The organism is Streptomyces sp. NPDC026206, assembly GCF_040638465.1.
Lineage (GTDB): Bacteria > Actinomycetota > Actinomycetes > Streptomycetales > Streptomycetaceae > Streptomyces.
Genome location: NZ_JBEZYL010000007.1, coordinates 1 through 56223 on the forward strand (window position 1 = coordinate 1; position 56223 = coordinate 56223).

The following is a 56223-nucleotide window of genomic DNA, read 5'->3' on the forward strand; positions in this document are numbered from 1 at the left end:
GCGGCTGTCGAGCTGGTCAATACGGATGGCTTCCTCTTCACCGGTCGTCTGTCGGTCCAGTCGCATCCCTGGCTCGCCGATCATGTGGTGATGGGTTCGGTTCTGGTGCCCGGTACGGCGTTCCTGGAGCTGGCCGTCCGTGCCGGTGACGAGGTCGGTTGCGATGCGGTGGAGGAGCTGACGCTTGCCGCGCCGCTGGTGCTGCCCGAGCAGGGTGGCGTCCAGGTGCAGGTGTGGGTCGGTGAACCGGACGAGTCCGGCCGTCGCTCCCTCACTGTTCACTCCCGCCCCGGCCATGCGCACGAGCAGCAGCCCTGGACGTTGCACGCGAGTGGTGTTCTGGCGCCGGCTGCTGCGGCGGGTACGGGCTCGACGGCGTTCGATGCGACGGTGTGGCCGCCCCGGGGCGCTGAGGCAGTCGATGTGAACGGCTGCTACGAGCGGTTCGCGGATGCCGGCTTCGAGTACGGTCCGGTGTTCCAGGGCCTGCGGGCGGCATGGCGGCTCGGCGAGGACGTATTCGCCGAGGTGAGCCTGCCCGACGGTGTCGACGGCCGCGCGTTCGGCCTGCACCCGGCACTGTTCGACGCGAGCCTGCATGCTTCCGCCTTCGGCGCGGACGACGACCGGAGCAGCGGTGGCGTGCCGTTCTCGTGGAGCGGGGTCACCCTGCACGCCACGGGCGCGTCCGCTGTGCGGGTACGCCTGTCCCGGGGCGGTGACGGCACGGTGTCGATCGCGATCGCGGACACCGCCGGTGCGCCGGTCGCCTCGGTCGAGTCCCTGACGGTTCGTCCCATCTCGGCCGAGCAGTTGAATGCCGCTGATCACGAGGCGCTGTTCAAGGTCGACTGGGACGCCGTTCAGCTCGGTGCTCCGTCCATTGCGACGGAGGCACTGGCCGTGGCCGGGCCGGACGCGCTCGGCCTTGCCGAGGTGCTTCCACCCGGGATCACCCTGTTCGCGGACTTCGCATCCATGTACGAGGCAGCGGATGTTCCGGGCGTGGTGCTCGTGTCGCCGGCCGTCGGCCCCGACGGGCCCGGCGGCTGTGCCGGGCCCGACGACATGGCCGGGTCGGTTCACGCGGTGACGTCGCGGGTGCTGGGGCTGGTGAAGTCGTGGTTGGTGGAGGAGCGGTTCGCGGGGTCCCGTCTGGTGTTCGTGACGCGGGGCGCGATGGCCGGTGAGGATCTTGCTGCGGCTGCGGTGTGGGGTCTGGTGCGGTCGGCGCAGGCGGAGAATCCGGGCCGGTTCGGTCTGGTGGATCTCGGCGGTGGCGAGGGTGCCTCGGAGGTTTTGTCGAAGGCGCTTGCTCTCGACGAGCCGCAGTTGCTGGTGCGTGACGGTGAGGTGCTGGCGCCGCGACTGGCCCGGGTGCCCGCTGTGGCCGGTCCGGCCGGTCCGGCTGGTCCGGTGTGGGGTGCGGACGGCACGGTGCTGATCACCGGTGGTACGGGTGGTCTGGGTCGTGTGGTGGCCCGGCACCTGGTGGCCGGGCATGGTGTGCGGAGTCTGCTGCTGGTCAGCCGCCGGGGCCCGGACGCTGAGGGCGCCGAGGAACTGGTTGCGGAGCTGAAGCAGCAGGGGGCGGATGTTGCCGTCGAAGCGTGTGACGTGACGGACCGGGATGCGGTCGCCGGGCTCGTTGCGCGTCACCCCGTCTCGGCTGTGGTGCACACCGCCGGTGTACTGGACGACGGCGTGATCGGGTCCCTGACGCCGGAGCGGCTGGCGGCCGTGCTGCGCCCGAAGGTGGACGCGGCGTGGAACCTGCACGAGGCCACCGAGCACCTCGGCCTCCACACCTTCGTCACCTTCTCCTCGGCCGCCGGTACGTTCGGCAACCCGGGCCAGGGCAACTACGCCGCCGGCAACGCCTTCCTCGACGCCTTGGCGCAGTACCGCCGGGCGCAGGGGCTGCCGGCCGCGTCGCTGGCATGGGGGCCCTGGACCAAGGAGGGTGGAATGACCGGGGCGCTGCAGGACGTGGCGGCCCAGCGCATCGCCCGTTCGGGCATGCCGGAACTCTCTCCGGCGGAAGGCGTGGCCTTGTTCGACTCCGCGCTGACCACCGCCGAGGCCGTGGTGTTGCCGGTGCGCCTGGACCTTCCGGCGCTGCGGGCGCAGGGGGAGATCCACCCGCTGCTTCGCGGGTTGATACGGACGCCTGCCCGCCGGTCGGCCACGGCCGGAGCCGCGGCCGCGGCTGCCGACCTCGCTCAGCGACTGTCCGGTCTGTCCGAGGCCGAGCGGCGCGATGTGCTGCTGGATGTGGTGCGCGGTCAGATCGCGGCCGTTCTTGGGCACGCGGGTGCGGAGACAGTGGATCCGGCGCGGGCGTTCCAGGACCTCGGGTTCGACTCCCTGACCTCGGTGGAACTGCGCAACCGCTTGAGCGCGCTCACCGGGGTCCGGCTGCCGGCCACCCTGCTGTTCGACTACCCGACCCCCGCCGAGCTGGTCGACCACCTGTACGGGCTGATCGTGCCGGAGTCGCCGTCGGGGCCGGAGTCGGTGCTGAGCGAGCTGGACCGGCTGGAGAAGGCATTCGGCGACCTGGAGGTCGACGAGGAGGCCTACGAGCAGATAGCCGGCCGACTGGAGGTGCTCAAGTCCAAGTGGAGCGCCCTGCGGAAGGACTCCCGGGCCGAGGAGGAGTTCGACTTCGACTCCGCCTCCGACGAGGAGGTCTTCGACCTCCTCGACAACGAGCTCGGTCTCTCCTGACCGACCGGTTGGAGCAAGCCGTCCGAGGGCCTGGTCTTCTCCCGAAGACCGGGCCCTCGGGCTTTATGCGCAGCGAGCCGGGCGACCCCGGGTATGCGAGAAGCGACGGACGGCAGCAAGCCGTCCGTCGCTTCTCGCAGGCGGTAAGGGTTGAGTCGGCGGCTCTAGCTGCCTCCGCCGTCCATGAGCCGGAAGAGCTCCTCGTCCGTGGCCGCGTCGATGTCGATGCCGGCGCTCGTCGCCGTGAGGGCCGGGGCGTACTGCGCTGCTATGGCCTTCAGCCGGGCCGCCGAAGCGGCATCGACGGTGGCGCCGGCCGAGAGCAGGCCCTCCAGTTCGTCGACGAGACCGGCCATGTCCCGGTGCCTGTTCGCGTCGGACCGGCCGGAGACCTCCCCGCCGAAGCCCTCACCTTCCCCGAGAGCCTCCCGGACCAGGCGGACGATGGCGGTAGGAGTCGGATAGTCGAAGACGAGCGTGCTCGGCAGCTGTATTCCGGTGCCGGCGATCAGCCGGTTGCGCAGCTCGATGGCGTTCACCGAGTTGATGCCCATGTCCGCGAAGGACTGGTCGGCGGCCTCGTCGCCCTGCGGCGCGTGCCCGCCGAGTACCGCGGTCACCTCGCTCAGAACCATGGCCAGCAGGACCTCTTCCTGTTCGAGGTCGCCGAGCCCGGACAACCGGACTGACAGCGACGGCTTCTTCCCGTTCCCGTCCCCGTCCCCGTACCCGTACTCAGACCAGGCGTCGGGGCCGCCCATCGCGCTCACCGCCGTCCCGATGACCGCCGTCCCGATGACCGCCGACGCCGACGCCGACGCCGTCGCCGGCATCAGCCAGTACCTCCGGTGCGCAAAGGCGTACGTCGGCAACGGCACGGCTACGGCCCCGGGCAGCACGGCGGTCCACGCGACCGGCACCCCGTGGCCGTACAGCCGGGTGATCGCCGTGAGCACGTCCCGCACTTCACCGTGCTCCGCGCGCACGGTGGGTACGACCGCGGCCGTCGGCCGGCGGCCGGCCGACCCCAGGCACTCGTCGATCATCGGAGTGAGCGCGGGCGCGGGCCCCAGCTCCACGAAGACCGTCGTCCGCCCGTCCCGCAGGTGATCGATCGCGTCCTTGAAACGCACCGTCTCGCGCACGTGGCGTACCCAGTACTCCGGATCCGCGGCCTCCGCCACCGTCAGCGGGCGGCCGGTGAGGCCGGAGACGAGCGGAACGGACGGTTCGGTGAAGGTCAGGGTGCTGATGGCGGTACGGAAGTCCGCGAGCATCGGGTCCATCAACGGCGAGTGGAAGGCGTGGCTCACCACGAGCTGCTTGGCCTTGTAACCGGCGGCGACGAGCTTGTCGGTGAGCTCGGCGAGCGGTGCACAGGCACCCGACAGGACGACGGAACGGGGGCCGTTCACCGCGGCGACCGACACGCTCTCCGTCAACCCGGCGAGCCAGGGGGCGACCTCGTCCTCCGCGATCCGCACGGCCGTCATCGCCCCGCCCGGCGGCAGGGCCCGCATCAGCCTGCTCCTGGCCACCACCAGGGCGCACGCGTCGGGAAGCGAGAGCACCCCCGCCACATGAGCGGCGGCGATCTCGCCGACCGAGTGGCCCACGAGGTGGTCCGGAGCCGCTCCCCACGACGCGAAGAGCCGGTACAGCGCGACCTCGACGGCGAACAGAGCGGGTTGCGCCCAGCCCGTGTCATCGAGGAGAGCCGCGGCCTCCGGGCCCGGCTCCGCCCACATCACCGAGGTGAGCGAGCGGCCCAGCAGCGGGTCGAGAGCCGCGCAGACCTCACGCAGAGCGGCGTCGAACACCGGGAACGCCCCGGCGAGCTCACGCCCCATGCCGAGCCGCTGACTTCCCTGACCGGTGAAGACGAAGGCCGCCCTGCCATGGCCGTCGATACCGCCGCCCTGCTCCTCGACGACCGCCCCGGGGGTCTCACCGCGCCCGAGCGCCGCTGCCGCGGACACCATCGCGGCACGGTCGTCCCCGGTGACGACGGCCCGGTGGCCGTGCAGCGCACGGGTGGTGGCGAGCGAGAAGGCGATGTCCCGGGTGGACACTCGGGGGTTCGCTTCGAGGTGTCCGGCCAGCCGCCGCGCCTGGGCCCGCAGGGCCGAGTCGCTCCGGGCGGACAGCAGCCACGGCACGGCCACGCCGGTCTCCCGGCCGGCCTGCGGCTGCTCCGCGGGAGGCTCCTCCGGCGCCGGGTCCTCCGGCGGCTCCTCCAGGATGACGTGGGCGTTGGTCCCGCTGATCCCGAACGAGGACACCCCGGCCCGGCGGGTCCGCCCGCTCTGCCGGGGCCAGGGCCGGGCCTCCGTCAGCAGCCGTACCGCGCCCGCCGACCAGTCGACGTGTGACGACGGCGTCCGCACGTGCAAAGTCTTCGGCAGTACGCCGTGCTGCATGGACAACACGGTCTTGATCACACCGGCGACCCCGGCGGCGGCCTGCGCGTGCCCGATGTTCGACTTGACCGAGCCCAGCCACAGCGGCTGCCCGTCCTCGGGGCGCGCCCGTCCGTATGTCGCCAGCAGGGCCTGCGCCTCGATGGGGTCGCCCAGCGTCGTACCGGTGCCATGGCCCTCCACCGCGTCCACGTCCTGCGCCGACAGCCCGGCGCGGGCCAGCGCCTGGCGGACCACGCGTCGCTGTGCGGGCCCGTTGGGCGCGGTGAGCCCGTTCGACGCGCCGTCCTGGTTGACGGCGGAACCGCGCACCACGGCCAGCACCCGGTGACCGTTGCGTTGCGCGTCGCTCAGCCGCTCCAGGAGGAGCAGCCCCACGCCTTCGGACCACGCCGCGCCGTCGGCTCCGTCCGCGAACGACTTGCACCGGCCGTCCGGGGACAGACCGCGCAGCCTGGAGAATTCGACGAAGGACGACGGCGTGGCCATGACCGCGACACCACCGGCCAGCGCCAGGGCCGACTCTCCCGACCGCAGGGACTGGCACGCCAGGTGCAGGGCGACGAGCGAGGACGAGCACGCCGTGTCCACGGTCAGGGCCGGGCCTTCGAAGCCGTAGGCGTAGGCGATCCGCCCGGACAGCGCGCTCGCGGCCGTACCGATGCCCAGCAGCCCCTCCAGCTCCTCCGCGCCGCCGGTGGTGCCGGCCGCGTAGTCGTGGTACATCGCGCCGGTGAAGACGCCGGTGCGGGTTCCCTTGAGCGTTCCCGGGTCGATCCGCGCCTGTTCGAAGGCTTCCCACGCCGTTTCGAGGAGGAGCCGTTGCTGCGGGTCGGTCGCCAGCGCCTCCCGGTCGGACATGTCGAAGAAGCCGGCGTCGAAGTGGCCCGCGTCGTGCAGGAACCCGCCTTCCCGGGCGTAGGAAGTGCCCCGGTGCTCCGGATCGGGGTGGTACAGGGCTTCGAGGTCCCAGCCGCGGTCGTCGGGGAAGGCGGAGATGGCGTCGGTCTCGTTGCTGACCAGGTCCCACAGGCGTTCCGGGGAGACCGCCCCACCGGGCAGCCGGCAGGCCATTCCGACGATGGCCACCGGCTCGGGCACATCGCCGGTGCCCGGCGCCAGGGGATGGCCGAAGTCGTCCGCGCGACCGCCGGCACCCTCACTCTCCCCGTCGCCTCCCGCCGACCGGCCCGCCAGGAACCGCGCGACCGCGATCGGTGTCGGGAAGTCGAAGGCGAGAGTGGCCGGAAGGGGGATTCCGGTCACTTCCTGCAAGGCGTTGCGCAGCCGGATGGTGAGAATGGAGTCGAGGCCGAGGCTGCGGAAGGTGACCTCGCGAGCAATGCCACTTGCAGTGGCGGTAGTGGCGGTAGTGGCGGCAGCGTCTGCAGCTTCGGCAGCGCCCGCAGTGCTTCCAGCGTCTGTAGCTTCCGCAGCGCCCGCAGTGCCTCCAGCGTCTGCGGCTTCCACAACGCCCGCAGTGGCGGCAGTGACTTCAGCACCCGCAGCACCCGCAGCACCCGTCGCACGCGCCGCGTCCTCGGCGTTCTTCCCGAGCACCTTCGCGACGCCGGCGGCCACGAGGTCGAGGGCTTCTTCGACGGTTCGCGGTGCGGCTGCCCAGGCAGGGGTTCCGGCGGGTCGTGCCGGCGGGACGGCGGCCGTTGCGAGCATCTTCTGCAGCGCCCGCCGGTGGAGCTTTCCCGCCGGGGTGAGTGGGAGTTCGCCGACGGTGACCAGGTCCAGCGGAATCTTGTAGTCGGCCACTCCGCGGCTCTGCAGGAATTCCGTCACGTCCGTGAGACCGATCGCGGGGTCCGCCCGGTCGGTGAGGACCAGGCACGGGTACTCGCCGAGGCGGGGATCGGGGGTGCCGAGCACGGCCAGCGGGCCGATCCCGGGGAGTTCCGCGAGCAGGCCCTGGATCTCCGTGGCGTTGAACTTCCTGCCGCCCACGTTGATCAGTTCGGCCGTCCGGCCGTGGAACATCACCAGGCCGTCCTCGTCGACGCTCGCCAGGTCCCCGGTCCGTAGCCAGCCGTCTTCCGTCAGCGCGGCCCGGGTCAGCTCCGGATCGCCGAAATAGCCCCGGAACATTCCGGGGCTCCGGTACTGCAGCTCGCCGGCTTCACCCGGCGGACACTGGCTGCCCTGCTGGTCGACGATACGGACCCGGGCGCCGCTGGTCGGCCGCCCCACGCTGCGGACGGCGACGTCGGCCGGGTCCTCCGCCCGGGTGCAGGTGCCGGTGCCCAGCTCGGACATGCCCCACACCACGACGAGGGAGCAGTCGAGTGCCGCCCTGACGTCCTCGACGAGCGCACCCGGTACGGCCGCGCCTGCCGTCCGTACTTCCACGGGTCGGAAACCGGCGGGCTCCCCGGTCCCGGCGAGTCGCGCGACCACGTCGTGCAGCTGTGTGGGAACGGCGAAGACGACGCTCGGGCGGGCCTGCCTGGCCAGCTCCAGGAACCGGTCCGGGTCCCAGCCGTCCAGCAGGACTTGCCGGCAAGCGGCGAAGAGCGCCGAATGCATCGACTGCAGACCGAACAAATGGGTAAGAGGGCAGGCCGTGATGACCGCCTCACTGAACGCCTCGGCGGCATCCGCCGTCACGGATGCCGTGTTCGACAGGAGACCGTCGTGACTGTGCACACAGATCTTCGGCCTCGCCGACGTCGTGCCCGACGAGGGCACGAGGACGAACGGCATGTCCGGCCGCACCTCCACCGGGTGCGGGGCGCTGCCCGCCCAGGTGTCGCGCAGGGAGTCCAGCGAGACCACTCCCGGTGCCGGTTCCTCGCCGGCCGGCCCGGCCACCACGACGGCCCGTAGCGACGGGACGGTCCGCAGAAGCGCGCGTCCACTCAGCGGCTCTTCGTGCCCCGGCTCTTGGCGCCCCGGCTCTTCGTCGCCCGTCTCTGCGTTCCCCGGTCCCTCGCCGCCTTGTCCGCCGCGGCCCTGAGTGCTGCCGTGCGGCAGGACGACGACCGCCGGTTCGACTCTGGCCAGCAGCGCGTGCACGTCCTTGCTGCCATTGCCCTGGTGAATGGGCATCATGACGGCGCCCACGGTCGCGACGGCGATGTGCAGCGTCTGGAATTCCACCGAATTCGGCAGATGGACCGCCACCACGTCGCCGGCCCCGACGCCCAGTTCCTGCAGGCCCCGGGCCAGCGCGTCGGCCTCCGCCTCCCACTGCCGCCAGGTCAGCGACCGCCGGCCGTACGTGAGGGCCACGGCGTCGGCCCCGGCGGCCACGGCGGCCTTGAACACACCCGGGAGCGTGAAGCCGCCCAGCGCGCTGCCGGCACCGCCTCCGGGATCGGCGGACGGATCGAACGCGTAGTCATCTGTGTGGACGGACACTGTCACTCCCGTATCGAGCGTTTGCGTTGGCTTGGCCGGCCGCCGCTTCCGCTACGGCCGGCCGGTCACCCGGCCGTAGCGGTTCTCCGGCCGGGGAACCCGGCGCCGAGCAGCCTGAGGAGCGGCGTCGCCTTCACTGCCGTCTCCTCGAATTCCGCCTCGGGGTCCGACAGCGCGATGATCGCGCCGCCCACCCCGTAACGAAGGCGGTTTCCGTGCACCACCAGCGTGCGGATGACGATGCTCAGGTCGGCCGCCCCCGTCAGGGAGAAGTAGCCGATGGCCCCTGAGTAGACGCCGCGCGGACCGCCCTCGAGGCGGTCGATGATCTGCATGGTCCGGATCTTCGGGGCACCGGTCATCGACCCTCCGGGGAACGCCGCCCGGACACCCGCCACGGTGCTGCTGCCGGCGCGCAGCCTCGCCCGCACCGTGCTGACCAGCTGATGGACGGTCGCGTAGGTCTCGACCTGGAAGACCGGGGCCGCCGTGACCGAGCCGACCTCGGCGCACCGGCCCAGGTCGTGCCGGACCAGGTCGACGATCATCAGATTCTCGGCCCGGTCCTTCTCGCAGGCCGCCAGCTCGGAGACCAGGGCGGCGTCCTCCTGCGGCGTGGCGCCCCGGGGACGGGTGCCCTTGATGGGCTTGGACTCCATGACCCCGGCCCGGTCGATGCGCAGAAAGCGCTCCGGTGAGGTGCTGAGCACGGACAGGTCGGCGAATTCCAGGTAGGCGCCGAAGGGGGCCGGGCTGGTGCGGCGGAGAAAGCGGTAGGCGTGCCAGGCGTCGAAATCGGTGGCCTCCGCCTCGATCATGTTGGTGAGGCACACCTCGTACGTCTCACCGGCCTTGATCTCCTCCTGGCACGCGTCGATGAGCTTGAGGTACCCCTCACGGTCGTGGCGGAGCCGCACCTTTGTGCCCTGCTGCGGCGCCGGGGGCTCGCACGGTCCGGGCGCCTGTCCCGCGACGTCATCGAGGGCAGCGGCCGCAGCCCGCAGCCATGCGCGGGCCGCCTCCTCGTCGCCGTCCTCGGCGAGGGCCATCAGACAGGTGGTGCCCGAGCGGTGGTCGAGGACGACAGCACGGTCGCAGAAGACCATCGCCGCGTCCGGTTCGGCCGAGCGGTGCGCCCCGTCGCCGTCGCACTCCGCCTTGAGCTCGTAGCCGAGGTAACCGACCCAGCCGAGGGCGAAGTCGAAGGGGAGCTCCGGAGCGTCGACCCGCATCGACCGCAGGTCCCGGTCCAGCCATTCCAGGAACGTGTCCGGCACGACGCGCTTCGAGCCTGCGGACGTGACCGTCACCGTGCCGTCGAACACCTCGGCCTTGGCGATCCGCGCGAGCGGCCCGGAGGCATCGCCCATGATCGACAGTTCGCCGAGTACGCCGCCCACCTGGCTGCTGTCCAGCCAGAACGGGTGGTCACCGGTCCGGAACAGCCGGTCGAAGGCCACCTCGGGATCCCAGCGGGTGGGCAGCTGCTCCACGAGGACCCGTAGCCGCCGTACGTCGGGGGTCCGGCCGGCGTCCGCGGAGGTGAAGCCGTCCGCCGAGCGGGCGTCGGCCACACGACTGCCGGTGCCGGTGCCGGTGCCGGTGCTGCTGCCGCTGCCGCTGCTGTCCGTGAGGGCCGCGGTTCCGGTCGCAGTGGATTTGGCAGTGGATTTCGCAGTGGATCGAGCGGTCGTTTTCGCGGTCCGGGTAACCGGTTCCTTGCGTGCCTGGTGCAGTTCGGTGAGCCGGCGGAAGTTCGCCAGGAGCCGGTGGCCGCCGCGGGTGCCTATGGACTCTGGGTGGAACTGCACGCCCCACAGCGGGAGTTCGCGGTGGCGCAGCGCCATGACCACCCCGTCCTCGGCCCACGCGATGGGCTCCAGGTCCGGTGAGTCGCCGGTGACGGCGAGCGAGTGGTAGCGGACGACCTCCAGCGGGGAGGGCAGCCCCTCGAAGAGGCCGGTGCCGTCGTGCCGGACGGCGGAGGTACGGCCGTGGCGGGGCTCGGGGGCGCGCCCGACGGGGGCGCCGTGGGCCAGCGCCAGCCCCTGGTGGCCCAGGCACACGCCCAGGACGGGCAGTCTGCCCTCCGCCGCTATCTGGGCGCAGAAGCCGAAGTCCGCCGGCCGGTGGGGGGTGCCGGGCCCCGGCGACAGCACGACGTTGTCGAAGGTGTCGAGGACCTCCGGTTTCCACGCCGGGTCGTCGTTGCGCACGACCTCGGGCTCTTCCCCGTTCACCTCGGCGAGGTAGTGGAAGAGGTTGTAGGTGAACGAGTCGTAGTTGTCGACCAGCAGCGTCCGCATCAGCTTTTCCCGATTTTCTCGAGTTCGCGCGAGATCTGGGCGTTCACCGCTGCCGGCTGGGTGGCGAGGAAGAAGTGCCCGCCGGGGAAGACCTCCAGCCGGAAGGCGCCTTCGGTGTGCCGCTCCCAGGCCGCCGCTTCGTCGAGCGTCGTCCGGGGGTCGGCGTCACCGGTCAGTACGGTGATGGGACAGCGGACCGCGCGGTCCTCGGGGTCGCAGCGGTAGGTCTCGATGGCCCGGTAGTCACCGCGAATGGCGGGCAGTGCCATCCTGAGGATCTCGTCGTCGCCGAGCAGCCCCGGGTCGGTGCCGTTGAGGAGCTTGAGTTCGGCGATGATGCCGTCGTCGTCGCGCTCGTGCACCGTCTCGGGGCGGGTCGTGGCGGGCGCCCTGCGGCCGGAGGCGATGATGGCCCGGGGCGCGTTGGTGCCCTTCTGCTCCAGCCGCCACGCCGTTTCGAAGGCGAGCACCGCTCCCATGCTGTGTCCGAAGAAGACGGTGGGTTTCTCGCTCTGCGTCAGGAGCTTCTCGGTGATGAGGTCGGCCAGAGTGCCGATATCGGTGACGCACGGCTCACGCCGCCGGTCCTGCCGCCCCGGGTACTGCAGGGCGATCACGTCGGCCACGGGGGAGTGCTTCGCCGAAACGGGGTGGTAGAAGCTGGCCGACCCGCCGGCGTGCGGGAAACACACCAGACGGACGTCGCGGTCCGTTGCCGGGTGATAGCGCCGGAGCCACAGAGCCGTGGAACCGTCCGTGGAATTGTCCGTGCTGTTCAAGAGCTTCGGTCCTTTCTGCGCGGGAGAGCACTTTCCGGGGCCACAGTGCATCGCACAGGGAACGCGTGAATCACTAGAGTCGTGTAGATCACAGGCGGGAGTGGTGGGCTGGTGGCGTGCCGGAATGCGGTCAGTCCTCGTGGACGGTGATCGTGCGGGCCGGGCAGAGATCGTCCGCCTGCCGGACCGCCTCCGTCTCGGAGTCGTCGGGCTCGGGGTTCAGGACGACGACCAGGCCGTCGTCGTCCTGGTCGAAGACAGCGGGAGCGGTCAGTACGCACTGGCCCGCTCCGACGCAGCGGTCGGTGTCGACGGTGATGCGTATCAAGGATTCTCCTGCGGCGAATGAAGCGCGCGAATGAAGCGCGCGAATGAAGCGCGGGAACGAAGCGCGCGAATGAAGCGCGGGAACGAAGCGTGGGAACGAAGCGCGGATGAAGCGCGGCCGTGCAGGCCGCCGCACGAACGAAGGCCTCCCGGGCAGCGAGCGGGACCGCCCGGGAGGCCGGCCCTCGGTTACCAGCTGACGGGCAGTTCGTGCAGCCCGTACAGCACGCCGTCGTGCTTGAACGGCAATTCGTCCACCGGCACGTCGAGCTTGAGCGTGGGAATGCGCTCGAAGAGCTTCCGGTAGGCGATCTCCATCTCGACCCGGACCAGGTTCTGCCCCAGGCACTGGTGCACGCCGTAGCCGAAGGCGACATGGTGGCGGGCGGTGCGGGACGGGTCGAACTTGTGCGGGCACTCGAAGACGTCCGTGTCGTGGTTGGCCGCGGCGACCAGGGGCACGATGCCCTCGCCGGCCCTGACGAGCTGGCCGGAGATCTCGACGTCCTCGACGGCCACCCGCAGCGACACCAGGTCGGCGACGGAGTGGAAGCGCAGGGTCTCCTCGACGGCCCGGTCGTCGCCGATCCACTCGGGATTCGTCAGCAGCGTCACCACGCCGAGCGCGATGTTGTTGGCCGTGGTCTCGTGGCCGGCGATGAGCAGGAGCAGCAGCACACCCGACAGCTCCTGGGAGTCGAGCGCACCGGTGGCCAGCAGCCTGCTGATCAGGTCGTCACCGGGCCACTTCTCCTTGATGGCCACCAGCCGGTGGATGTACCGCAGGAGCTCCTTGGTGGCCGTGTCGCGCTGCTGGTCGGTCGAGGCGCGGATGGCCACCAGGGTGCGGGTGCGGGACTCGAAGAAGTCACGGTCGACGGGCGGCACGCCGAGCAGCGTCGAGATGACCAGCGACGGTACGGGCAGGGCGAACTCGGCGACCAGGTCGGCCGAATTGCCGGCGGCCAGCATCGCATCGATGCGCTCCTCCACGGTCCGCTCGATCGCCGGGCGCATCGCGCGGATGCGCCGCACGGTGAACTCGGGGATGAGCGCCTTGCGGAAGCGGTCGTGCTCCGGCGAGTCGAGCCCCACGAACCAGCCGGGAATCTGGTCCTGCTTGGGGACCCCCATGGTCTGGCTGATGTTCGGGAAGCCCTCGTGCTCGGGGTTGGAGCTGATCTTCGGGCTCGTCAGTACGGCACGTACGTCCTCGTGCCGGGTGACCAGCCAGACCCGGTTACCGTTGGGCAGATAGGAGAGGACCAGCCCCTCCTTTTCCCGGTAGTCGGTGTAATGCGGGGGCGGGAACGCCACACCGGGTTTACGCAGGGGGAAGTCGACCACTGTCGGATCGGTGCTCGTCATATCCATTCGTCCCGTCTCGGCAGCCGGCGGCTGCGGTCAGCTCGCGCCGTAGAATTCACGGATCTTTCCGATCACGAAGTCCTGGTCGGTGGCGGTCAGACCGGTGTGGGTGGGCAGGTACAGTCCGTCCTCGGCGAAACGGTTCGCGTTCAGCGAGGGCCAGTGCGGCGCGAGGTATTCGGGCTGCCGGCTCATCGGCTTGAAGAACAGCCGCGTCTCGATGCCCTCGTCCGCCAGGAACGCACGGAGTTCCTCCCGGCGTTCGGCACGGATGTCGTACATCCACAGCACGTCCCTCGGCGGCATCAGGGTGATGCCCGGGACTCCGGCCAGGCCTTTGTCGTAGCGCTTCTCGATCTCGGCCCGCGTGGCGAGGATGTCGTCCAGCCGCTCGGTCTGCGCCAGCGCGACAGCAGCCTGCATGGCCGTCATCCGGAAGTTGTAGGCCAGCTTCTTGTGCAGGAAGTTGTGTTCCTTGCTGAAGGCCATGCCCCGCAGGTGGGCCAGCTGGCCGGCCAGCCGTGGGTCGTCGGTCAGACAGATGCCGCCCTCGCCGGAGGTGATGATTTTGTTGGCGAAGAGCGAAAAGCAGGCGATGTCACCCACCGGGCGGATGCCATGCGCTTCGGCGGAGTCCTCGACGACCCTGAGGTTGTACTGGAACGCGATGTCCATGATGGCGTCCATGTCACAGCGACGGCCGTAGACATGGACGGGCATGATGGCCTTCGTCCGTGGCGTGATCTTCTCTTCGATGCGTGTGACATCGATGTTGAGGTCGTCCGCGCAGTCGACGAAGACGGGCGTCGCACCCGTATAGGTGACGGCCCACGCGGAGGCCACCATGGTGAACTCGGGCACGATCACCTCGTCGCCCGGGCCGATGCCGAGCGCCCTTATGGCCAGCGTGAGGGCCGCCGTTCCGGAGGAACAGGCGACACCGTGCGCGATGCCGTTGTATTCCGCGAACGCCTTCTCGAACCGCTGCACATACGGCCCTTGGGAGGAGATCCACCCGTCACCGATCGTGCCGGTGACGTATTCGAGTTCTCGCCCGTCGAGACTGGGCCTGGAAACCGGATACTTGAACGACATGGATGTCTCCCTTGTCAGGCCAGGGCCGGAAGGCCGAGGATCAGGTCGGCCGCTGTCTGGCGGCCGCCCGCCGCCCGCTGCAGCGCCCCGAGCCGTTTAGCGTTCTCGCGGAACGAGGGGTCGTCGAGCACCCGGGTGAGCTTGTCGACGACATCGTCGGGGGCGATGGTCTGGGGCTGGTCGAGCGTCAGGCTGATGCCGAAGTCCTGGCCCCGCACGGCCTGGTCGAAGCAGTCGACCCACAGGGGCCGCACCACCAGGGGCTTGCCGAAGTACACGCCTTCGTGGAATCCGTTGCCGCCGCCGTGCGTGAAGAACACCTTGACGTTCGGGTGGGCCAGGACGTCGAGCTGCGAGGGCACCCAGCTCTCGATGCGCAGATTGCCCGGGAGAGATTCCTCGGCCGGCAGCAGGTGCTGCTGCTCCTTCGGCAGCTTCCACAGGACCTGGTGCCTGCCGTCGAGCCGCCGGGCGACCTCCACCAGCGCACCAACCTGCTCCCGCGTCAGCCGGGTGATGGTGCCGAAGCCCATGTACACCACCGACGACTGTGTATCGAGCCAGTGGGAGAGCCCGTCGTCGTCCCCCGCCTCCGGAAGGGGCGGCATCATCGCACCGACCAGACGCACCTTGCCGGGTATCTCGAACGGGTAGTCCAGCTCGGCGATCGAATTGCACAGGACCATCTCGGCCTTGTCGATCCTCGTCATCGGGCTGGGCGCCGGAAGGCCGAGTTCCTTGCGGATGCGGCCGTCCTCCTGGAGGACCTTGCCCATGGCCGGGTTGAAGAACAGCGCCAGTGTCCGCAGCTTGAACAGCTCATTGCTCAGCCGCTGCAGCGCATTCATCCGGCCCGGCAGACCGGAGTGCGGAACGGGGAAGTCCCGGGGGGTGTAGCCCTTCGCGAACGGATTGAGCGACGTCAGCACATTGCTGGGCACGAACGGCACGCTCAGCACGAACGGGATGTTGCGGGTGAGCGCCAGGTCGACGGCGAAGGCACTCATGCAGTCGATGACCATCAGCGCCGGCTGGACCTCGTCGACGACCGCCTCCAGTCGGCGGTACTTCTTCGCCTGCAGGGCCGGCTTGTAGGACTGCTTGATGACCGCACGGTGCGCCTTGAAGCGGGAAGCCTGCGTGACCTCACGGTAGACGTCGTCGGGCCAGCTCACCGCCGAGAGCTCGGAGATGACCTCCCCGAGCGAGGCGAATTCCACCGGCGACTTCTCGGCCAGGTTCTCCACGTCCCCGCGCCGGTTCTCGTCGGTGGCGAACCAGAGGTCCCCCACACCCCGGCGTGACAGCTCGGCCGCCAGCACGAGCAGCGGATTGAGCAGCCCGCTTTCCGGAAGACTGACGAACAGGATCGGCCGTCGGACGGGGTCCATGGATGTCCCTTTCAAGGTGGCTGCCGGGGCTCGACGAGCCATGTGCCCCGGGCGCGTGTGACCGCACCCCCACTTGATCTCACGCCTGACGCCGGGAAATCCTTAGACCTTCTCCCACAGGGGCCCACTCGCCGATTTGCCCACGGCGGTCCCGGCCCGTCGCCTTGCCGCTGCCGCCGCGCAGCGGGTATGCGGTGGAGCATGGCTGATACCTTCACCACACGCGTCATCGACATCACCACGGGATCCCGCGAGACCGTGTACGACCTCACGGAGGCGTGCGCGGAGTTCCTGCGGAGCGCCGCCCAGGGGCGGGACGGACTGCTGAACGTTTTTACGCCCCATGCAACGGCCGGCCTGGCCGTGATCGAGACCGGCTCGGGCAGCGACGACGACCTGCTCGCCGCCCTGCACGACCTCCTGCCGGCCGACGACCGCTGGCGGCACCGCCACGGCAGCCCCGGGCACGGTCGTGACCACGTACTCCCCGCCCTGGTCCCGCCGCACGCCACCCTGCCGGTGATCGGCGGCCGGCTGGAGCTGGGGACCTGGCAGTCCGTCGTCCTGGTCGATACGAACGTGGACAATCCCGACCGGCGCGTGCGGTTGTCCTTCCTCGGCTGACCACCGGGGAGCGGAAGCCCGGTAGCCCCCCTGGGACGTGTGCACAGGGGGGCCCTGCCGGGGCCGGTCAGTCCTTCTGGGCCGACGGCGGGAGCTCGCGCAGCTTCACCGCGGTCTTGGTACCGAAGGCCCAGTCCAGCATCTTCGCGGCGTCCGGGTAGCGGTTGGCGGGATCGTTGAGGATGACGCCCACCAGCGTGCGCTTCCCGCGCTGCGCGGCGAACACCAGGCACGGCCCGGCTGCCGTGCCGGTCCCGGTCTTGATGCCGATCGCGCCCTTGTACGACCCGAGCAGCTTGTTGGTGTTGTCCCAGTAGTAGGTGCGGTTGACGTTCGCAGCCTTCTGGCGGGTGGAGGTCGTCCGCACGACCGTGCCGAACGTGCTGCCGGCCATGGCGTGCCGGGCCAGCTGCGCCAGGTCGCGCGGGGTGGTGTAGGTGTTCCCCGCCTGCGATATGCCGTCGAACGAGTCGTACTTGGTGTTCTTCATGCCGAGGTCGGCGGCCTTCTTGTTCATCCTGGCGACGAACGACGTCGTGCGGGCCGCCTCCGTGCCGCCCTCGCCGAAGCTGTCGGCCAGCGCGTACGCCGCATCACACCCCGAGGGAAGCATCAGGGCGTACAGCAGCTGCCGGACGGTCATCTGGTCGCCCGTACGCAGATCCGCCGTGCTGGCCCCGGTCCGCGCCACGTAGTCGCGGTAGGACTGCTTGACGGTGATCTTCTTGTCCAGGTCGACCTTGGGCGTGTCCAGGACCGTGACCGCCGTCATGATCTTGGTGGTGCTGGCCATCTGCCGCTTGGTGTCGGCATCCTTGCCCCACAGGCTGCGGTTGGGGCCACTGTCGAGCAGGAACGCCCCCTTGGCGCCGATGCCCGACGGCCCGGAAGCGGCACCGGCGGTCGTCACCGGGAGCACGACGGCTACGGCCGCGGTCGACGCGACCACGGCGGCGGCCCATCGGCGCGTGGGTCTTCTCCCACTTCGCTCCATGTATGCACCTTTTTCTCGCGTGTTGGGATGAGCGAGCCGATGATCGCATCAACGCCTTCGCGAGAGAAAGCCGGATCCTACGGGCGTTACCGGCGCTCGGGTCAGGCTTCCTGAGCCGGCGGGCGGGCGGACCCGCGCGTGCGGCCCTCCTCCTTCTTGCGGGCGCTCTGCTCAACCGCGTCCACCAAAGGCACCATCCGGTACGGCACCCGCTCGCGCAGCACCATCTCGGTACGGGTGCGCACCACGCCCGGCAACTGCACCAGCAGCTGGATCACGTCCTCCAGGTGAGCCGCGTCCCGCGCCACCACCCGCGTCATCAGGTCGCCGCCACCAGTGATCGAAAAAGCCTCGATGATCTCCGGCACATCGGCCAGCGCGTTCGCCACCGTATCCAGATGGCCCTGAGTGACCTCTATGTGCACGAAGGCCAGCACCGGGTGGCCCAGCGCGGCGGGAGACAGCCGCGGACCCGTGCCCGTGATCACACCGTCCCGTTCCAGGCGGTCGAGCCGAGCCTGGAGCGTGCCGCGCGCGATGCCCAGCACGCGCGCGTACTCCCGCACGCTCGTACGCGGCTGCTCCAGCAGCAGGCGGAGGATCCTGGCGTCCAGCGCGTCCACGGCCATGGGCCATCGGCTCCCTATTGATCGAGGTTCAGGCCTCCGCACTGTACCAATGGCTCAATCGCTGACAGCGCTGACAGCGCTGGTGCCGATGCCGCGACGGTGACTGCGCCACACCGGCGGAGTCCGGGCGCCGCCACGACGCGCTCCACGCTGTCGCGGGCACCCCGGTTTACTGTGCCGCCATGGAGAAGCAACAGGCCCCGGTCGTCGTGCATCCGCTGATGGAGGGCACGCGGCTGGTGAAGATCCACGGTGAATCGGTGGGCAAGGCACACTCGGCGCAGGACTTGGAGGCGTTCATGAGCCGGTTCGGCCTGCGGGACGTCGACCTGGACAATCCCGCGCTGGTGGAGTGGCGGGGCGGAGGGAGCAGCGTGTGGCCCCAGTGACCGCCAGGGCCTCCGCCGGTGGCCATAAATGGGCACGGCGGCACGCCCCCGGCCCACGGTCCGCCGCGCCCGCGTCGGGCGTCAGATCTCGTCGTCGTCCCTGACCCGTACCGCTTCCTCTTCGGCGGACAGGCCTTCGGTCGAGCCTTCTTGGGAGTACACGTCCTGCTCCCGCGGACGATCGGGATCGGGCTCGTCGTAGAGCAGCCCCGCCGGGGCGTCCTCCAGGGCCGGGGCGGCGGGCTCGTCGGGCTCGGGGTCGTCCCAAGCCGGCGGCCGCGGCTCGGCGAGCCGGGCCGGGTCGGGCTCCGGTTCCTCCTCGGCGAGGCGTTCGTCGAGGGACTCGCCCTCCTGCGCCTCCTCGGGGGTGACCCCTACGCGGGTGACGGCCGCCGGCTCGTCCCCGGGCACGGACTGCTGTTGCGGGTCGCTCGCCCGCTGCTGCTCGGGTGTGCCGTCCTGCAGGTCGGGGATGCCCTCCTGCTCGGGGGAGGTGCCCGGATCGTGTGCGGCGTTCACCGTTCCTCGCTCCCTTCGTCGCCGGGCTGCCCCCGGCCCCGGGCGCGCTTCCCCGGCGGCCGGCCGTACCCCGGGGGCGGATCCACTTCGACCGGCGGATGCCAGGGCCCACGCTCTACCCGCTCGCCGGGTTGCAGCCCCTCTACCGGCCCCTCGGCGATTTCCGGTTGCTGCACGTCGCTCCCCGCGACGTTCGGAGTGTCACCCTTGCCGATGGGGGCCGGCCGCGAGCGTGCCTTCCGGCCTTCGTGCTTCTTGTCGTCTGCTTTCTCGCCCGCGCGGGGCCGGTGATCCTTGCCTTTGTTCACGGCTTTCCTCCAGGGAAGGAACGTGACAACGGTTCCTCTGGGGACACGAGTGCCCCCTGATTCGCCATCGATGCACGCCCTCATTCCACCGGCGCGGCCGCGACGCTACCGGTCGGGCTCGTGCGTCTCGATGAACGACGAGCTCAAGCACCGGCCAGCGGGGAACGCGGGCTGCTGAGCACCGGCGTCGCCAATTCCGCCAGCGCCGTCTCCAGGTGGTGGAGGTGAGCCAGGGCACGCTCAGCGCCCGGGTGGTGCTGCGGGGCGGCGGTGCCGAGGCCGGCTGCGGAGGCAGGGGCCCCGGGCGCGGGCACGATGGCGTGCAACGCGGTTTCGACGCGCTGACAGGCGGCCGTCAGCCGGGCGTCGTGCGAGGCGGCGGGGTCGGCGGCGACCTCTGCCAGGCCGCGGGCCTGGCGGACGCAGTCGTCGAGGTGCGCCATGACCAGGCGCGCACGCTCCTTGCGGGCCCGCCACGGGTTGAGCGGGTGCAACAGGGGAGCGAGGGAGACCCGGACCCTGCCGAGGAGGAGCTCGAGCTCGGCGACCTGCGGGCCGGGGTCGGCCGCCTCGTCACCGGCCAGCCGACGCGCCGATTCCGCTGTGCACTGCCGCACGGCCGCCAAAGCCCGCCGGATCCAGGCGTCGGTTGCGGCGTGCGTGGTCACGGGCAGGACGAGCGCGACGGCCAGCGCTGCGCCGGCGGCTCCGACGAGGGTCTGCTCGAAGCGCAGGGCGAGCAGCCCGGGGTGGAGCACGCCGAGGAGCCCGTAGAGCAGGCCGGCCATGATGGTCACGAAGAACATCATCCAGCTGTACGACGGCGCGGCGGTGTAGAAGATCCCGAAGACGCAGACGGCGACGAGGACGACGCTGGGCACGGGCGCGCCGTGCAGCGGTACGGCGACGACCAGCCCGACCGCGATGCCGGCCAGGGTGCCGACGACGCGGCGGAAGCCCCGGACGAGGGTCTCCCCGCGCGAGGCGGTGTTGACGAAGATCCACCAGGCGGTGCCGACGGCCCAGTACCAGCGCTCGTCGGACACCAGCTGGCCCACGCCGAGCGCTATCGCGCAGGCGAAGGTGTTCTGGAACGCCAGACGCGTCGTGGGGCGGGCGAGGCCGCGCGCCACCAGGGGAGCGGGCACCGCCGGCGACGGCGAACGCCGCTCGATGCACCACAGACCGAAACGGACGAGCGAGGACGTGCCGAGAGCCATGGCCATGGCCGCGTACAGCTCGGGCAGCTGTCCGGGCACAGCGTGCAGAAACTGCGCCATGAAGAAGGTCATGAACGCGAAGATTCCCAGTGCCTGGCCACGAGGGCCCCAGCGGCGCGCGTACACCCCCGCGAAGACGACCACGAGGAACGCCGCGTCGCGCAGGAGGGGGGAGCTGTGGAGCGCTGCCGCGAGTGCAAGCGCGGGGAAGCCCACGGAGGGCAGCAACATCGTGGTGACGGCCTGACCACGGACCTTGGCATCGGTGACGGTGAAGAGGGCGAGCAACGCGGCGAGGCCGCCTGCGACGGCCGCGGTGAGCGAGCCAGTGACCAGGTGGGAGACGGCCACGGCCGACCCGACACCGAGAACGGCTCGAGCCGAGCTGCGCAGCCGCAGCCGGCCCGGATCCGGAAACGCGAACATCCTCTTCAGCTTCAGCACCTCTTCCGGCTCCCATGACGCGCGCAGTGAAAGCGCAATAAAACGCAATAAAAGAGGCGCCGCGGGATCCGCAGCGCCATCGACAGGATCATCAAAGCACGCAGGACCCCATTGGCTCAAGAGATCCCATTCCAGCTGTGCCATTGGCTCAGCTGGATGGGCCCTTGGCTGTGCCAAGGCGGGCCATCGGACCACACCTCGGACAGGCACAGCGCCGACGACGTTCCGGCAGCGGGGGCGAGCTTGCCCGCGCCCCGGACCGCCGGAGGCTTCCAAGAGGGCCGGCGCGGGGCTCGCCGGGTCGGCCCGGTCGCTGTCAGTGGCTGCGTGTAGCGTCGGGCGCACAGTGAGTGGTTCCGGCGACGGGGGGCAGCGGTGGTGACCGGAAGCAGGCAGAACGAGCAGGGCAGCCAGACCAAGAGTGAGCCGGACAGGCGGAACGGTGAGCGGGGGCGGTGGGCGTACATCGGGTCGTTCACCGAGGCGGGCGGCCGTGGTGTCACCGTCGCGCGGGTCGACGGCGAGACGGGCGCGCTGACGCCGGTGTACTCCACCGACACAGTCGTGAACCCCTCCTACCTGGCCCTCTCGCCCGGCCGCGACGTGCTCTACGCGGTGAGCGAGACCGAGGAGGGTGCGGTCGCCGCCTTCTCCCTGGCGGACCCGGCGCGGCCCGAGCTGCTCGGAGCGCCGGTCCCGGTGCGCGGTGACGGGCCGACGCACCTCGCCCTCGCCGGCCCCTGGCTGCTCACCGCCAACTACGGCTCCGGCAGCGTCAGCGCGCTCCCGGTCCGTACCGGCGGAGGCCTCGGCGCGCCCTCGGCGGTGCTTCCGCACCGGGGGCACGGTCCGGTGGCGGACCGGCAGGCCGGGCCGCACGCCCATGCCGTCGTGACCGATCCCTCCGGACGCTGGGTCCTCGCCGTCGACCTGGGCACCGACTCGGTGTGGAGCTACGCACTCGACCCGCTGACCGGTGCTCCCGGCCCGCACCGCGAGACGGCACTACGGCCCGGCAGTGGTCCCCGGCACCTTGTCTTCCACCCGCGCGGCGATCGTGTGTACGTCCTCAACGAGCTCGACCCGACTGTCACCGTGTGCACGTGGGACGCGGCGACGGGGGCGCTGGAACCGGTCGGTGAGACGCGCGTCCTGCCCTGTGGGGCGGAGCGGACCACTTACCCGTCGGCGCTCGTCGTCTCGGCCGACGGACGCCACCTGTGGGCGGCCAACCGCGGGCACGACAGCATCGCCGCTCTCGCCCTCGACACGAGGGGAGACAGCCTCGAGCTCCGCGGCACCGTCGACTGCGGCGGCCGTTGGCCCCGCGACCTGACCGCACACCCGGGCGGCGGTCTGCTGTACGCCGCCAACGAGCGCTCCGGCGACGTCACCTGGTTCACCGTCGATCCGGAGACGGGGCTGCCGGTGCTCGCCGGTGCGACCGGGATACCGGCGGCGTCCTGCGTGCTCTTCGCCTGAGCCGTGAGCCGTGAGCCGTGAGCCGTGAGCCGTGAGCCGTGAGCCGTGAGCCGTGAGCTCAAGCCTTGGCTCCCGAGCAGCGGGAGCCTCCCGGGCCCTGACAAGCCCGGAGGGGCCTCCGGACAACGGAAGCCCCTCTCGTGCGGGTCTGCGCTACGCCTCAGCGAACCGGCGCGCCCTGCGGGGCCGGCTGAACGGCGATGCCCAGCGCGGCCGCGTACTTGGCCAGGGCGAGCTTGCCGATCGCGGGGTACGAGCCCAGCGGCTCGGCGGCCGAGCAGCCGGCCTCCTTCGCGGCCATGGCCGTCAGCGTCTCGTCGACCTCGGGGCCCACGAGGCAGGGGGCGAGCGCCAGATTGCGGGAGCCGGAGCCGCGCAGCTGGTCGGCGGCACGGGCGACAGCACCCTCCTCGTCCAGCGCGGCGGCCAGCACCGGCACCGCGAGGCGGGCGGAGAGCAGCATGCCGGTGATGCCGGCGGCCTGCACCGCCTCTTCGCCACCGACCGTCGCAAGGACGATGCCGTCCGCAGCTGTTGCAACTGTGAACAGTCGCGCGCGGTCGGCGCGGGCCAGCCCGGCCTCGGAGAGCCGTACGTGCAGCGCCTCGGCGAGCAGCGGGTGCGGGCCGAGCGTGTCGGTGAGCTCGCTGGCCGAACCGCTGTTCATGACGGACTGGCGTATCCGCCGCAGCACCGCGCTGTCCGGGCCCGCCAGGAGCGGCACCACGACGGCGTCGGGCGCCTGGGCCCAGGCGTCGGCGGTGGCGTCGCCCTCGCCTGCTTCACCGGCTTCGCTGCTGCGAGCGGCGCGCTGGGCGGTCGCGTAGGCGAGGACGGCATCCAGTGCCGGGAAGCCCTCGGTGTCCCCGCCGGCGTCGACGTAGCCGACGCGCGCGTCCAGGCCCGGGAGCTCGGAGCGGGCGATGCTCAGGGACTCCTCGGCGAGGCGGCGGGTGGTGGCACTGGGCGTCCCGGGCACGGCGAGCACCAGCGGCGGCGCACCAGCCGGAGCGGCCGCCGGCTCCGGCCGCCGGTGCCTTCCGGGCTGGCGGGGTCGCGGCATTCGTACAGGCAGGCCATTCGCGGGCCCTGTGGGGGAGCTCATGGCGCCGCATGTTAGCCGTTCATAGGACTCTGACGTTCGGGTGGGGGTAACTGAACAACGTCTGTCCTGATTTATTCACCAGTTCGTGCGATAAGGACGGATGTGATCAGCAAACGACGCGGAGCAGCATGTCGTCGGCCGGGAAGGTCAGGCTGTCCGTCGCCAGAGCCCTGGCCACGCGCAGTGCCCCGGCCAGCGGATCGCCCGCGGCGGCGACCGGCCGCACATCCGGGATTTGCTTTTGCAACTCCTCGTGCAACGGTGTCAGCAGGGGTGCGCCCATCCGGAAGACCCCTCCGGTGAGTGCCACTTCGCGGGCCCGGTGCGCAAGCGGTGGCGGGCAGGCCGCGGCGGCGGCCTCGGCGATGTGCCGGGCGGCTGTTCGTACGATGCCCGTGGCAACCGGGTCGTCGGGTGCGCACCGGCCCACTTCCGGGGCGAAGGACGCCAGGACGGCAGGCCGGTCCGGCCGCGGATAGAGCTTGCCGGGCAGTTCCCCCGCCGGGCCGAACACGGCCTCCAGGCGGCCGAGCAGCGCGTGCGAGCCCCCGGCGCGCCCGTCGTACGCGCGCATCGCCGCCTCAAGGCCCGCGCGTCCGATCCAGGCGCCGCTGCCGCAGTCGCCGAGGAGATGGCCCCAGCCGTCCACGCGCCGCCAACCGCCCTCCGGCGTCAGGTCGGTGCCGAGTGCGACCAGTCCCGTCCCCGCGGCCACGACCACTCCCGGCCGCTGCCCGAGCGCACCCGCGTAGGCGGTCACGGCATCGGAGGCCAGTGCGAGCCGGCGGGCCCCGAACTCCTCGCGGAGCGCGTCGGGCAGCACGGCACGGAGGTCGTCCCCAAGGGTGGCCATGCCGGCGGCACCCACGCAGACGGCCTCGCACCGCCGGGAGCCGGCCTTACGGAGCAGCTCCCGGGCCACGGGCAGCACGCGGTCGAGAAGGTCCCGCGCGTCGATGCCCCTCTCCCCGGTGCCGACCGGCACGGGGGAGGACCACGCCGACGCCTCACCCTCACCGTCGGTGCGGGCGAGCGCGACCCGGATGCCCGAGCCGCCCGAGTCGACCCCCAGTATCCAGCCGGGTACGGCCCCCATGGCGGCCCGTCACCCGGTCCTGCGGGCGCCGGCCCGGGCGCCAGCAGCCGTGCTCGTGGGAAGCGGCATGGCGCGCACCCTACCGCCGGCCGGGTCGCGGCGTCAGGGGAGCTGCCAGTCCACCGGAACCGAACCCTGCCGCGCGAGCAGGTCGTTGGCCCGGCTGAACGGCTGCGAGCCGAAGAAGCCACGGTCCGCCGACATGGGGGAGGGATGCGCGGACTCCACGCACGGAACCCCGCCCAGCAGCGGGCGCAGATTGCGCGCGTCCCGCCCCCACAGCACGGCGACCATGGGCTTGCCACGCTCGACCAGCGCGCGGATCGCCTGCTCGGTGACCTCCTCCCACCCCTTGCCGCGGTGTGCGGCGGGCTTGCGCGGGGCGGTGGTCAGTGCTCGGTTGAGGAGCAGGACGCCCTGCCGGGTCCACGGCGTCAGGTCCCCGTTGGACGGCCGGGACAGGCCCAGGTCGGTGTGCAGCTCGCGGAATATGTTCTCCAGGCTGCCCGGCAGCGGCCGCACCTCGGGTGCGACGGAGAAGCTCAGCCCGACGGCATGGCCCGGCGTGGGGTAGGGGTCCTGACCGACGATCAGTACTCTTACGTCGTCGAACGGTTGCTGGAAGGCGCGCAGCACGTTCGCGCCCGAGGGCAGGTACGTCCGGCCCGCCGCGATCTCGGCGCGCAGGAAGTCGCCCATCGCGGCGATCCGCCCGGCCACCGGCTCGAGTGCCTTGGCCCAGCCCGGTTCGACGATCTCGTTCAAGGGTCTAGCCACGGAGCGTCACTCTACTGGCTCAGCCCGTGCGCGTACGAACCCGCTGACGGGCACCGGCCGGGGCCGGCGCCCGCCGGTGTCAGACGGCCCAGCCGTACTGGTCCGGGGTGCGCACCTCGCAGCCCAGCGCCCTCGCGGCCCGGCGGGCCCAGGAAGGGTCGCGCAGCAGCTCCCGGCCGAGCAGGACCGCGTCGGCCTCGCCGTTGCTGACGATCTTCTCGGCCTGCTGGGGGTCGGTGATCAGACCCACCGCGGCCACGGGCAGCCCGGTCTCGTCCTTCACCCGCTGGGCGAACGGCACCTGATAGCCCGGCCCCACCGGGATGTGGGCGCCGGGGACGAGGGCGCCGGTGGAGACGTCGAGGAGATCGACGCCATGCGCCTGCAGTTCACGCGCGAGGCGTACGGTGTCGTCGCCCGTCCACCCCTCGCGGGGGTCCTCGGGGTTCTCCGTCAGCCAGTCGGTGGCCGAGACGCGGAAGAACACCGGCAGCTCCTCGGGCCACTCCGCGCGGACGGCGTCCACGACCTCCAGCGCGAGGCGGATGCGGTTCTCGAACGAGCCGCCGTACTCATCGGTGCGGTGGTTGCTGTGCGGGGAGAGGAACTCGTGGATGAGGTAGCCGTGGGCGCCGTGCACCTCGACGACCTCGAAGCCGGCGGCCCGGGCCCGTCGTGCGGCAGCCCCGAACCGGCCCACTATCTCCTTGACCTGCGCGGCTGTCAGCTCCTCGGGCACCGGGTGGCCGTCCTTGAACGGGACCGGGCTCGGGCCCACCGGCTGCCAGCCCTCCTCCGGGCCGACGGGCTCGCCGCCGCGCCAGGGCCGGTCCGTCGCGGCCTTGCGGCCGGCGTGGGCGATCTGAATGCCGGGCACGGTGCCCTGCTCCTTGAGGAACGCCGTGATCCTTCGCAGCGACTCGGCCTGGGTGTCGTTCCAGATGCCGAGGTCTGCGGGGCTGATCCGGCCCTCGGGGCTGACGGCGGTCGCCTCGACCAGGATCAGGCCGGTGCCACCGGTGGCGCGAGCGGTGTAGTGCGAGAAGTGCCAGTCGTTCGCGACACCCGCGTCGGGGCCGGACACCTCGGCCGAGTACTGGCACATCGGCGCCATCCAGGCGCGGTGGGGAATGGTCAGCGACCGCAGGGTGAAGGGCTGGAACAGGTTGCTCACGACGGGCTCCGTTTCGAGTTCGAGGCGTGGTCGGCTTCGCTGCTCCTACGATAACCCTCGTACTACGAAGGATGTCAAACTACGACGCCCATCGTACAATGGAGTCCGCCCGAGCCGCCCGACGAAGGAGCAGCCATGACGACGCGGACCAGCCGCTCCCTCGACCACCCCGCCCGCGACGAGATCCGCCTCGAAGGCGTCCTGCACGCCCTTTCGGACCCCATGCGGCTGCTGATCCTGCGGGCGCTGGCGGCCGAGGCGGAGGCCGAGCAGTCGTGTTCGGTCTTCGATCTCCCCGTCAGCAAATCCACCACCACGCACCACTTCCGGGTACTGCGGGAGAGCGGTGTGATCCACCAGATCTACCGGGGAACGGCGAAGATGAACTCCCTGCGCCGCGACGACCTCGACGCGCTCTTCCCCGGCCTGCTCGACAGCGTCCTCACCGCCTACGCGTGCCAGAGCGCCCGGCTCGGGCACGGCAGCGGCAAGGACCGGCCCGCCGACGAGGACGGCCGGGACTGAAAGGTCCCGCCGGGCGGGCTCAGCCCTCCTGCCCGACTGGCTCAGCCTCCCCGCCGGGCGGGCTCAGCCCTCCTGCCGGGCCGCCGTGAGCAGTCCGTCCCAGTCCGGGATCTTCACCCTGCCCCGGCCCAGCCGCTGCCCGAGCGCGGCCTCCGCCGCCTCGATCCCCAGCCAGCCCGGCCACCGCACGGGCTCCTGGCCCGCCGAGCGCAGCGCGGCGACCGGATCCGCCGGAAGCGGCCGTGCCGCGAGGGAGCCGGCATCGGCGAGCAGGGAGGCCACCGTCTCCTTGGCGCACGAGCGGTTGGTGCCGATCACCCCGGTCGGCCCGCGCTTGATCCAGCCCGCGACGTACTCGCCGGGCGAAGGGGCGCCGTCGCGCAGCACCCGCCCCTGTTCGTGCGGGACGGTCCCGCGCTCACCGTCGAACGGCAGCCCCGGAATCGGCACCCCTCGGTACCCGACCGACCGCAGCACCAGCTGCGAGTCGATCTCCTCGAACCGCCCCGTCCCGACCACACCGCCACGCCCGTCCGGCACCGTACGCTCGAACCGCACCGCCCGCACGGCGTCCTCGCCGAGCAGCGCGACGGGCCGCAGGAAGAAGCGCAGCCGGATCCGCCGTCCGTGTCCCCGCGCGGCCGACCCGGCCCAGCCCCGCAGCACTTCGACATTGCGCCGAGCGGCCGGCGACAGCCCCGACGGGTCCGTCCACGCCGGGTCCAGGGCCGCCTCGTCGTCCTGGACGAGCGCCTCCGCGCCCGGCAGGGCGCCCAGTTCCCGCAGCTCCTTCGTGGTGAACTTCGCCTGCCCCGGCCCCCGCCGGCCCACCATGTGGATGTCCGCCACCCGGCTCTCGGCCAGCGCCGCCAGGGCCGCGTCGGGCACGTCGGTGGGCCGCAGCTCCTCCGCACCGCGCGCCAGCACCCGGGCCACGTCGACCGCTACGTTGCCGACCCCGATGACGACGGCGGAGCGCGCCCCGAGCACGAACCCGCCGGGTGCGGCATCCGGGTGAGCGCTGTACCAGGAGACGAACTCGGTGGCCGAGAAGCTCCCCGGCAGATCCTCGCCGGGAATGCCCAGCCGCCGGTCGGCCGCGGCGCCCACGCAGTAGACGACGGCGTGGTAGAGGTCCAGGAGCCGCCGCGGCGCGAGGTCCTCGCCCACCCGGACGTTGCCGAGGAAGGTCACGGCGGGGTGTTCCAGGGCCTCCCGGAGGTTGTTCTGCAGCGACTTGATCTTCTCGTGGTCGGGGGCGACCCCGTAGCGCACCAGCCCGTACGGGCAGGGCAGGCGGTCGATCACGTCCACGGTCACGCCGGGGACGGCGCGCTGCTGCACCAGGGCCTGGGCGGTGTAGACCCCGCTCGGTCCCGATCCGACGACTGCGACTCGAAGCACGGAGGGCTCCTTCCCGCGAGTGAGTCCAGGATCTCACCGGGAGCCGGGTTACGGGAGGTGCAACGGCCGGCGGGGAGCCCGGCACCGCGTCCGGCACCGGTCGGCGGGCCGGGTGGTCCCCGCCGGCGGGGTGCTTTCAGACGCCCGGAGGCGGCGGTTCGGCACCGGGCGGGAAGCCGAGCTCCCAGGTGAGCCCGTACCGCTGGAACAGCTCCGCCCGCATCCGCGCGGCCGGCATCGGTGCCCCCGGCACCAGGATCGCCGTGACCGCGCCCATCAACTGGGCACGCAGCAGCCGGTAGTCGGTCTCCGGATCGGCGGAGCCGTAGCGTGTCACCGTCTCACGCAGCAGGAACGCCAGGCGCTGCTGTTCGGGACACTGGATGAAGCCCTCCGCCGTCAGGATCCCCGCCATGTGCGTGCGTATCAGCCGGGGCCGTTCGCACGCGAGCCCGAGAACGGCGTCGATGGCCCGGGCCATCAACTCGCGCCCGTTCTGCGTGCGCGGGTCCCGCTCCAGGCAGGCCGCCAGCTCCAGGTGCATCAGCCGGTGCACCGCGGACTGCAGCAACTGCCGCTTGCCGGGGAAGTAGTACGAGATCAGCCCGCGCGCCGCCCCGGCCCGGTCCGCGATGTCCGCCAGCGTCGTCGCCTCGTAACCGCGCTCGTCCACCAGCTCGACGGTTGCCCGCAGCAGCCGCTCGCGGGAGCGGCGGCGCAACTCCTCGTTGAGCGCTGCGCTGCGCGGTGACATGCCTTTAATCTCCTGCGTTGACTGGCTCCAAGCCAATATACTCAGCACGTATCCGGCTGTCCTGCCGCTGAGCAGGGCGTGGTCCGGTATGCCTGTTGATGTTCGGGCGACGCGGGGGATCGCCCGAACATCAACGGCCTTTCGTTGCGCTGTGGTGCCCTGTGGTGTCCGTCGGCCCCCGGCGCGTCCGCGTTCTCCGCCGCTCGCCTCAGCCCGTGAGCTCGCCCGCGTGCGGGGCGAGGGCGCCGGTGCCGACCAGGGCGAAGAGCAGGAGCCCGAGCAGGACGCGGTAGACGACGAACGGCATGAAGCTCCTGCTGGAAATGAAGCGCATGAACCACGCGATCACGGCGTAGCCGACGACGAAGGCGATGAGCGTGGCGAACACCGTCTGCGGCCACGCCGTGCGCCCGTCGCCCGCGTCCTTGAGTTCGAAGAGGCCGGAGGCGAGGACGGCGGGGACGGCCAGGAGGAACGAGTAACGGGCCGCTGCCTCACGGGTGTAGCCGAGCAGCAGGCCGCCGCTGATGGTCGCGCCCGACCGGGAGACGCCGGGGATCAGGGCCATGGCCTGGCATATGCCGAAGATCAGGCCGTCCTTGGTGTCCAGGTGCGTGAGGTCCTTGCGCTGTTCGACGGCCCGGTGCCTGCCGCCCTTCTCGTCGCGCGCCGTCAGGCGGTCGGCGATGCCCAGCACGATGCCCATGACCACCAGTGTTGTCGCGATCAGGCGCAGATCACGGAACGGGCCCTCGATCGCATCCTTGAGCACCAGGCCGAGCACGCCGATGGGGATCGAGCCGACGATCACCAGCCAGCCCATGGTGGCGTCATGGTCCCGCCGCATCCGCCGGTCCCACAGCGACCTGAACCACGCGGAGACGATGCGCGCGATGTCCTTGCGGAAGTAGATGAGGACGGCGGCCTCGGTGCCGATCTGTGTGATCGCGGTGAATGCCGCGCCGGGGTCCTGCCAGTCGGCGAAGGCGGCGGTCAGCCGCAAATGGGCGCTCGAGGAGACCGGCAGGAACTCGGTCAGCCCCTGGACGAGCCCGAGGACGAAGGATTCGAACCAGCTCATGAAAGTCTGTGCCATCCAAGTAATGGTCACGGCCGGACGTGTGGCCTGGCCCCTGTTTCCGTTGTTTCCGTGTGCGGTCATATGAAGAAATTGCGGGCGGAGCTTTTCACCTTTTGGTGAATGCGGCTGACGATAGGTCAGATACCTGCTACGGCAGGGGTGTCCGCTGGTGCGGGGCAGCCTGGTGGGCCTCTATGGGAGGGCCCTTGCGGCCCCATGTCCTCCGTGCCCGGGGCTCGTTGCCGGGCATGTCACTCAACCAGGCGACCGCACCGGTATTTCGAATCGTAGGCTCTCATTTTTCTGTAACCGTAAACACGTCATGTTGACCTTGAGACCAACAATTCACGCACTGTACGTGCCTACGTCAGGGGAAATTCATGCATCACGGCAGGGCTCTGCTGGACGAGGTCGCCTCCGGCCGGACCACGCCCCTCATCGGCGTCTACGACATGTATTCGGCGTCGATCGCGGCTCAGCACTACAACGGATTCTTCGTCTCCGGCTTCGGTTTCGCCGCCTCGTACTACGGGCTGCCCGACATCGGGTTCATCGCCTGGCCGGACATGGTGGGCTTCGTCGAACGCCTGCGTCTGGCGTTCCCCGCCCACCATCTGCTCGTGGACATCGACGACGGATACGCCGACCCCGAGGTCGCCTGCCATGTGGTCCAGTGCCTGGAACGGGCCGGCGCCTCGGGAGTGATCCTCGAGGACCAGCGGCGGCCGCGCCGGTGCGGCCACGCGGACGGCAAGCTGATCCTCCCGCTGGAGGAGTACCTGGAGAAGCTCGGCCTGGTGCTCGGCAGCCGCGACGACCTGCTCGTCGTGGCACGTACGGACGCGACCGAGGAGCCGGAGATCCTGCGGCGGGCCGCCGCGCTGGCGGCGACCGACGCGGACGTCGTCCTGGTCGACGGCGTACGCAGCGTGGAGCGGATTCACCGCATTCGCACGGTCATCGGGGACAAGCCCCTGCTCTTCAACCAGATCGCGGGCGGCAGGTCGCCGCGGCTCTCGCTGTCCGAGCTGACGGAACTGGGCGTGGACGCCGCCATCTACAGCACGCCGTGCCTCTTCGCGGCCCACAGCGCCATCGACGGCGCCCTGACCGGTCTGAAAGGGGCGGACGGCCGGCTCCCGGACCCCCGGTCCGCCGGTGCCGTGGATGTGGAGACCTCCACACTCCTGCTGGAGAAGAACATCAGCAGGCACCACCGCACGCCGCGTCCCGGCACCGTCCCGCCGACGGCGCCCCCGTGACTCGGTGAGGGCAATCGGACGCGGCCCGGGGGCAGGGTCCGAGCCAGGGGGCGAGCCCGGTCAGGAACCGGTGCGCCGGCCCGGCCCGGGCATCAGGGACTTCCGGCGCCAGGCAACGACGACGGCCGCCAGCCCGGTGACCGCGATGAAGGCCGTCGCGGCGATGAAGGTGGGCGAGGTGGGCGACGCCGCATGGCTGCCCGCGATGACGTAGGCCGCGGTGTTGGGCACGGTGCCCAGACCCGTCGCCAGAAGAAAGGGAGCCCATCCCATTCGTGAGACGGCCGCGCAATAGTTCGCCGCGGCGAACGGCACTCCGGGAAAGAGCCGCAGCGCCAGCATCGACCGGAAGCCGTGCCGGCTCAACTGCCGGTCCGCGGCCTTCAGCCACCGCCCGCGCAGCAGCGGCCGCAGGGCGTCCTGTCCCAGCAGCCGCCCGAGGCCGAAGGCCATGGCCGAGCCCAGTACGGTGCCCACGACGGCCGCCGCCGTCCCCAGCGGGGCACCGAACAGCGCGCCCGCGGCCAGGTTCAGCACCGGCCGCGGCACGAAGGCCGCCGTGCACAGCCCGTACGCGACAGCGAACAGCACTACCGCTGTACCGCCCGAGAGCTGCGGCGGCCAGCCACCGGCGAGCAACCTTTCGGGACGGCAGAGCAGCACGCCCGCGACCGCGGCGCCGAGCAGTACGACGAGCAGCCCCAGACGGGACCACGGGGACAGCAGCGCACGCATGCAGCGCTCGGCGAGGCCGGAGGACGGCACGGCGGCGGTATCGAGCATCGAAGGAGCGTAACCGACACCGCCGTAAGGGGGATGTGATGTCACCGAGCCGGTACGGAACCACAAGCTGCCGGTCACTTCCGCTCATGCTGTGCGGACGGCTCCCCACCAGTGGGCCGGGCAAAATCACGTGCCGCCGAGCGGGGCCCGGCCTAGGGTGCTGCTATGGAAGAGCGGTGGGAGGGAGCATCCGAACGGGCTGATCAGATGGCGTTGTTCGTGGCGGCGGAACGACGGGCGAGGCTTGCGCTGAGGCAGGGGCACCTGGAGAAGGTCCTCACCGCCCAGCAGCTCACGATGGTCATCCGTCACATGGTGCAGACGTGGATGGACGGTTTCGCGGTGGGCAGGGCGCAGCACGCCGGCGAACAGCCCTAGCGGACGCCACCGGGGACGATGACCGCGGCAGCGGGGCGCGAGGGATGACGCAAGGAGTACGGGAGGGACGCGTCGGGGCAACCGGGTCGGCACAATGTCGGCACAATGGAGACGTGGACGAACCGATACCCGTGACCCGTGACGTCGACTGGGGCACCGCCAAGCTCATGCCCGACGTGGACGTGGCACGGGCGTGGCTGCTGACCGTCAACGGCGCCCCCCAGTCGTATGTCGACCTGGACGACCCCACTCACCTCGAATTCGAGTACGCGCGGCGCCTCGCACACGTCCTGGACACGGTTGCCGAGGAGAGCCGGCCGCTCGACGTGCTGCACCTGGGCGGCGGCGCCCTCACCCTGCCCCGCTACCTGGCCGCCACCCGGCCCGGTTCGCGGCAGCGGGTCATCGAGGCCGACCGGGGCCTGATCGCCCTGGTCGGTGAGCACCTGCCGGTGCCCGACGGCTCCGGGATCGAGGTACGGGCCGGGGATGCCCGGGCGGCGCTGGAGGATGCCCCCGACGCCTGCGCCGACGTCATCGTCGCGGATGTCTTCGGCGGCTCGCGCGTGCCGGCGCACCTCACATCCGTCGAGTACGCCCGCACCGCCGCGCGGGTGCTGCGCCCGGACGGCCACTACACGGCGAACCTCGCGGACGGTGCGCCGTTCGGCTTCCTCCGTGCTCAGGTGGCCACCTTCGCCGCCGTCTTCGAGCACTTGTGCCTGATCGCGGAGGGTCCGATGCTCCGGGGCCGGCGCTTCGGCAACGCCGTCCTGGTGGCCGCGCACAGGGAACTTCCCGTGGCCGCACTCGCGCGCCGCGCCGCCGCCGACGCCTTCCCGGCCCGGGTCGAGCACGGGGCCGCACTCGACCGGTTCGCCGCCGGGGCGGCGCCGGTGGGCGACGCGCAGGCGGTGGCCTCGCCCGAGCCGCCCGGCGGCGCGTTCAGCGTCGGCTGAGCCGGCCGGGAAGGCCGGGACGCCGGGACGGGCCAGCGCGGGCAGCCGGCGGGCGCGTCGGTCAGGAGGACTTCAGCGGGCGGAGCGAGCTCATGATCTTCTTGATGGTGTCGTCCGGGAGCTCCCCGTCGATGCCCTTGTCGGCATAGAGCACCCAGGTGGCCAGGTCGCCGTTGGTGTCCTTGTACGTCACCGTGAAGGTCTTGCCGTCCGTCGTGCACTTGTCGGTCTTCTTCACGCCGGTGACCGTCGCCGAGGCCGTGTAGCCGGTGAGGCCGTGGTCGCTCTTGAAGGGCTGGGCCTTGGGCTTGCTGAAGGTGCCGGTCTCCTCCTGGTCGAAGGCCGCGTAGAGCCAGTTGACCGCCTCGATCTCGGCGGCGCTCGCCTCGCTCTTGGCACCCTGCGCGCCCTTGGTACCGGCGGCGCCCCGCTTGCTGTTCTTGGCGCACTCGCCCTTCTTGTACGAGGCGGTGGACGTCATCGTGATGAGGGGCTTGCCGTCTTTGTCCTCGAAGCCGTGGGACATGGTCGGCGGCTCGACCTCCCAGTCCGGCGGAACGTCGAACGCGTTGTGCCGCTTGGAGCTGACGACGGTCTTCCAGCCGTCGATCACCGGCTTGACCTCGCCGCCGGCGCGCGGGTTGTCCTCGGGGGCCGCCGCGCTCGCGCTCGGGGACACGGGTGCCGTCGCGGACGGCTTCGCGTCCTTCGCCGAGGGGTCCTGGCCGTCGTCGCCGTCGTCCTTCAGCACGACCACGCCAGTGATCACGGCCGCGGCGACGACCGCCACCGCCGCCGTGACGGCGATCACCGTGGTGCGCTTGCCCCGGCCGCCGGCCGGCGGCTGCGGGCCACCGGGCGCGGCCGGGGCTGTCCACTGCGGGGGGCCGGGGGGAACCGGCTGGCCGGGCTGCGGCGGTACGCCCGGCTGCGCGTAGGAATTGGGCTGCTGGTAGCCCGGCTGCTGATAAGGGTTGTTTTGCGGGTATCCCGGCTGCTGGTACGGGTTCTTGTGAGGGTCCTGCGGGTTCTGCTCGCCCCCGGGCGCCTGCTGTCCTGGCCACATGGCCGATAACCATAGAGGGCGATGGTGACACTTGTGGTCCGAGCCCCTTCACGGTTGTGCTACTGGCTGGTAACTTTCGGGTCATGTCACAGACCCAGCCCTCGATCGGGGACGCCCTGGCGGCCACCGTGCCCATGGTCCGTACCCTCAACCTCGTCTTCGAGGAGACCACCGCCGAGCGCGCCGTGGTCCGCCTGCCCGACCAGCCCGAGTACCACAACCACGTCGGGGGCCCGCACGCCGGCGCGATGTTCACGCTCGCCGAGTCCGCGAGCGGTGCGATCGTCCTCGCCGCCTTCGGCGACCAGCTCTCGCGCGCGGTGCCGCTGGCCGTACGGGCCGAGATCGGTTACAAGAAGCTCGCCATGGGCCCGGTCACCGCGACCGCCGAGCTCGGCCGCCCGGCCGCCGACATCGTCGCCGAGCTGGACGCGGGGGAGCGCCCGGAGTTCCCCGTGCGGATCTCGATCACGCGTGAGGACGGCGCGGAGACCGGTGAAATGACCGTTGTGTGGACCCTGCGGCCGAACAAGTAGCCGCTTCCGGTCAACCGGCGGGCCTCTTCGCGAGTCCTACCTCCAGTAGGCTTCCCGGCGTGCGCCTCGCCGCGCACGCCGGGAAGCAGGTCGTCAACCGGGGAGGAACCGGCGTTGCACATCCAGGAGTGGCTCGAAACAGTACCGGCGATCGCCGTCTACCTCCTGGTGGGTGGGGTCATCGGGCTGGAGAGCCTGGGCATCCCGCTTCCCGGTGAGATCGTCCTCGTCAGTGCCACATTGCTGGCCGCCACCCAGGACCACATCAATCCGTACGTCCTGGGCGCCAGCGCCGTCGCGGGCGCGATCGTCGGTGACTCGATCGGTTACCTGATCGGCCGCAAGGGCGGCAAGCCGCTGCTCGCCTGGCTCGGCCGCAAGTTCCCCAAGCACTTCGGCCCGCACCACGTCGCCACTGCCGAGCGTTCGTTCCAGAAGTGGGGCATGTGGGCCGTCTTCGTCGGCCGCTTCATCGCGCTGCTGCGGATCTTCGCCGGCCCGCTCGCGGGCGTGCTGAAGATGCCGTACTGGAAGTTCCTGATCGCCAACGTGCTCGGCGGCATCGTCTGGGCGGGCGGTACGGTCGCGGTCATCTACTCCGTGGGCAAGGTCGCCGAGGAGTGGCTGAAGAAATTCTCCTGGCTCGGCCTGGTCGCCGCCCTGCTCTTCGGCCTGGGCTCGTTCGTCGTCATGCGGATCAAGGCCAAGAAGGCCGGCGCCACGCAGGCCGCCGAGGCCGCGGCGGAGCAGCGTGCGCCCGAGTCGGAGGCCGTCGCCGCCGCGGAGTGAGAACCGCCAGGACACACGACACGGTGAGGGCCCCCGGCAGCAGCCGGGGGCCCTGCCCATTGCCGCCACGGCCGCCGCACTCCTGTGATCTCGGCCCCAGCCGGACGCCCGTCGGCGGCCCGTCGCTTACGGTGCTGGGAATGCTGAGGACGACGACGAGGAGTGCGCAGTGGCTGAGCGATCGATGGTCTTCGGTGTGGGCGGGAAGCGGCCGGAGATCGACCCGGCGGCGTTCGCCGCGCCGACATCGGTCGTGGCCGGTGACGTCACCGTCGCTGCGGATGCGAGCATCTGGTACCACGCCGTGCTGCGCGCGGACTGCGGGCCGATCACGCTCGGCGCCGGCAGCAACATCCAGGACAACTGCACGGTGCACGTCGACCCGGGCTTCCCCGTGAGCGTCGGCGAGCGGGTGACCGTCGGGCACAACGCGGTCCTGCACGGCTGCACCGTCGAGGACGACGTGCTGATCGGCATGGGCGCGACCGTGCTCAACGGTGCCAGGATCGGGGCCGGTTCCCTGGTGGCCGCCCAGGCGCTTGTACCCCAGGGCATGCAGGTGCCGCCGGGCTCCCTGGTCGCCGGCGTGCCCGCCAAGGTACGGCGGCAGCTGACGGAGGACGAGCGCGAGCACATCCGGCTCAACGCCGCGATGTACCTGGAGCTGGTGAAGGCGCACCGCGAGGCGCTGGAGGACTGAGTACGACGCGGGCGGGGTGCCCTCCGGCCGCGGTGCGACGGCGCCCTGTCGCCAGGCGACCGCCGGGCGACAGGGCGAGCAGTTTCATTCAGGGATCAGGGTCTTCTCAGAGATCAGGCGGAGGCGAATGCAGCTTCCAGGCGCGGGACATAGTCCACGAGGTCCTGTGCCCAGCAGCCGTAGGTGTGGCCGCCCTTGCAGTTCTCGCCCCAGCCGGAACCGTTGCCGTACTCCACGTAGTGGTAAGGGTATCCGAGGGCGTCCAGGCGGTCCTTGGCGTGCTGTGACGCCGACTGGACCCAGAATTCCGGCTCGGTGGGGTTGCCGCCGCCGTTGCCGGTGTAGATCGAGATGCCCATGCCGGCCAAAGCGTTCATGTGCGAGGCCGGGTCCGCCGCGTTCCAGCGCCAGTCGGCGTCGAACACCGGATACGGCGTGCCGAAGATCGCGTCGCTGGACACCGTGGGCCCGAAGTTGAGCGAGCACGTGGGGCTGGAACTGCCGCAGAGCGGGGCACCGATATTGGTCAGCGTGGCGACGACGGCGGCTCGCATGACGGCATGATTCCGCGAGAGCTCGTTGGCGCCGGAGAGCGAGGCGACCTGACTGAACAGCCCGGGATGACTCTGGGCGTAGTGCAGGGCCCCGAAGCCGCCCATCGAGAGGCCGCCGACGGCCCGCCCCTGCTTGGACGCGAGGGTGCGGAGGTTGGCGTCGATGAACGGGATCACCTGGTTGATGTGGAAGTTCTCCCAGTTCTGCGCGCCGGCGGCGGTCTTCTGGTCGAGCCAGTTGGTGTACCAGCCCCGCCGGCCTCCGTCCGGGATGACCGTGATCATCGACTTGGCCGCGGTCAGGGCGGGGTAGGCCACGCCCGGGTTGGCCGGGTCGTCGGACGCGCCGTGCAGGAAGTAGAAAACCGGGTAGCGCTTGTCGGGGCTGTACGCGTAGTCACTGGGCAGCAGGATCCGGATGTGATGCTCACCGGCGACCTGGGCCGTCTTCACGGTGATCACGAAATTGGTGGCGGTACCGGTGACGTTGCCGGTCTGGGTGAGGCCGAAGCCGTCGGTCAGCGGCGGCGGCGCCGGAGCATCGGCATGCGCGGAAGGCGCGCTCAGCATGAGGACGGCGGCGGCCGCCGCGGCGACTGCGGCCTTCGCGCGTAAGAACCGGGGGACCTTGAGCGTCATTGGATGCCTCTTCGCGTCAGACCGACTGCCCGCCCGCGGACGGACACTCCCTGGGCGTAGGGGAGTTGCGGGAGTGAGGCGACGGTGGTGTGGTGGTTCGCCATGCCACGCACCATAGTCAGGTCCAGACCGATTTTCTATAAGTTCGCTCCAGTACGGCCGGTACCCGAGCCCCGCGGTGCCCTGCCTGCCAAGCTTCTGACCTGCCGTCAATTCCACTGCAAGCGTTTCGATCCACTTCTGTTCTACGCTGACCGGCATGGCGAACGGAATCGTGAAGGCGGTCGTGGTGGCCCGCCGGAGACCGATGGCGGTCACTGTGCCGAGGAGGCCGTGCGATGTCTCCTAAGCAGCAGCGTGGCGAGGCCACCGTCGAGCAGCTCCTGACCACCGCGCTGCGCGTGTACGCCTCGGCCGGCCAGCAGGGCTTCACTGTGAACGCCGTCACCGCGGCCAGCGGGGTCAGCCTCGGCAGCCTCTATCACCACTTCGGCAGCTTCGACGGCCTCGCCGCCCGCCTCTACACGCGCTGCATGGAGCAGCTGTTCGACGGGATGATCGTCGCGCTGCGCCGCAGTCGTACCCCCCGTACCGGCATCCAGGCGCTGGTCAAGGCCTATCTGCGCTTCACCGTGGAGCACCGCGACGCCGCCCTCTTCCTTCATGCCTCCGCCTACTCCGGCTACCTCGACGGACATGCCGAGGAGATCCGCGCCGTCAAGCAGGCCACGTTCGGAGACATCGCCGCATGGCTGCGACCGAGCATCGAAGCCGGCGAGATCGCTCCCCTCCCCACCCCGCTGATCGAGGTGCTCGTCATCGGCCCGGTCGCCGAGACCGCACGCCGCTGGTTGTCCAGCACCTATGACATCGACCTGAATCAGGCCGTACGCATCCTCCCCGACCGGATCTGGCGCTCGCTGCAGCCTGACCGGGACAGGTAGGCGCACGGGACCGGACGGTGTGCGTGCTGCGGGATCGGGACGCGTCCGCGGGGTGGCCCCCGTCCTTCGGCAGCGTGGTCAGCCCGTGGCCAGCAGGACCGTGCCGACGAGTGCCAGGCCCGCGCCCGCCGCCTGCACCGTGCGCAGCCGTTCGCGCAGGACGCCGCGGGCGGCGAGTGCGGTGACGACGGGGTAGAGCGAGGCGAGCACGGCGGCTACGGTCACGGGGCCGTTGTGGGCGGCGATGCTGTACGTGCCGTTGGCGGCCACGTCCGCGAGGCCGACGAAGGCGAGGGCGGGCAGGGCCGAGCGGATGCCGGCCCAGCCGTCCTCGGGCAGGGCGGGGCCGCCGCGGCGGACGGAGGCGTAGAGTGCCCCGCCGCCCACCACGACGTTGCACAGGCGCTGGACGAACAGGGCGAGGAACAGCCCGGTCAGGTTGTGCGAGGCCTCGGCGATCAGGGCCATCACCGAGCCGAAGCCGAAGGCCGCGACGAGGGTGAGGAGCAGCGTCTGCCGCTGTACGGGCGCGCCGCCCCTGCTCGGGCCGCTGGCCAGCACCACGCCCGCCACGGCCACCGCGATGCCCGCGAACTGCAGGATGCCGGGGCGCTCGCCCAGCACCAGACCCACGCCCAGCGGCACCGCGACGCCGCCGAGCGCGCCCAGCGGGGAGACGACGCCCATCGGGCCGAGGGCCAGCGCCTTGTAGAAGGCGAGCATCGCCGCCGGGCCCACGACGCCCGCGGCGACCGCGTACCAGAGCTGGGGCCCGGCCTCGGACCAGCCGCCGGTGGCGACGACGATCGCGCCCAGGGCGAGGACGGCCAGCACCTGGGAGACCAGGACCACGGTCAGGGCGGGCATGCGCCGGGTGAGCAGCCCGCCGCCGAAGTCGGCCAGCCCCCACATGAGGCTGGTGGCCAGGGCGAAGACCGGTGTCATGGGTGAGACCTCGCAGTACAGTGTGGTGAATGGTGGCGTCCATGACACCGTAGTGCATGCTGCTGAACTTCCTTGACCAATATATTCAACTGGATGGACCGTGACGGACCTCGAGCAGCTCACGCAGTCGCTCGCCCGCAACCTCAAGCGCTGGCGCGGCGAGCGCAACTTCACCCTCGACGCCCTGGCGGCCCGCTCGGGCGTCAGCCGGGGCATGATCATCCAGATCGAGCAGGCCCGCACGAACCCCAGCGTCGGCACCACGGTCAAGCTCGCCGACGCGCTCGGCGTGAGCATCACCACCCTCCTCGACTACGAGCAGGGCGACCGCGTCCGGCTCGTGCCCCCGGAGCAGGTGGTGCGCATGTGGTCCACGGAGGCCGGCAGTCACACCTCGCTGCTCGTCGGCACCGAGGCGCGGGGCCCGCTGGAACTGTGGGAGTGGCGGCTCGCCCCCGGCGACGGCACCGCATCGGACCCGCATCCGCCCGGCACGATCGAGCTGCTGCGGGTGACGGCCGGTGAGCTCACGCTCGTCGTCGACGGGGAGGAGCACGCCGTGGCCGCCGGCACCTCGGCGACCTTCGAGGCGAACGTGCCGCACGCCTACCGCAACGACGGCGCCGAGCCCGTCGAGATGACCATGGTCGTGGCCGTGCCACCCGCACGCTGAGACGGTGCGGCGGGCGCGGCGCGGCGGCTGTTAGGTTGGCGGGCATGAACAGGACGCCGACGCCGATGGAAGCCTTCGACGACGTCCGGCCCGTCATGGAGCGCCTGGACCTGCTGGTTCCGCCCGTCGCCGCCGCCGTCCAGGCCTGGAGCGGCTCCGTCCCCGTGGCCGACCTGCTCTACGCCGACACCGACCCGGAACGGGCGGACACGGCCGTTCTGGCGCAGAGTTACGGTCCCTGGCTGCTGGAGCAGTCCGCCAACTGCGTCGTGGTCGCCGCCAGGCGCGGAGGGACGACGACGCTCGCCGCCTGTCTCGTCCTCGGCCACACCCGCGCGGACGTCAACGGCGTCGTGCGCCGCCATCTCGGGGCGCGCAAGGCCTCGTTCGCCCCCATGGACACCGCGCTCGCCATGACCGGCATGGAGTACGGCGGCATCACCCCGGTCGGGCTGCCCGCCGACTGGCCCGTCCTGGTGGACGCCGCCGTCGCCGACAGCCCGCACGTGGTCATCGGCAGCGGCAGCCGGCGCGGCAAGCTCATCGTTCCCGGCAAGGCACTGGCCGAACTGCCGGGTGCGGTCGTACTCGGAGGGCTCGCCGGCTGAGGGACCGGCCGGGCTCAGGCCGGCCGGCTCGCCCGGGAGGCACCGAGCGACGAGGCACCGAGCGACGAGGCACCGAGCGAGGAGACGTCGAGCGACGAGGCACCGAGCGACGAGGCACCGAGGGAGGAGACGTCGAGCGACAGGGCGAGCGAGTGCTCGGCGAAGCCAAGGCTGCGGTAGAGCGGTTCGGCGTCAGGCGTCGCATGCAGATCGACACGCGTGACGCCCTGTGCGGCGAACCATTCGAGCAGGGCCTGCGTCGTCGCGCGGGCGAACCCCCGCCCCCGGTAACGCCCATCGGTGCACACCGTGAAGACGAAGCCGAACAGCCCCGACGGATGGCCGGGCGCGGGCAGCCGTTCCTCGACCCGCCCGACCGCGCAGGCGGCCAGGTGCGGACCGTCGCCTTCGGGGTCACCGTCCACCACGAATGCGCCCAACGCGGTCCCGTCCGCCGCGAGTCGGCGGCGGGCCATCTCCTCGGCGTCGCGCTCCCACGCACCGGGGGAGTCCTGCCCGTCCATCGCAGCGAACATCAGACGGCGCAGCCGGACTATCTCGGCCGCGTCCTCGGGGCGGGCCCTGCGTGGCGTGATCATGCTCCGACGTTAACGCACCGCGACCGCCGCTCCCCGGGCCCGGGCACGCGGTTCTCCTGAACGGAGCGAGCCGAAGTGGCCCGTCGTGGCCGGCGGCTCCGCGTCAGGCGGGGCCGTACGCCTCGCCGCCGAGCTCCAGGACCGCCGAGCCCGCCGTGGTGTCCGCCAGCCAGGCCCGGAATCCCTCCACATCCGCCTCGGGCAGCCCGATCTCGATCCGCACACCGGCCCCGTAGGTCACCTCGCGCACCGCCCGCCCGGTCGCCCGCAATTCGTTCTCCAGCTTCCCGGCCCGCTGGTGGTCGACCGTGACCGTCGCCAGCCGGAATCGCCTGCGGGTCACGGTCTCCAGGGAGTCGAGGGCCTCCCCGACCACACCGCCGTAGGCCCGGATCAGGCCGCCCGCGCCGAGCTTGATGCCGCCGAAGTAGCGGGTGACGACCGCGACGACGTACCGCATGTCGCGCCGGACGAGCATCTGCAGCATGGGCACGCCCGCCGTTCCCCCGGGCTCGCCGTCGTCGCTCGCCTTCTGGACGGAGCCGTCGGCGCCGATGACGTACGCCCAGCAGTTGTGCCGGGCCGTGGGGTGCTCCTTGCGGATGCGCGCGACGAACGCCTGCGCCTCCTCCTCGGTGGCGGCGGGCGCGAGCGCGCAGATGAAGCGCGACCTGCTGATCTCGATCTCGTGCACGCCCTCGAGCGCTACCGTCCGGTACTCGTCCTGCATTCCGTAAGCCTAAGCCTCCCCCAACCCCGGGAATGCTCCGGTGACCTTGCTCGTTGAGCCGGCATGTACGCAGAACCGGGGATCATCCGGAAGATCATCGAGGGCACAGGCGACACCTGGGCGGTTGTCGGTCTGTCGGCCAATCAGCAGCGCGCGGCATTCGGCGTCGCCGAGGTGCTCCAGCGCCACGGCAAACGCGTCGTGCCCGTCCACCCCAGGGCCGAGACGGTCCACGGCGAACGGGGCTACGCCTCCCTCGCCGACATTCCCTTCCCCGTCGACGTGGTCGACGTCTTCGTCAGATCCGAGCTCGCGGGCGCCGTGGCGGACGAGGCCGTCGCGATCGGCGCGCGGGCGGTCTGGTTCCAGCTGGGCGTGATCGACGAGGAGGCGTACGACCGCACGCGGGCGGCGGGCCTCGCGATGGTCATGGACCGCTGCCCCGCGATAGAGATCCCGCGTCTGGGCTGAGCCCGCCGGGGCGGGCGCGGCACGAGCCGTGGCGCCTGCCCCGGCCGGACCGCGCACCACCGCCCGGGAAATGGGCGGCCGCCGTGCGCGTACCGGTCCGGGCCGAGGGGCGTCAGCACGAGACCGTCAACGGGAGTCCGGGAGGGGCCGGGTGGTGGGTGCGGCCACCAGCCCGTCTGTGTCACCCCTCTGCCGGCGTGGGGCCGAGCCGTCTCGCGAAGGCCGGTGGAGGCGGCCATGGACCCGGCCGGAGGCAAGGCATTCGGTCAACCGTGTCATCCGCCCCCGGCCCGGATGCGAAACTGTGAGCAGTGATGGACAGCGTGCTGCCCGGAGCGGGAGAGGCCGGTGAGGCCACGGGCGCCTGCGCCCGGCCGGTGCGGGAGACGACAGTGGAGGGGACGGGGAACATGCGGGTCGGAGCCGTCCTGTGAGACTGCTGCACACCTCGGACTGGCACCTGGGACGCTCCTTCCACCGCGTGAGTCTCCTCCAGGCCCAGCGCGACTTCCTCGGCCACCTCGTGCGGACCGTGCGCGAGCGGGACGTCGACGCCGTGCTCGTCGCAGGCGACATCTACGACCGGGCCGTGCCGCCGCTGGCCGCCGTAGAGCTCTTCGACGAGGCCCTGCACCGGCTCGCCGCACTCGGCGTACCCACGATCATGATCTCCGGCAATCACGACTCGGCCCGCCGGCTCGGCGTCGGCGCCGGGCTCATCGACCGGGCCGGTATCCACCTGCGCACCGACCCCGCCGGTTGCGGCACACCTGTACTGCTGTCCGACGACCACGGCGACGTCGCCTTCTACGGCCTGCCCTACCTGGAGCCCGCACTGGTGCGGGAACAGCTCGGGGCCACGAAGGCCGGCCACACGGCCGTGCTGGACGCCGCCATGGAACGGGTACGGGCCGACCTCGCCGCCCGGCCCGCCGGGACCCGGTCCGTCGTGCTCGCCCACGCCTTCGTCGCCGGGGGCGCGCCCAGCGACAGCGAGCGCGACATCACCGTCGGCGGCGTGGCCTCCGTGCCCGCCGGGGTCTTCGACGGCGTCCACTACACCGCCCTCGGCCACCTCCACGGCAGCCAGGCCATCACCGGGCGCGTCCGCTACTCCGGCTCCCCGCTCGCCTACTCCTTCTCCGAGGCCGCCCACCGCAAGACCATGTGGCTCGTCGACCTCGAAGCCGACGGTGCCGTGAGCGCCGAGCGGGTCGACTGCCCCGTGCCCCGCCCTCTCGCCCGCATCCGCGGCCGCCTGGAGGACCTCCTGGCCGACCCGGCCCTCGACCGCCACGAGCAGGCGTGGGTCGAGGCCACCCTCACCGACCCGGTGCGCCCCCAGGAACCCATGGCCCGCCTCGCCCGGCGCTTCCCGCACACGGTGAGCCTCCTCCTCGAACCCGACCGGGCCCCCGAGGACCCCCTCGCCTCCTACGCCCAGCGCCTCCAGGGCCGTAGCGACCGGCAGATCGCCGAGGACTTCGTGGGCCACGTACGAGGCGGCCGGGGCCCCGACGAGGCGGAGAGCGCGGTGCTGACCGCCGCCCTGGACTCCGTGCGCATCGACGACACCCTCGGCGAGGCCGCCCGATGAGGCTGCACCGGCTCACGATCACCGCCTTCGGCCCCTTCGGCGCCACTCAGCACATCGACTTCGACGAGCTGTCCGCCGCCGGGCTCTTCCTGCTGCACGGCCCCACCGGCGCCGGCAAGACCTCCGTCCTCGACGCGGTCTGCTACGCCCTCTACAACGGTGTCCCCGGCGCCCGCCAGGGCGCCGGCCTGACCCTGCGCAGCGACCACGCCGACCCCGGCACCCCCACCGAAGTGGTGCTCGAACTCACCGTCGGCGGCCGGCGGCTGGAGATCACCCGGCGGCCCGAGCAGCCGCGTCCCAAGAAGCGCGGCACCGGTTCCACCAAGGAGAAGGCCTACAGCGCCCTGCGCGAACGGACGGGCGACGGCCGGTGGAAGGCCCTCAGCCGCTCGCACCAGGAGATAGGGGAGGAGGTCACCCAGCTGCTCGGCATGAGCCGCGAGCAGTTCTGCCAGGTCGTCCTCCTGCCGCAGGGCGACTTCGCCCGCTTCCTGCGCGCCGAGGACGCCGCCCGCGGCAAGCTGCTGGGCAAGCTCTTCGACACGGGCCGCTTCGCGGCGGTGGAGGACCGCCTCGCCGAGCTGCGCCGCGCCGCGGAGGCACAGGTGCGCACGGGAGACGAGCGGCTGCTCGCCCTCGGCCACCGGATGGGGCAGGCCGCCGGCGACCCGTCGCTGCCCGAGGTGGGCACACCGGCGCCGGCCACGGCGGCCGGTGCGGAGTGCGGCCGCCCCGCGGCCCCCGCCACCGGTGCCCGGCAGCCCGCCCGGGCGTCCGTGCCCGCTCCCCGCGCCGCCGAGCCGCCGCTCGCGCCCGGCGAGGCGGGGCTGGCCGAGGCCGTGCTGGAGTGGGCCGCCCTGGCCCGTACGAACGCGCGCGAACGGCATGCCGTCGCCGAGGCCGCGGTCGCCGCCGCCGAGCAGGCCCACCGCGTCGCGCAGGACCGCGCCGACGAGGTGCGGGAGCTGGCCCGGGCGCAGCGGCGGCACGGCGAGGCGGCACGGCGGGCCGAGGCGCTGGAGGCACAGCGCGGCGAGCACGACGGCGTGCGCCGGCGCCTGGAGCGGGCCCGGGCCGCCGAGGCCGTCGCCCCCACCCTGGAGCTGCGCGACAAGGCCGAGGCCGAGCGACTGGCCGCGGCCGCCGCCGAGCGACGGAGCCGCGCGGCGCTCCCGGGCGAGCACCGCGACAGCGGCGCCGGACAGCTGGCCGCCGCCGAGCGTGCGCTGCGCGAGGACCTCGGCGCGCTCTCCGCCGCCCGCCGCTCCGAGGCACGGGCCGCCGCCGTCGCCCGCGATCTCGCGGAGCTGAGCCGCGCGACCGGCGCCGACGAGGACGTACTGGCCGAGGCCGGCGAGTGGCTCGGCTCCTGGGAGGCCAGCCGCCGCGTCCACCAGGAGCGCATCGATACCGCCCAGGAGGCGGTCGGGCTCGCCGAGCGGCTCGCCGGGCAGCTGGAACCGGCCCGCCGCAGGCTCGCGGCCGCCCGCCGCCGCGACGAGCTCACCCGCGAGGTCGTCGGCGCCGAGGCCCGGCTGCTGGCCGCCCGCGAGGAGGCCGGCGCGGCCCACGAGCACTGGCTCGGGCTCAAGGAACGCCGGCTGCGCGGCATGGCCGCGGAGCTCGCGGCGGAACTGGCGGCCGGGGAACCGTGCGTGGTCTGCGGCTCCGCCGAACACCCCGACCCCGCCCGCCCGGGCGCGGGCCACGTGGACCCGTCGGCCGAGGACGCCGCCCTGCAGGCGTACCGGCGTGCCGACGCCGTCCGCGAGGAGGCTGCCGGTCTGCTGCGGTCGCTCGGGCAGGACCTCGGCGTCGCGGCGGCCGAGGCGGGAGCGGCGGCGGTGGACGAACTGGTCCGCGCCGTCGCCGGTGTGGAGCGCTCCCTGGCCGGGGCCCGCCACGCCTCGGCCGGTCTGCACGCGGCCCGGGAGACGCTGGCCGCGGCCGAGCGCGAGTGCGAGCGCCGCCGGGCCGTCCAGGACGAGGCGCGGCTGCGCGCCGCCGCCCGCTCGTCCCGGCGCGAGCAGCTCGAAGGCGAACTGCGGGCGCTGGAGGAGGATCTGGAGCACGCGCGCGGGGGAGAACAGAGCGTCGCCCGCAGGGCCGCCCTGCTGGAGGAGCGGCTGGCCCGCCTCGCTGACGCGGCCGAGGCCGCAAGGGAGGCCGAGCGCACGGCTGACCGCCTCAAGGAGGCGGACGCACTGCTCGCCGACGCCGCCTACCGCGCAGGGTTCGACACGCCCGCGCTGGCCGCCGGAGCCCTGCTGGACGGCGCCGGGCAGCGGGAGCTGCGGCAGCGGCTCGACCGGTGGCACAACGAGGTGGCCGCCGTCGCGGCGGAGCTGGCCGACGTGGCCGCGGTGGACGCCGCCCGGCGGCCGCCCGCCGACCCGCAGGCCGCGCAGGCGGCCGCCGACGCCGCGACCCGGGCGCTGCGGCGGGCCTCCGCCGGGGAGGCGGCGGCCCGTACCCGCTGCGAGGAGCTGGACCGGCTCTCCGCCGAGGCCGTCGCCGACGCCCGCCGGCTCGCCCCACTGCGCGAGGAGTACCACCGGGTGGCCGAGCTGTCGTTCCTCGCGGCCGGTACCTCCGCCCGCAACGAGCGCAAGATGCGCCTGGAGTCGTACGTCCTCGCGGCCCGGCTCGAACAGGTCGCGGCCGCGGCGACCGCCCGTCTGCAGCGCATGTCGTCCGGGCGCTACACCCTCGTCCACTCCGACGCCCGCACCGGTGGCCGGGCCCGCTCGGGCCTGGGGCTGCATGTCATCGACGCCTGGACGGGCCGCGAGCGCGACACCGCGACCCTCTCCGGCGGGGAGACCTTCTTCGCCTCGCTCTCCCTGGCCCTCGGCCTGGCCGACGTGGTCACCGAGGAGGCGGGCGGCACCCGGCTGGACACCCTCTTCATCGACGAGGGCTTCGGCAGCCTCGACGAACAGACCCTGGACGAGGTCCTGGACGTGCTGGACTCCCTGCGCGAACGCGACCGCACCGTCGGCATCGTCAGCCACGTCGCCGACCTGCGGCAGCGCATCCCGGCGCAGCTGCAGGTGGTCAAGGAGCGCTCGGGTTCGGCTGTCCGGCACCGGACGGCGGGGTCCGCGGGCTGAAGGCGCGGCGGGGGAGCGGCGAGGAGTAGACCACGCTCGTGGTCACCGAGCCGAGCGCACCGATCCGGCCCGCGACCTCCTCGAGGTGGCGCATGGACCGGGCCGCGACCTTGATCACGAAGCAGTCGTCGCCGGTGACGTGGTGGGCCTCCAGGATCTCCGGCGTCGCGGCCAGCAGGTCGTGGAACGGTTTGTAGTTGCCGTTCGGGTACCGCAGTCGTACGAACGCCAGCACCGGCATGCCCAGCCGCTCGGGATCCACGACGGCGGTGTACCCGCCGATGATCCCGGCCTCCTCCAGGCGGCGGACGCGTTCGGTGACGGCACTGGAGGACATGTTCACGGTGCGCGCCAGCTCGGCGTAGCCGGCGCGGCCGTTGCTCTGGAGGGCGTCGAGAATGCGCCAGTCGGTGGCGTCAGGGGAATAGCCGGTCATGTGCGATGTCTAGCAGTGAAATCCCCTGTTCATCAAGAGTTTCCCCGGTGATCGTCCATTCCCGTGGATGATCAAGGAACGTAGATTATGGGGCATGACAGCAACCGCCGCCCCGGCCCCCAGCTCCGTTCTCGCCGTTCCGCCCGCCGCACCCGACGCCGCCGCGGCCTACTTCGCCGCCCGCCTCGCCTTCCACACCGACGTGGCCGACGTCCACGCCGCCCTGGCCGCCGGGCCCGCGGACTTCGTGGTGGTCGACTCCCGCTCCACCGGGTCCTGGGACCAGGGGCATGTGCCGGGCGCCGTGCACCTGCCGACCGCGCAGATCCCGCAGCTCGCGGCCGAATTCCTGGACCCGGCCGTCCCGGTCGTCGTCTACTGCTGGGGCCCCGGCTGCGACGGCGCCACCCGCGCGGCCCTGGCCCTGGCCCGCCTGGGCTACCGCGTCAAGGAGATGCTCGGCGGCATCGAGTACTGGATCCGCGAGGGCTACGAGGTCGAGACGTGGGAAGGCACCCGGCAGCTCCCGCCGGACCCGCTGACGGCACCGGTCGACGGCGGCGACTGCGGCTGCTGACCGCTAGCGGGCCCCGGCCAGGGCCCGCAGCAGTGGCTGTGGGTCCGTGCCCCGCGGCAGATCGCTGACCTGTCCGTCCCCGACCTCCACCACGCGCCACTCACCGTCCTCGCGCAGGGCGAGATCGGTGGTGACGAAGCGGCAGCCCAGGGCCGCGACCAGCGGCGACACGGCGTCCAGCGCCGGCTCGGGGCGCAGGGCGGGGCTGTCCGGGTGCGCGGTGGTGAGGACGGGAACGCCGTCCACCCACCACACGCGGGCCTCGCCCGCCTCCGAGAAGCGCTCGAAGGCCCGTACCACGACACCGCCCGCGAGAAACGTGTCCTGGAGCTCGACGAAGCGGGCGACCACCGCCGCCAGCCGGTCCGTGTCGGCGAGGTCCGGTACGTAACAGGCCTCGTGCCACTCGTGCTTGCGTGACTTCACATAGTCCTTGACCACCGCCGGGCCGCCACCGAGCGGCGCGGTGACGACCGTGAGCTCGCGGTCGCCCGGAGCGTGGCCCGGCTCGGCGCGCAGCCACACGCTGGGCGGCGTCACGGCGGCGAACGTGGCGTACCAGCCCGGCAGTTCATGGGCGCGGCGATACCCTTCCGGCGAGGTCAGCAGCGTGGCCCCACGAGCGGTCAGCGCGTCCGCCAGTTGCGCGTACCGGCCGGAGGGCACCATCCAGCCCCGGTACCACGCGGTTTGCGCCCCGCGCGGAATGCGGGCGACCGCTCCCGCCGCGTCCCCGGCGAGCAGCGCGTCGTGGTCCAGCAAGGCGACGGACAGCCCCAGCTCGCGGGCGGCCCGCACCTCCTCGGTGAAGTGCGGGTCCGCCCGCCGGGGGTTGAGCGGATCACTGCAGAAGATGATCAAGGGTGCCATGCCCGGCACCCTAACCGGCGGGCTCTTCAGAGCGCCGACAGCTCCGCCACCAGGTCGTCCAGGCCGAGCGAGCCCTGGGACAGCGCCGCCATGTGCCAGGCCTTGGCGTCGAAGGCGTCACCGTGGGCCTTGCGGGCCGCCTCCCGGCCGGTCAGCCAGGCGCGTTCGCCGAGCTTGTAGCCGATGGCCTGCGCCGGCATGCCCAGGTAGCGCACCAGCTCGCTGTCGACGAATTCCGCCGGGCGGCCGCTGTGCATGCCGAAGAACTCCCGCGCCAGCTCCGGCGTCCAGCGCTCGCCCGGGTGGAAGGGGGAGTGCCCGGGGATCTCCAGCTCCAGGTGCATGCCGATGTCGATGATCACGCGTGTGGCGCGCATCATCTGGGCGTCGAGATAGCCCAGGCGGCGCTCGGGGTCGGTGAGGAAGCCCAGTTCGTCCATGAGCCGCTCCGCGTACAGCGCCCAGCCCTCGCAGTTGGCGCTGACGAGGCCGATCGTGGCCTGGTAGCGCGAGAGGCGGTCCGCCACGTGCACCCACTGCGCGAGCTGGAGGTGGTGGCCGGGAACGCCCTCGTGGTACCAGGTCGACACCAGGTCGTACACCGGGAAACGGGTCTCGCCCATGGTGGGCAGCCAGGTGCGGCCGGGGCGGGAGAAGTCCTCCGAGGGCTGGCTGTAGTAGGGAGCCGCCGCGCCGCCGGGAGGGGCGATGCGGGACTCGACGCGCTTGACGCGCTCGGCCAGCTCGAAGTGCGTGCCGTCCAGCGCCTCGATGGCCTCGTCCATCAGCTGCTGCAGCCAGACGCGGGTCTCCTCGACGCCCTCGATGTGCGTTCCGTGCACGTCGAGATGGGCCAGCGCCTCCCAGGGCGTCTTCGCGCCGGGCAGGATCTTCTCGGCCTCCGCCCGCATCTCCTCGAGGATGCGGTGGTATTCGGACCAGCCGTAGGCGTATGCCTCGTCGAGGTCGAGATCGGTGCCGTTCCAGTAGCGCGACCAGCGGGCGTACCGCTCCCGGCCCACGACGTCCGGCGCGCCCTCGACGGCCGGGGCGTAGACCTTACGCAGCCAGTCCCGCAGCGCGGTGAGGCCGCCCGTCGCGACGGCGGCCGCCTCGGTGAGCTCCTCGCGCAGCTCCTCGGGCCCGGCGGCCGTGAACTCGCCGAACCAGTCCGTGCCGATCCACTGGTCCAACTGCCCGGTCACGGTGGTCACCTGGCGCGGGCCGCCCGGCAGCCCGCGCCCGATGCCCTCGGCGAGGGAGGCGCGGTAGCCGTCGAGCGCAGCGGGGACCGCGCGCAGCCGCTCGGCGATGGCGGACCAGTCCTCCCCGGTCCGGGCCGGCATCATGGTGAAGGCCTCGCGCACCGCGTGCAGCGGCGAGTGGATGTTGCTGACCGCGCGCAGCGGCTCGCCCGCCTCGTGCACGGCGAGTTCGGCGGTCAGCCGCTCGCGCAGCAGCCGGGCGCAGCGCCGCTCGCTTTCGGTGTCCGCCCCGGGCCGCGCCTCGGCCTCGGTGAGCGCCCGCAGGGTCGTACGAGCCAGGTCGGCCAGGGCCTGCTGGCCGGCCGGTGAGAAGTCCGGCAGCCGCCGCGCGCACTCCGCAATGCCCAGATACGTGCCGGTGATGGGGTCGAGTTCGGTGAAGGCCTCCACATAGGAGTCGGCGACCTGACGGGGCAGCGGAGTGTTCGTGGTGTTCGGCATGCGCCCATCCTCGTATGCCCGGGGCGGCCGCGTCAGCGGCATTTTTCTGTTGGCTGTCCGAAACCCGGCTGACTGTCCGAAGCCCGGCGTGCCGCCCCGGACGCGGCACCGGGCGCCACGGGGGCGGGGGCGAGCCGGGCGGTGACGACGAGGGTGCCCTCCTCGATCTGGTAGTCCAGCGGCAGGTCCAGGGCGCGCATGGCCGCGACCATGCCGGTGTTGGAGGACGTGGTGACGGCGTACACGCTCTCGCAGCCCGCTTCGCCGGCCAGGGCGATCAGCCGGCGCAGCAGCTCACTGCCGACCCCCCGCCGCTGCCAGTCGTCCTCGACGAGCAGCGCGACCTCGGTCTCGTTGCCGTCCCACAGCAGATGGCCGAGGGCCACGAGCCGGCCGGAGGCGGTGTACGCGGCGAGGGTGCGGCCGAAGCGGGGGCTGAGCAGATGGCGCAGGTAGCGGTCGGCGTCGGTGACGGGGCCGTGGTAGCGCCGGGTGAGCGTCGCCCGGGAGCAGCGCTCGTGCATCCGGCGGGCGGCGGCGAGGTCACCGGCGCCGGCCCGGCGGACGGTGATCTCGTTGCCCTCGGGGAGCGTCAGGACGTCGGTGCGCCGCGGTACGCGCGGGCCCAGCCGGGCGTCGAGCTCGACCAGCGCACGGGCCCGGGCGAACTCGGTGGGCGTGAACGGCAGGTACGGGCGCTCGATGGTGATCGACCCGCCGGAGGGATCGCGCAGCCGCAGCACCGTCTCCTCCCACACCCCGTCCTCGGGCACGGGCTCGGCCGAGGCGCCGGTGTGGGGGGAGCGGGCCGGTATCGAGTGGATGGTGCAGCGGCCGAGCAGCTGCCGCAGGGCGAGCGGCAGTTCGGCGGCGTCGATGGCCGTGCGGGTGGCGAGGCCCAGTATCCGGGTCGGGGCATCCACGAGGTCGTGGGCGTCGGCCCGCTCCAGCCAGGTCCCGCGGCCGCCGCCGGCCGCGGCGGCCCGGGTCAGCTCGACCGGTGCCAGCGCGGCGGGCGCGCGCAGCAGCAGCTCGTCGACGGTGCCGTCGGCCAGGGGGTGGGTCTGCAGGGCGAGTATGTCGACACGGCGCTCCGCCAGGGCCAGGCACAGTGCCGCCAGGCTGCCCGGCTCGTCGCACACGGTCGTCCGCATCCGCCACAGCGCCGTGCCGCCGTCCGCCGGGATGCCCCCGGCGGCGGGCGGGGACGCCGTGGCGCCCGTATCGGACGGCGGGTCCGCGGCCGGCCGCGGGGGTGAGTGGCCCCGGCGCCGCGACCACCAGGTGTGGAAGCCGGCCGTGGCCAGCAGCGCGACTGCGGAGCCCACCAGCAGGCCGGGGCCGTCGGGGCCGTGTACGACCGTGTCGGCGACACAGTCGGCAGCGGCGACCGCCGTGAACAGGGCGGCCAGTTCCGCCAGGTCCCGGCGCCAGTGGTGGTGGCCGTGGTGCCGGGGGGAGCTCTTCGCGAAGGTCTCGTCGGTCATGTCACCACCCTGACCGAGCGGTGTTGCGTGATCACGAACGCCCCGTGTCCGATAAGTAAAAGGACAGTTCTGCCCGGGTCCGGGCGATTCAGGCGGCCGTGGCGCTCGCGGCCGGTCCCTTTTTAGGACCGCAGCTCCCGCAGCGCGTCCTCCACGCCGCGGTGGAAGGTCGGGTAGGCGTAGATCATGTGGCGCAGCGCCTCGACCGGCACCGTGGCCTGCACCGCCACCGCCAGACCGTACATGACCTCGCCGCCCGCCGGTCCCGCCGTGGTGGCGCCGACCAGTACGCCCCGGTCGGCGTCCTCGACGAGCTTGACCAGCCCCTCGTTGCCCGCCTTGTGGATCCAGCCGCGGGCCGAGGACGGCACCCGGGCCAGGCCCGTCCGCACCCGCAGCCCCTTCTCGCGCGCCTGCTTCTCGGTCAGTCCCACCGCTCCGACCTCGGGGTCGGTGAAGGTCACGCGCGGCAGGGCGCGGTAGTCGGCATCGGGGCCGGGCTCGCCGAGCAGGGCCCGGATCACGATGTCGGCCTCGTACATCGCCACATGCGTGAACGCCCCGTGCCCGGTCACATCGCCCACGCCCCACAGCGCCGGCGCCGCCAGCATCTGCCCGTCGGTCCGCAGCGCCCGCGCCGCCGGGTCCAGCCCCACGGTGTCCAGGCCCAGGCCGGACAGGTCCGCCCGGCGGCCCGTGGCCACCAGCAGCCGGTCGCCCGTCAGTTCCGAGCCGTCCTCCAGCACCAGCGTGAACACCTCACCGCCGTGCCGCACCTGTGCCGCCCGCGCACCCGTGCGCACGGTCAGCCCCTCGCGGCACAACACCTCGGCCAGCAGCCCGCCGGCCTCCGGCTCCTCGACCGGAATCAGCCCGTCGAGGGCCTCCACCACCGTGACCCGGGTGCCGAAACGGGCGTAGACCTGGGCGAGTTCCAGCCCGATGGCGCCACCGCCGAGCACCAGCAGCGAGCCCGGCGGCTCCTTCGCCGCGATGGCGTCCCGGTTGGTCCAGTACGGAACCGCGTCGAGACCGGGCACCGGCGGAATCTGCGGCCGGGTGCCCGTGGCGATCACGACGCCGCGCCGCGCCTGGAACACCTCGCCGTTCACCTCGACGCGCCCCGGCCCGGCCAGCCTGCCGTGCCCGCGCACCAGCCTGCCGCCCTTGCCGGTGAAGCGGTCGGCGGCGACCCGGTCGTTCCAGTCGTCGGTGGCCTCGTCCCGGATCCGGGCTGCCACCGGCGCCCAGTCGGCGGCGACCCGGGCGGTGCCGGCCATGCCGGGCACCCGCCGCGCCTCCGCCAGCAGGTTCCCGGAGCGGATCATCATCTTGCTGGGCACGCACCCCCAGTACGGGCACTCGCCGCCCACCAGCTCCGCCTCGACGCCCACCACGGCCATGCCCGACTCGGCCAGCCGCCCGGCCACGTGCTCGCCGCCCGGGCCCATGCCGATGACGACGACGTCCACCTGTTCGGCCACAGCACCGCACCTCTCTCGCGCCGGCCCCCGGTGCCCACCACCTTCCCACCGCGCCACGGGGGCGTCACTGTCCGACGCGCCCCGGTCGAAGCACCTTGGTGAACAGCACCGCGCCCTTCTCGTGGTGCAGCCGCACGGTCGGCTCGCCGCCGCCCGCGTCTTCGGCGACCTCGCCGAAGAACTGGCTGTCCTGCCCGGGCGGCACGTTCGCCGTGGCGGGCGCCTTGGCGAAGGGCTGCTCCGGGCCGAAGGTGCCGTCCAGCTTCACGGCCGGGAAACCACCGGCGTGCAGCGGGCCCGTCACGAATTCCCGGAACGGCGCGAAGTCCTTGAGCGCGGCCCGCGAGAGGGGGTGGTGCTGCGCGGAGGTGTCGTGCACATCGGCCGTCAGCCACACCGTGCCGGGGATCCGGCGGTGCTTGATGTGCCGCAGCAGCTCGGCGACCTGCAGCTCACGGCCGAGGGGTACCCCCGGGGGTCGCCCCGCGCGACCGCCTCGAAGTCCACCGCGCCGCCGCGAGGACGTGGTGACGTTTCCTGCCTGCACGCTCCAGCCGGGCCGCGCCCCTACTGGCCCGGCCGACGCTCCCGTTACTGCCGGCGCCGTGCGCGCGGCGGGGCCACGCACCGTGAACGGCGGGCATTCCCGGCCCAGGAACGTCGCCTTCCGTGAATCAGCGGGTGGCGTCGAGGATGACACGGGCGACGAGCGCCGGGTCGTCGTTCATGGGAACGTGACCGCAGCCGGGCAGCCGTACGAGCCGGGCTGCGGGGATCGCCTGTTTGGCCCGGAGCCCCTGGCGGGGCAGGAGCACCCGGTCGCTGCTGCCCCACGCGATGGTGACCGGCACGTCCGGCACGTCCTGCGTGAACAGGCCCGTGCGCCCGGCGGCGAGCGTGGCTTCGAAGCCGGTCGCCTCGCGCATCGCACGCGTCTCGGCGACCACGGCGTCGGGCGAACGGCGGCCGGGCCGGGCGTATATGGGGCTGACCAGCGCCGCCCGGCCCACGCTCGTACGGGCCAGCCGGCTCACCGTGTGCTCCGGCAGCCGCAGCGCGCCGTGCCGCATGGCGAGCAGCACGCCGAAGGCGTAGCGCCGCTCGGCCTCGGTCCAGAACCCGCCGGGGGAGAGCGCGGTGACGGTCCGTACGAGCTTCTCGCGCCCGAGCTGCAGGGCGATCAGACCGCCGAGGGAGTTGCCGGCTACGTGCGGCCGCTCCAGGCCCAGCGCGTCGAAGAGGGCGCGCAGCACCGGGATGACGCCCCGCAGGTCGTAGGTGACGCCCTCGGGCAGTGCGGGGGAGAGGCCGAAGCCGGGCAGGTCCACACAGATGACGTCGCGCTCGGCGGCGAGGATGCCGACGACCGGGTCCCAGACCTGGAGATGGTGGCCGATGCCGTGCAGCAGGACCAGGGGATCGCCGCCGCCGAGCCGCTCGTACACCACCTCGACGGTGCGCTGCCCGGAGGGGGTCTCGGCGGGGAAGGAGATCGTCTCGGCCATGGCGCGGCTCCTCGTCATCCGTGGGGCGACGTACTGAGACAGGATGTCAGCAGCGGTTACCGCTGGGTAGACCTCGGACCGGTGCCGGTACGGCGAGAACCGGTGAGAGGCGGTTCACGTGGACAATTCCCGGCCGGTTCGGGTGGGATGGCCGGTGTGACCGCATCCGACGCCGCGCTCGACGTCTTCGAGGAACACCGCACCACGCTGACCGGTGTGGCCTACCGCATGCTGGGACGCTTCGCCGACGCCGAGGACGTCGTCCAGGAGGCGTGGCTGCGCTGGTCCGGCGCGGACCGCGAGGCCGTGCGGGACGCGCGCGGCTACCTCGTGCGCGTCACCACCCGGCTGGCCATCGACCGGCTGCGCCAGGCACAGACACGGCGCGAGGCCTACGTGGGGCCGTGGCTGCCGGAACCCGTAGCCACCGACTTCGGCGCCACCGTCCCCGACACGGCCGAGCGCGCCGTGCTCGCCGACTCCGTCTCCCTCGCCATGC

The 56223-nt window shown here is 72.1% G+C and carries 52 protein-coding genes (1 of these 52 only partly in view); 20 read left to right on the top strand and 32 right to left on the bottom strand.

Annotated features, from left to right (window positions below; translation table 11 throughout):
- Positions 1–2730 (top strand): type I polyketide synthase (locus tag AB0F13_RS12720; protein ID WP_362079587.1); only part of this gene is annotated, 2730 nt, incomplete at its 5' end.
- 164 nt (positions 2731–2894) lie between these two features.
- Here the strand turns inward: AB0F13_RS12720 and AB0F13_RS12725 are convergent.
- From AB0F13_RS12725 to AB0F13_RS12755, 7 genes are all read right to left on the bottom strand, one after another.
- The gene (locus tag AB0F13_RS12725) at positions 2895–8519 is read right to left on the bottom strand and encodes a beta-ketoacyl synthase N-terminal-like domain-containing protein (protein WP_362079590.1); all 5625 of its coding nucleotides are present in this window, start codon (positions 8517–8519) and stop codon (positions 2895–2897) included.
- Between the two features lie 65 nt (positions 8520–8584).
- Positions 8585–10825 (bottom strand): aminodeoxychorismate synthase component I, encoded by a 2241-nt coding sequence (gene pabB / locus AB0F13_RS12730; RefSeq protein ID WP_362079593.1) that lies wholly within the window; start codon positions 10823–10825, stop codon positions 8585–8587.
- Positions 10825–11604, bottom strand: a complete 780-nt coding sequence (locus tag AB0F13_RS12735; RefSeq protein WP_362079596.1) for an alpha/beta fold hydrolase — start codon at positions 11602–11604, stop codon at positions 10825–10827. The genes pabB and AB0F13_RS12735 overlap by 1 nt, the downstream gene beginning before the upstream one ends.
- Before the next feature lie 130 nt (positions 11605–11734).
- Positions 11735–11929 carry a ferredoxin gene (locus AB0F13_RS12740; RefSeq protein ID WP_362080237.1) on the bottom strand — a complete coding sequence of 65 codons (195 nt, stop codon included), beginning with the start codon at positions 11927–11929 and terminating at the stop codon, positions 11735–11737.
- A 191-nt stretch (positions 11930–12120) separates the two neighbouring features.
- Positions 12121–13299, bottom strand: coding sequence for a cytochrome P450 (locus AB0F13_RS12745; protein ID WP_362079599.1), 1179 nt, complete (start codon positions 13297–13299; stop codon positions 12121–12123).
- Between the two features lie 36 nt (positions 13300–13335).
- On the bottom strand, positions 13336–14394 hold the full coding sequence (locus AB0F13_RS12750; protein WP_362079602.1) for a DegT/DnrJ/EryC1/StrS family aminotransferase: 1059 nt from the start codon (positions 14392–14394) through the stop codon (positions 13336–13338).
- A 14-nt stretch (positions 14395–14408) separates the two neighbouring features.
- Positions 14409–15785 carry a glycosyltransferase gene (locus AB0F13_RS12755; protein WP_362079605.1) on the bottom strand — a complete coding sequence of 459 codons (1377 nt, stop codon included), beginning with the start codon at positions 15783–15785 and terminating at the stop codon, positions 14409–14411.
- A gap of 201 nt (positions 15786–15986) precedes the next feature.
- Here AB0F13_RS12755 and AB0F13_RS12760 point away from each other — a divergent pair, with 201 nt between their 5' ends.
- Entirely contained in the window at positions 15987–16409 is a 423-nt protein-coding gene (locus AB0F13_RS12760; RefSeq protein ID WP_362079608.1) for a secondary thiamine-phosphate synthase enzyme YjbQ, read from the top strand.
- A 67-nt stretch (positions 16410–16476) separates the two neighbouring features.
- On the opposite strand, the gene AB0F13_RS12765 is transcribed toward AB0F13_RS12760, so the two are convergent.
- Together AB0F13_RS12765 and AB0F13_RS12770 are read right to left on the bottom strand one after the other, a co-directional pair.
- On the bottom strand, positions 16477–17403 hold the full coding sequence (locus AB0F13_RS12765; protein WP_362079611.1) for a serine hydrolase: 927 nt from the start codon (positions 17401–17403) through the stop codon (positions 16477–16479).
- A 101-nt stretch (positions 17404–17504) separates the two neighbouring features.
- A complete protein-coding gene (locus AB0F13_RS12770; protein ID WP_362079614.1) occupies positions 17505–18032 on the bottom strand; it encodes an Lrp/AsnC family transcriptional regulator in 528 nt (175 codons plus the stop codon).
- A 182-nt stretch (positions 18033–18214) separates the two neighbouring features.
- Between AB0F13_RS12770 and AB0F13_RS12775 the strand changes: the two genes are divergently transcribed.
- Complete coding sequence (locus AB0F13_RS12775; RefSeq protein ID WP_362079617.1) at positions 18215–18421, top strand: hypothetical protein; 207 nt, start codon at positions 18215–18217, stop codon at positions 18419–18421.
- Positions 18422–18502: 81 nt separating this feature from the next.
- Here AB0F13_RS12775 and AB0F13_RS12780 read toward each other — a convergent pair whose 3' ends face one another.
- From AB0F13_RS12780 to AB0F13_RS12790, 3 genes are all read right to left on the bottom strand, one after another.
- On the bottom strand, positions 18503–18940 hold the full coding sequence (locus AB0F13_RS12780; protein ID WP_362079620.1) for a DUF5709 domain-containing protein: 438 nt from the start codon (positions 18938–18940) through the stop codon (positions 18503–18505).
- A complete protein-coding gene (locus AB0F13_RS12785; protein WP_362079623.1) occupies positions 18937–19248 on the bottom strand; it encodes a hypothetical protein in 312 nt (103 codons plus the stop codon). Before AB0F13_RS12785 ends, AB0F13_RS12780 begins: the two co-directional genes overlap by 4 nt.
- Positions 19249–19391: 143 nt before the next feature.
- A complete protein-coding gene (locus AB0F13_RS12790; RefSeq protein ID WP_362080240.1) occupies positions 19392–20894 on the bottom strand; it encodes an FUSC family protein in 1503 nt (500 codons plus the stop codon).
- 483 nt (positions 20895–21377) lie between these two features.
- Here AB0F13_RS12790 and AB0F13_RS12795 point away from each other — a divergent pair, with 483 nt between their 5' ends.
- A complete protein-coding gene (locus tag AB0F13_RS12795) occupies positions 21378–22394 on the top strand; it encodes a lactonase family protein (protein WP_362080242.1) in 1017 nt (338 codons plus the stop codon).
- Between the two features lie 160 nt (positions 22395–22554).
- On the opposite strand, the gene AB0F13_RS12800 is transcribed toward AB0F13_RS12795, so the two are convergent.
- From AB0F13_RS12800 to AB0F13_RS12815, 4 genes are all read right to left on the bottom strand, one after another.
- Positions 22555–23499 (bottom strand): hypothetical protein, encoded by a 945-nt coding sequence (locus AB0F13_RS12800; protein ID WP_362079626.1) that lies wholly within the window; start codon positions 23497–23499, stop codon positions 22555–22557.
- Positions 23500–23605: 106 nt separating this feature from the next.
- A complete protein-coding gene (locus AB0F13_RS12805; RefSeq protein WP_362079629.1) occupies positions 23606–24595 on the bottom strand; it encodes a BadF/BadG/BcrA/BcrD ATPase family protein in 990 nt (329 codons plus the stop codon).
- Between the two features lie 102 nt (positions 24596–24697).
- Positions 24698–25372 (bottom strand): uracil-DNA glycosylase, encoded by a 675-nt coding sequence (locus tag AB0F13_RS12810; RefSeq protein WP_362079632.1) that lies wholly within the window; start codon positions 25370–25372, stop codon positions 24698–24700.
- Positions 25373–25451: 79 nt separating this feature from the next.
- Positions 25452–26546: an NADH:flavin oxidoreductase/NADH oxidase gene (locus AB0F13_RS12815; protein ID WP_362079635.1), complete on the bottom strand. Its 1095-nt coding sequence runs from the start codon at positions 26544–26546 to the stop codon at positions 25452–25454.
- A gap of 135 nt (positions 26547–26681) precedes the next feature.
- On the opposite strand from AB0F13_RS12815, the gene AB0F13_RS12820 reads away from it, so the two are divergent.
- On the top strand, positions 26682–27071 hold the full coding sequence (locus AB0F13_RS12820; protein WP_362079638.1) for a helix-turn-helix transcriptional regulator: 390 nt from the start codon (positions 26682–26684) through the stop codon (positions 27069–27071).
- A 63-nt stretch (positions 27072–27134) separates the two neighbouring features.
- On the opposite strand, the gene AB0F13_RS12825 is transcribed toward AB0F13_RS12820, so the two are convergent.
- The 3 genes from AB0F13_RS12825 to AB0F13_RS12835 form a co-directional block, all read right to left on the bottom strand.
- Positions 27135–28475 (bottom strand): FAD-dependent oxidoreductase, encoded by a 1341-nt coding sequence (locus AB0F13_RS12825; RefSeq protein ID WP_362079641.1) that lies wholly within the window; start codon positions 28473–28475, stop codon positions 27135–27137.
- Positions 28476–28611: 136 nt separating this feature from the next.
- Positions 28612–29229, bottom strand: coding sequence for a helix-turn-helix domain-containing protein (locus AB0F13_RS12830; RefSeq protein WP_362079644.1), 618 nt, complete (start codon positions 29227–29229; stop codon positions 28612–28614).
- 208 nt (positions 29230–29437) lie between these two features.
- Positions 29438–30310 (bottom strand): undecaprenyl-diphosphate phosphatase, encoded by an 873-nt coding sequence (locus tag AB0F13_RS12835; RefSeq protein ID WP_362080245.1) that lies wholly within the window; start codon positions 30308–30310, stop codon positions 29438–29440.
- A 380-nt stretch (positions 30311–30690) separates the two neighbouring features.
- On the opposite strand from AB0F13_RS12835, the gene AB0F13_RS12840 reads away from it, so the two are divergent.
- Positions 30691–31572, top strand: coding sequence for an isocitrate lyase/PEP mutase family protein (locus tag AB0F13_RS12840; RefSeq protein ID WP_362079647.1), 882 nt, complete (start codon positions 30691–30693; stop codon positions 31570–31572).
- Positions 31573–31632: 60 nt separating this feature from the next.
- Here AB0F13_RS12840 and AB0F13_RS12845 read toward each other — a convergent pair whose 3' ends face one another.
- On the bottom strand, positions 31633–32355 hold the full coding sequence (locus AB0F13_RS12845) for a TVP38/TMEM64 family protein (RefSeq protein ID WP_362079650.1): 723 nt from the start codon (positions 32353–32355) through the stop codon (positions 31633–31635).
- A gap of 165 nt (positions 32356–32520) precedes the next feature.
- Between AB0F13_RS12845 and AB0F13_RS12850 the strand changes: the two genes are divergently transcribed.
- Together AB0F13_RS12850 and AB0F13_RS12855 are read left to right on the top strand one after the other, a co-directional pair.
- Positions 32521–32733 (top strand): hypothetical protein, encoded by a 213-nt coding sequence (locus AB0F13_RS12850; RefSeq protein ID WP_362079653.1) that lies wholly within the window; start codon positions 32521–32523, stop codon positions 32731–32733.
- Between the two features lie 113 nt (positions 32734–32846).
- Positions 32847–33692, top strand: coding sequence for a fused MFS/spermidine synthase (locus AB0F13_RS12855; RefSeq protein WP_362079656.1), 846 nt, complete (start codon positions 32847–32849; stop codon positions 33690–33692).
- A gap of 61 nt (positions 33693–33753) precedes the next feature.
- Here AB0F13_RS12855 and AB0F13_RS12860 read toward each other — a convergent pair whose 3' ends face one another.
- Entirely contained in the window at positions 33754–34758 is a 1005-nt protein-coding gene (locus AB0F13_RS12860) for a hypothetical protein (protein WP_362079659.1), read from the bottom strand.
- 83 nt (positions 34759–34841) lie between these two features.
- Between AB0F13_RS12860 and AB0F13_RS12865 the strand changes: the two genes are divergently transcribed.
- The 3 genes from AB0F13_RS12865 (at position 34842) to AB0F13_RS12875 (ending at position 36783) form a co-directional block, all read left to right on the top strand.
- Entirely contained in the window at positions 34842–35294 is a 453-nt protein-coding gene (locus tag AB0F13_RS12865; protein WP_362079662.1) for a DUF4442 domain-containing protein, read from the top strand.
- A gap of 114 nt (positions 35295–35408) precedes the next feature.
- Positions 35409–36083: a DedA family protein gene (locus tag AB0F13_RS12870; RefSeq protein ID WP_362079665.1), complete on the top strand. Its 675-nt coding sequence runs from the start codon at positions 35409–35411 to the stop codon at positions 36081–36083.
- A gap of 184 nt (positions 36084–36267) precedes the next feature.
- The gene (locus AB0F13_RS12875; RefSeq protein WP_362080248.1) at positions 36268–36783 is read left to right on the top strand and encodes a gamma carbonic anhydrase family protein; all 516 of its coding nucleotides are present in this window, start codon (positions 36268–36270) and stop codon (positions 36781–36783) included.
- Positions 36784–36896: 113 nt separating this feature from the next.
- Here AB0F13_RS12875 and AB0F13_RS12880 read toward each other — a convergent pair whose 3' ends face one another.
- Entirely contained in the window at positions 36897–37976 is a 1080-nt protein-coding gene (locus tag AB0F13_RS12880; protein ID WP_362079668.1) for an alpha/beta hydrolase-fold protein, read from the bottom strand.
- A 338-nt stretch (positions 37977–38314) separates the two neighbouring features.
- On the opposite strand from AB0F13_RS12880, the gene AB0F13_RS12885 reads away from it, so the two are divergent.
- Positions 38315–38920 carry a TetR/AcrR family transcriptional regulator gene (locus AB0F13_RS12885; protein WP_362079671.1) on the top strand — a complete coding sequence of 202 codons (606 nt, stop codon included), beginning with the start codon at positions 38315–38317 and terminating at the stop codon, positions 38918–38920.
- 78 nt (positions 38921–38998) lie between these two features.
- Here AB0F13_RS12885 and AB0F13_RS12890 read toward each other — a convergent pair whose 3' ends face one another.
- Complete coding sequence (locus tag AB0F13_RS12890) at positions 38999–39865, bottom strand: EamA family transporter (protein ID WP_362079674.1); 867 nt, start codon at positions 39863–39865, stop codon at positions 38999–39001.
- Between the two features lie 100 nt (positions 39866–39965).
- Between AB0F13_RS12890 and AB0F13_RS12895 the strand changes: the two genes are divergently transcribed.
- Entirely contained in the window at positions 39966–40538 is a 573-nt protein-coding gene (locus tag AB0F13_RS12895; protein ID WP_362079677.1) for an XRE family transcriptional regulator, read from the top strand.
- 65 nt (positions 40539–40603) lie between these two features.
- The gene (locus AB0F13_RS12900) at positions 40604–41146 is read left to right on the top strand and encodes a YbaK/EbsC family protein (RefSeq protein ID WP_362080251.1); all 543 of its coding nucleotides are present in this window, start codon (positions 40604–40606) and stop codon (positions 41144–41146) included.
- 14 nt (positions 41147–41160) lie between these two features.
- On the opposite strand, the gene AB0F13_RS12905 is transcribed toward AB0F13_RS12900, so the two are convergent.
- Both AB0F13_RS12905 and AB0F13_RS12910 read right to left on the bottom strand, forming a co-directional pair.
- Entirely contained in the window at positions 41161–41745 is a 585-nt protein-coding gene (locus tag AB0F13_RS12905) for a GNAT family N-acetyltransferase (RefSeq protein ID WP_362079680.1), read from the bottom strand.
- 103 nt (positions 41746–41848) lie between these two features.
- The gene (locus AB0F13_RS12910; protein WP_362079683.1) at positions 41849–42475 is read right to left on the bottom strand and encodes a YigZ family protein; all 627 of its coding nucleotides are present in this window, start codon (positions 42473–42475) and stop codon (positions 41849–41851) included.
- A 63-nt stretch (positions 42476–42538) separates the two neighbouring features.
- Between AB0F13_RS12910 and AB0F13_RS12915 the strand changes: the two genes are divergently transcribed.
- From AB0F13_RS12915 to AB0F13_RS12930, 4 genes are all read left to right on the top strand, one after another.
- Positions 42539–42946 (top strand): CoA-binding protein, encoded by a 408-nt coding sequence (locus tag AB0F13_RS12915; protein ID WP_362079685.1) that lies wholly within the window; start codon positions 42539–42541, stop codon positions 42944–42946.
- Positions 42947–43257: 311 nt separating this feature from the next.
- Entirely contained in the window at positions 43258–43380 is a 123-nt protein-coding gene (locus AB0F13_RS12920; RefSeq protein ID WP_362079687.1) for a hypothetical protein, read from the top strand.
- The gene (locus AB0F13_RS12925) at positions 43377–44543 is read left to right on the top strand and encodes an exonuclease SbcCD subunit D (RefSeq protein WP_362079690.1); all 1167 of its coding nucleotides are present in this window, start codon (positions 43377–43379) and stop codon (positions 44541–44543) included. Before AB0F13_RS12920 ends, AB0F13_RS12925 begins: the two co-directional genes overlap by 4 nt.
- Positions 44540–47659: an SMC family ATPase gene (locus AB0F13_RS12930; RefSeq protein WP_362079693.1), complete on the top strand. Its 3120-nt coding sequence runs from the start codon at positions 44540–44542 to the stop codon at positions 47657–47659. The genes AB0F13_RS12925 and AB0F13_RS12930 overlap by 4 nt, the downstream gene beginning before the upstream one ends.
- On the opposite strand, the gene AB0F13_RS12935 is transcribed toward AB0F13_RS12930, so the two are convergent.
- The gene (locus AB0F13_RS12935) at positions 47604–48095 is read right to left on the bottom strand and encodes an Lrp/AsnC family transcriptional regulator (protein ID WP_362079696.1); all 492 of its coding nucleotides are present in this window, start codon (positions 48093–48095) and stop codon (positions 47604–47606) included. The two genes, AB0F13_RS12930 and AB0F13_RS12935, sit on opposite strands and share 56 nt — an antisense overlap.
- Positions 48096–48189: 94 nt before the next feature.
- Here AB0F13_RS12935 and AB0F13_RS12940 point away from each other — a divergent pair, with 94 nt between their 5' ends.
- A complete protein-coding gene (locus AB0F13_RS12940) occupies positions 48190–48672 on the top strand; it encodes a rhodanese-like domain-containing protein (protein ID WP_362079699.1) in 483 nt (160 codons plus the stop codon).
- A 3-nt stretch (positions 48673–48675) separates the two neighbouring features.
- Here the strand turns inward: AB0F13_RS12940 and AB0F13_RS12945 are convergent, their stop codons facing one another.
- The 6 genes from AB0F13_RS12945 to AB0F13_RS12970 form a co-directional block, all read right to left on the bottom strand.
- Positions 48676–49542 (bottom strand): ATP-grasp domain-containing protein, encoded by an 867-nt coding sequence (locus tag AB0F13_RS12945; RefSeq protein ID WP_362079702.1) that lies wholly within the window; start codon positions 49540–49542, stop codon positions 48676–48678.
- 26 nt (positions 49543–49568) lie between these two features.
- The gene (locus AB0F13_RS12950; RefSeq protein WP_362079704.1) at positions 49569–51248 is read right to left on the bottom strand and encodes a DUF885 domain-containing protein; all 1680 of its coding nucleotides are present in this window, start codon (positions 51246–51248) and stop codon (positions 49569–49571) included.
- 32 nt (positions 51249–51280) lie between these two features.
- Positions 51281–52735 carry a GNAT family N-acetyltransferase gene (locus AB0F13_RS12955; RefSeq protein WP_362079707.1) on the bottom strand — a complete coding sequence of 485 codons (1455 nt, stop codon included), beginning with the start codon at positions 52733–52735 and terminating at the stop codon, positions 51281–51283.
- A 122-nt stretch (positions 52736–52857) separates the two neighbouring features.
- On the bottom strand, positions 52858–54219 hold the full coding sequence (locus AB0F13_RS12960) for an NAD(P)/FAD-dependent oxidoreductase (protein ID WP_362079710.1): 1362 nt from the start codon (positions 54217–54219) through the stop codon (positions 52858–52860).
- Between the two features lie 64 nt (positions 54220–54283).
- Positions 54284–54766, bottom strand: a complete 483-nt coding sequence (locus AB0F13_RS12965; protein ID WP_362079712.1) for an alkaline phosphatase D family protein — start codon at positions 54764–54766, stop codon at positions 54284–54286.
- A gap of 127 nt (positions 54767–54893) precedes the next feature.
- Positions 54894–55724: an alpha/beta hydrolase gene (locus AB0F13_RS12970; RefSeq protein WP_362079715.1), complete on the bottom strand. Its 831-nt coding sequence runs from the start codon at positions 55722–55724 to the stop codon at positions 54894–54896.
- 147 nt (positions 55725–55871) lie between these two features.
- Here AB0F13_RS12970 and AB0F13_RS12975 point away from each other — a divergent pair, with 147 nt between their 5' ends.
- A protein-coding gene (locus tag AB0F13_RS12975) for an RNA polymerase sigma-70 factor (RefSeq protein WP_362079718.1) crosses the window boundary here: on the top strand, positions 55872–56223 show its 5' portion. Its footprint extends 542 nt past the window's final position; 352 of the gene's 894 nt are visible here — the first part of the coding sequence; it begins with the start codon at positions 55872–55874; the stop codon falls past the right edge of the window.

Excerpts from the sequence above, each read along its gene's own strand:
- pabB (WP_362079593.1), bottom strand. The coding sequence starts at position 10,825 with ATGCGGACGCTGCTGGTCGACAACTACGACTCGTTCACCTACAACCTC.
- AB0F13_RS12745 (WP_362079599.1), bottom strand. The coding sequence starts at position 13,299 with ATGACGAGCACCGATCCGACAGTGGTCGACTTCCCCCTGCGTAAACCC.
- AB0F13_RS12750 (WP_362079602.1), bottom strand. The coding sequence starts at position 14,394 with ATGTCGTTCAAGTATCCGGTTTCCAGGCCCAGTCTCGACGGGCGAGAA.
- AB0F13_RS12755 (WP_362079605.1), bottom strand. The coding sequence starts at position 15,785 with ATGGACCCCGTCCGACGGCCGATCCTGTTCGTCAGTCTTCCGGAAAGC.
- AB0F13_RS12760 (WP_362079608.1), top strand. The coding sequence starts at position 15,987 with ATGGCTGATACCTTCACCACACGCGTCATCGACATCACCACGGGATCC.
- AB0F13_RS12765 (WP_362079611.1), bottom strand. The coding sequence starts at position 17,403 with ATGGAGCGAAGTGGGAGAAGACCCACGCGCCGATGGGCCGCCGCCGTG.
- AB0F13_RS12770 (WP_362079614.1), bottom strand. The coding sequence starts at position 18,032 with ATGGCCGTGGACGCGCTGGACGCCAGGATCCTCCGCCTGCTGCTGGAG.
- AB0F13_RS12775 (WP_362079617.1), top strand. The coding sequence starts at position 18,215 with ATGGAGAAGCAACAGGCCCCGGTCGTCGTGCATCCGCTGATGGAGGGC.
- AB0F13_RS12790 (WP_362080240.1), bottom strand. The coding sequence starts at position 20,894 with ATGTTCGCGTTTCCGGATCCGGGCCGGCTGCGGCTGCGCAGCTCGGCT.
- AB0F13_RS12800 (WP_362079626.1), bottom strand. The coding sequence starts at position 23,499 with ATGAGCTCCCCCACAGGGCCCGCGAATGGCCTGCCTGTACGAATGCCG.
- AB0F13_RS12805 (WP_362079629.1), bottom strand. The coding sequence starts at position 24,595 with ATGGGGGCCGTACCCGGCTGGATACTGGGGGTCGACTCGGGCGGCTCG.
- AB0F13_RS12820 (WP_362079638.1), top strand. The coding sequence starts at position 26,682 with ATGACGACGCGGACCAGCCGCTCCCTCGACCACCCCGCCCGCGACGAG.
- AB0F13_RS12830 (WP_362079644.1), bottom strand. The coding sequence starts at position 29,229 with ATGTCACCGCGCAGCGCAGCGCTCAACGAGGAGTTGCGCCGCCGCTCC.
- AB0F13_RS12835 (WP_362080245.1), bottom strand. The coding sequence starts at position 30,310 with ATGAGCTGGTTCGAATCCTTCGTCCTCGGGCTCGTCCAGGGGCTGACC.
- AB0F13_RS12840 (WP_362079647.1), top strand. The coding sequence starts at position 30,691 with ATGCATCACGGCAGGGCTCTGCTGGACGAGGTCGCCTCCGGCCGGACC.
- AB0F13_RS12845 (WP_362079650.1), bottom strand. The coding sequence starts at position 32,355 with ATGCTCGATACCGCCGCCGTGCCGTCCTCCGGCCTCGCCGAGCGCTGC.
- AB0F13_RS12850 (WP_362079653.1), top strand. The coding sequence starts at position 32,521 with ATGGAAGAGCGGTGGGAGGGAGCATCCGAACGGGCTGATCAGATGGCG.
- AB0F13_RS12860 (WP_362079659.1), bottom strand. The coding sequence starts at position 34,758 with ATGTGGCCAGGACAGCAGGCGCCCGGGGGCGAGCAGAACCCGCAGGAC.
- AB0F13_RS12865 (WP_362079662.1), top strand. The coding sequence starts at position 34,842 with ATGTCACAGACCCAGCCCTCGATCGGGGACGCCCTGGCGGCCACCGTG.
- AB0F13_RS12875 (WP_362080248.1), top strand. The coding sequence starts at position 36,268 with ATGGTCTTCGGTGTGGGCGGGAAGCGGCCGGAGATCGACCCGGCGGCG.
- AB0F13_RS12880 (WP_362079668.1), bottom strand. The coding sequence starts at position 37,976 with ATGACGCTCAAGGTCCCCCGGTTCTTACGCGCGAAGGCCGCAGTCGCC.
- AB0F13_RS12885 (WP_362079671.1), top strand. The coding sequence starts at position 38,315 with ATGTCTCCTAAGCAGCAGCGTGGCGAGGCCACCGTCGAGCAGCTCCTG.
- AB0F13_RS12890 (WP_362079674.1), bottom strand. The coding sequence starts at position 39,865 with ATGACACCGGTCTTCGCCCTGGCCACCAGCCTCATGTGGGGGCTGGCC.
- AB0F13_RS12900 (WP_362080251.1), top strand. The coding sequence starts at position 40,604 with ATGGAAGCCTTCGACGACGTCCGGCCCGTCATGGAGCGCCTGGACCTG.
- AB0F13_RS12905 (WP_362079680.1), bottom strand. The coding sequence starts at position 41,745 with ATGATCACGCCACGCAGGGCCCGCCCCGAGGACGCGGCCGAGATAGTC.
- AB0F13_RS12910 (WP_362079683.1), bottom strand. The coding sequence starts at position 42,475 with ATGCAGGACGAGTACCGGACGGTAGCGCTCGAGGGCGTGCACGAGATC.
- AB0F13_RS12915 (WP_362079685.1), top strand. The coding sequence starts at position 42,539 with ATGTACGCAGAACCGGGGATCATCCGGAAGATCATCGAGGGCACAGGC.
- AB0F13_RS12930 (WP_362079693.1), top strand. The coding sequence starts at position 44,540 with ATGAGGCTGCACCGGCTCACGATCACCGCCTTCGGCCCCTTCGGCGCC.
- AB0F13_RS12935 (WP_362079696.1), bottom strand. The coding sequence starts at position 48,095 with ATGACCGGCTATTCCCCTGACGCCACCGACTGGCGCATTCTCGACGCC.
- AB0F13_RS12940 (WP_362079699.1), top strand. The coding sequence starts at position 48,190 with ATGACAGCAACCGCCGCCCCGGCCCCCAGCTCCGTTCTCGCCGTTCCG.
- AB0F13_RS12945 (WP_362079702.1), bottom strand. The coding sequence starts at position 49,542 with ATGGCACCCTTGATCATCTTCTGCAGTGATCCGCTCAACCCCCGGCGG.
- AB0F13_RS12950 (WP_362079704.1), bottom strand. The coding sequence starts at position 51,248 with ATGCCGAACACCACGAACACTCCGCTGCCCCGTCAGGTCGCCGACTCC.
- AB0F13_RS12955 (WP_362079707.1), bottom strand. The coding sequence starts at position 52,735 with ATGACCGACGAGACCTTCGCGAAGAGCTCCCCCCGGCACCACGGCCAC.
- AB0F13_RS12970 (WP_362079715.1), bottom strand. The coding sequence starts at position 55,724 with ATGGCCGAGACGATCTCCTTCCCCGCCGAGACCCCCTCCGGGCAGCGC.